40 protein-coding genes, 1 tRNA gene and 3 pseudogenes are annotated in these 47,512 nt (G+C 59.2%); 25 read left to right on the forward strand and 19 right to left on the reverse strand.

Going from position 1 to position 47,512, the window contains the following annotated elements; genetic code table 11:
- The first annotated feature begins 128 nt into the window (after window positions 1-128).
- From B5F94_RS10945 to B5F94_RS10960, 4 genes and pseudogenes are all read left to right on the forward strand, one after another.
- Window positions 129-596, forward strand: a complete 468-nt coding sequence (locus B5F94_RS10945; protein WP_087330124.1) for a phage holin family protein — start codon at window positions 129-131, stop codon at window positions 594-596.
- Window positions 597-655: 59 nt separating this feature from the next.
- A pseudogene (locus B5F94_RS10950) lies at window positions 656-1,510 on the forward strand (nucleoside recognition domain-containing protein); the annotation flags it as partial.
- 104 nt (window positions 1,511-1,614) lie between these two features.
- Window positions 1,615-1,691 (forward strand) — tRNA-Arg (locus tag B5F94_RS10955).
- Between the two features lie 252 nt (window positions 1,692-1,943).
- Window positions 1,944-2,243 (forward strand): annotated as a pseudogene (locus B5F94_RS10960) (glycosyltransferase); the annotation flags it as partial.
- A gap of 272 nt (window positions 2,244-2,515) precedes the next feature.
- Here the strand turns inward: B5F94_RS10960 and B5F94_RS10965 are convergent.
- Window positions 2,516-3,028 (reverse strand): annotated as a pseudogene (locus tag B5F94_RS10965) (pyridoxal-phosphate dependent enzyme); the annotation flags it as partial.
- Window positions 3,029-3,186: 158 nt separating this feature from the next.
- On the opposite strand from B5F94_RS10965, the gene B5F94_RS10970 reads away from it, so the two are divergent.
- The gene (locus B5F94_RS10970; protein ID WP_158100282.1) at window positions 3,187-3,786 is read left to right on the forward strand and encodes a TetR/AcrR family transcriptional regulator; all 600 of its coding nucleotides are present in this window, start codon (window positions 3,187-3,189) and stop codon (window positions 3,784-3,786) included.
- 56 nt (window positions 3,787-3,842) lie between these two features.
- Here B5F94_RS10970 and B5F94_RS10975 read toward each other — a convergent pair whose 3' ends face one another.
- The 6 genes from B5F94_RS10975 to B5F94_RS11000 form a co-directional block, all read right to left on the reverse strand.
- Complete coding sequence (locus tag B5F94_RS10975; protein WP_087330129.1) at window positions 3,843-4,433, reverse strand: TetR/AcrR family transcriptional regulator; 591 nt, start codon at window positions 4,431-4,433, stop codon at window positions 3,843-3,845.
- Window positions 4,434-4,556: 123 nt separating this feature from the next.
- The gene (locus B5F94_RS10980) at window positions 4,557-5,903 is read right to left on the reverse strand and encodes a transglutaminase-like domain-containing protein (protein WP_204247488.1); all 1,347 of its coding nucleotides are present in this window, start codon (window positions 5,901-5,903) and stop codon (window positions 4,557-4,559) included.
- A gap of 15 nt (window positions 5,904-5,918) precedes the next feature.
- The gene (locus tag B5F94_RS10985; RefSeq protein WP_087330131.1) at window positions 5,919-6,410 is read right to left on the reverse strand and encodes a hypothetical protein; all 492 of its coding nucleotides are present in this window, start codon (window positions 6,408-6,410) and stop codon (window positions 5,919-5,921) included.
- A 148-nt stretch (window positions 6,411-6,558) separates the two neighbouring features.
- Complete coding sequence (locus B5F94_RS10990) at window positions 6,559-10,584, reverse strand: hypothetical protein (protein ID WP_087330133.1); 4,026 nt, start codon at window positions 10,582-10,584, stop codon at window positions 6,559-6,561.
- The gene (locus tag B5F94_RS10995; protein ID WP_087330135.1) at window positions 10,517-12,397 is read right to left on the reverse strand and encodes a tubulin-like doman-containing protein; all 1,881 of its coding nucleotides are present in this window, start codon (window positions 12,395-12,397) and stop codon (window positions 10,517-10,519) included. The genes B5F94_RS10990 and B5F94_RS10995 overlap by 68 nt, the downstream gene beginning before the upstream one ends.
- An 85-nt stretch (window positions 12,398-12,482) precedes the next feature.
- Window positions 12,483-15,071, reverse strand: a complete 2,589-nt coding sequence (locus B5F94_RS11000) for a hypothetical protein (protein WP_087330138.1) — start codon at window positions 15,069-15,071, stop codon at window positions 12,483-12,485.
- Between the two features lie 341 nt (window positions 15,072-15,412).
- Here B5F94_RS11000 and B5F94_RS11005 point away from each other — a divergent pair, with 341 nt between their 5' ends.
- The 4 genes from B5F94_RS11005 (at window position 15,413) to B5F94_RS11020 (ending at window position 18,322) form a co-directional block, all read left to right on the forward strand.
- The gene (locus tag B5F94_RS11005; protein ID WP_087330140.1) at window positions 15,413-16,771 is read left to right on the forward strand and encodes an NCS2 family permease; all 1,359 of its coding nucleotides are present in this window, start codon (window positions 15,413-15,415) and stop codon (window positions 16,769-16,771) included.
- A 96-nt stretch (window positions 16,772-16,867) separates the two neighbouring features.
- On the forward strand, window positions 16,868-17,497 hold the full coding sequence (locus tag B5F94_RS11010; protein WP_087330142.1) for a TetR/AcrR family transcriptional regulator: 630 nt from the start codon (window positions 16,868-16,870) through the stop codon (window positions 17,495-17,497).
- Window positions 17,498-17,645: 148 nt separating this feature from the next.
- Window positions 17,646-18,131 (forward strand): hypothetical protein, encoded by a 486-nt coding sequence (locus tag B5F94_RS11015; protein WP_087188727.1) that lies wholly within the window; start codon window positions 17,646-17,648, stop codon window positions 18,129-18,131.
- Between the two features lie 8 nt (window positions 18,132-18,139).
- On the forward strand, window positions 18,140-18,322 hold the full coding sequence (locus B5F94_RS11020; RefSeq protein WP_087330144.1) for a hypothetical protein: 183 nt from the start codon (window positions 18,140-18,142) through the stop codon (window positions 18,320-18,322).
- Window positions 18,323-18,539: 217 nt separating this feature from the next.
- On the opposite strand, the gene B5F94_RS11025 is transcribed toward B5F94_RS11020, so the two are convergent.
- From B5F94_RS11025 to B5F94_RS11055, 7 genes are all read right to left on the reverse strand, one after another.
- Window positions 18,540-19,373: a hypothetical protein gene (locus B5F94_RS11025; RefSeq protein WP_087330146.1), complete on the reverse strand. Its 834-nt coding sequence runs from the start codon at window positions 19,371-19,373 to the stop codon at window positions 18,540-18,542.
- A 116-nt stretch (window positions 19,374-19,489) separates the two neighbouring features.
- On the reverse strand, window positions 19,490-20,140 hold the full coding sequence (locus B5F94_RS11030; protein WP_087188724.1) for a TIGR01906 family membrane protein: 651 nt from the start codon (window positions 20,138-20,140) through the stop codon (window positions 19,490-19,492).
- A 4-nt stretch (window positions 20,141-20,144) separates the two neighbouring features.
- On the reverse strand, window positions 20,145-20,795 hold the full coding sequence (locus tag B5F94_RS11035) for a lysoplasmalogenase family protein (RefSeq protein WP_087330148.1): 651 nt from the start codon (window positions 20,793-20,795) through the stop codon (window positions 20,145-20,147).
- Window positions 20,792-21,472, reverse strand: coding sequence for a TVP38/TMEM64 family protein (locus B5F94_RS11040; RefSeq protein WP_242965661.1), 681 nt, complete (start codon window positions 21,470-21,472; stop codon window positions 20,792-20,794). The genes B5F94_RS11035 and B5F94_RS11040 overlap by 4 nt, the downstream gene beginning before the upstream one ends.
- A gap of 366 nt (window positions 21,473-21,838) precedes the next feature.
- Complete coding sequence (locus B5F94_RS11045; RefSeq protein WP_087188721.1) at window positions 21,839-22,687, reverse strand: metal ABC transporter permease; 849 nt, start codon at window positions 22,685-22,687, stop codon at window positions 21,839-21,841.
- Window positions 22,687-23,457: a metal ABC transporter ATP-binding protein gene (locus B5F94_RS11050; protein WP_087330152.1), complete on the reverse strand. Its 771-nt coding sequence runs from the start codon at window positions 23,455-23,457 to the stop codon at window positions 22,687-22,689. Before B5F94_RS11050 ends, B5F94_RS11045 begins: the two co-directional genes overlap by 1 nt.
- Window positions 23,454-24,374, reverse strand: coding sequence for a metal ABC transporter substrate-binding protein (locus tag B5F94_RS11055; RefSeq protein WP_087330154.1), 921 nt, complete (start codon window positions 24,372-24,374; stop codon window positions 23,454-23,456). Before B5F94_RS11055 ends, B5F94_RS11050 begins: the two co-directional genes overlap by 4 nt.
- Window positions 24,375-24,598: 224 nt before the next feature.
- On the opposite strand from B5F94_RS11055, the gene glgB reads away from it, so the two are divergent.
- The 12 genes from glgB (at window position 24,599) to B5F94_RS11115 (ending at window position 38,805) form a co-directional block, all read left to right on the forward strand.
- On the forward strand, window positions 24,599-26,374 hold the full coding sequence (gene glgB, locus B5F94_RS11060; RefSeq protein ID WP_087330156.1) for a 1,4-alpha-glucan branching protein GlgB: 1,776 nt from the start codon (window positions 24,599-24,601) through the stop codon (window positions 26,372-26,374).
- A gap of 141 nt (window positions 26,375-26,515) precedes the next feature.
- Window positions 26,516-27,736: an argininosuccinate synthase gene (locus B5F94_RS11065; protein WP_087188717.1), complete on the forward strand. Its 1,221-nt coding sequence runs from the start codon at window positions 26,516-26,518 to the stop codon at window positions 27,734-27,736.
- 328 nt (window positions 27,737-28,064) lie between these two features.
- Window positions 28,065-29,450, forward strand: coding sequence for an argininosuccinate lyase (argH, locus tag B5F94_RS11070; protein ID WP_087330158.1), 1,386 nt, complete (start codon window positions 28,065-28,067; stop codon window positions 29,448-29,450).
- 212 nt (window positions 29,451-29,662) lie between these two features.
- On the forward strand, window positions 29,663-30,604 hold the full coding sequence (argC, locus tag B5F94_RS11075; RefSeq protein ID WP_087330160.1) for an N-acetyl-gamma-glutamyl-phosphate reductase: 942 nt from the start codon (window positions 29,663-29,665) through the stop codon (window positions 30,602-30,604).
- An 88-nt stretch (window positions 30,605-30,692) separates the two neighbouring features.
- On the forward strand, window positions 30,693-31,955 hold the full coding sequence (gene argJ / locus B5F94_RS11080) for a bifunctional glutamate N-acetyltransferase/amino-acid acetyltransferase ArgJ (RefSeq protein ID WP_087271105.1): 1,263 nt from the start codon (window positions 30,693-30,695) through the stop codon (window positions 31,953-31,955).
- A gap of 26 nt (window positions 31,956-31,981) precedes the next feature.
- Window positions 31,982-32,836, forward strand: a complete 855-nt coding sequence (gene argB, locus B5F94_RS11085) for an acetylglutamate kinase (protein WP_164496949.1) — start codon at window positions 31,982-31,984, stop codon at window positions 32,834-32,836.
- A 9-nt stretch (window positions 32,837-32,845) separates the two neighbouring features.
- On the forward strand, window positions 32,846-34,024 hold the full coding sequence (locus B5F94_RS11090) for an aspartate aminotransferase family protein (RefSeq protein WP_087271111.1): 1,179 nt from the start codon (window positions 32,846-32,848) through the stop codon (window positions 34,022-34,024).
- Between the two features lie 27 nt (window positions 34,025-34,051).
- On the forward strand, window positions 34,052-34,972 hold the full coding sequence (gene argF, locus B5F94_RS11095) for an ornithine carbamoyltransferase (protein ID WP_087330164.1): 921 nt from the start codon (window positions 34,052-34,054) through the stop codon (window positions 34,970-34,972).
- Window positions 34,973-35,200: 228 nt separating this feature from the next.
- The gene (locus B5F94_RS11100) at window positions 35,201-35,413 is read left to right on the forward strand and encodes a cold-shock protein (protein ID WP_009259878.1); all 213 of its coding nucleotides are present in this window, start codon (window positions 35,201-35,203) and stop codon (window positions 35,411-35,413) included.
- A gap of 200 nt (window positions 35,414-35,613) precedes the next feature.
- On the forward strand, window positions 35,614-37,284 hold the full coding sequence (locus tag B5F94_RS11105; RefSeq protein WP_087330166.1) for a formate--tetrahydrofolate ligase: 1,671 nt from the start codon (window positions 35,614-35,616) through the stop codon (window positions 37,282-37,284).
- Window positions 37,285-37,339: 55 nt separating this feature from the next.
- Window positions 37,340-37,957 carry a cyclodeaminase/cyclohydrolase family protein gene (locus B5F94_RS11110; protein ID WP_087330168.1) on the forward strand — a complete coding sequence of 206 codons (618 nt, stop codon included), beginning with the start codon at window positions 37,340-37,342 and terminating at the stop codon, window positions 37,955-37,957.
- Window positions 37,957-38,805 (forward strand): bifunctional 5,10-methylenetetrahydrofolate dehydrogenase/5,10-methenyltetrahydrofolate cyclohydrolase, encoded by an 849-nt coding sequence (locus tag B5F94_RS11115; protein WP_087330170.1) that lies wholly within the window; start codon window positions 37,957-37,959, stop codon window positions 38,803-38,805. Before B5F94_RS11110 ends, B5F94_RS11115 begins: the two co-directional genes overlap by 1 nt.
- A 38-nt stretch (window positions 38,806-38,843) precedes the next feature.
- On the opposite strand, the gene B5F94_RS11120 is transcribed toward B5F94_RS11115, so the two are convergent.
- Window positions 38,844-39,788 (reverse strand): alpha/beta hydrolase, encoded by a 945-nt coding sequence (locus B5F94_RS11120; RefSeq protein ID WP_087330172.1) that lies wholly within the window; start codon window positions 39,786-39,788, stop codon window positions 38,844-38,846.
- 166 nt (window positions 39,789-39,954) lie between these two features.
- Between B5F94_RS11120 and B5F94_RS11125 the strand changes: the two genes are divergently transcribed.
- Window positions 39,955-41,259 carry a hypothetical protein gene (locus B5F94_RS11125; RefSeq protein ID WP_087330174.1) on the forward strand — a complete coding sequence of 435 codons (1,305 nt, stop codon included), beginning with the start codon at window positions 39,955-39,957 and terminating at the stop codon, window positions 41,257-41,259.
- 12 nt (window positions 41,260-41,271) lie between these two features.
- Window positions 41,272-41,976: a DUF6320 domain-containing protein gene (locus B5F94_RS11130; RefSeq protein WP_087271130.1), complete on the forward strand. Its 705-nt coding sequence runs from the start codon at window positions 41,272-41,274 to the stop codon at window positions 41,974-41,976.
- Window positions 41,977-42,037: 61 nt separating this feature from the next.
- On the opposite strand, the gene ppk1 is transcribed toward B5F94_RS11130, so the two are convergent.
- Genes ppk1 through B5F94_RS11145 form a run of 3 tightly spaced genes read right to left on the reverse strand, consistent with a single transcriptional unit; the run spans window position 42,038 to window position 45,333 of the window.
- The gene (gene ppk1, locus B5F94_RS11135) at window positions 42,038-44,182 is read right to left on the reverse strand and encodes a polyphosphate kinase 1 (RefSeq protein WP_242965662.1); all 2,145 of its coding nucleotides are present in this window, start codon (window positions 44,180-44,182) and stop codon (window positions 42,038-42,040) included.
- Complete coding sequence (locus tag B5F94_RS11140) at window positions 44,172-45,086, reverse strand: hypothetical protein (RefSeq protein WP_087330176.1); 915 nt, start codon at window positions 45,084-45,086, stop codon at window positions 44,172-44,174. The genes ppk1 and B5F94_RS11140 overlap by 11 nt, the downstream gene beginning before the upstream one ends.
- A gap of 31 nt (window positions 45,087-45,117) precedes the next feature.
- Window positions 45,118-45,333: a hypothetical protein gene (locus tag B5F94_RS11145; protein WP_087330178.1), complete on the reverse strand. Its 216-nt coding sequence runs from the start codon at window positions 45,331-45,333 to the stop codon at window positions 45,118-45,120.
- 102 nt (window positions 45,334-45,435) lie between these two features.
- Between B5F94_RS11145 and B5F94_RS11150 the strand changes: the two genes are divergently transcribed.
- Both B5F94_RS11150 and B5F94_RS11155 read left to right on the forward strand, forming a co-directional pair.
- A complete protein-coding gene (locus B5F94_RS11150) occupies window positions 45,436-45,846 on the forward strand; it encodes a DUF3783 domain-containing protein (protein ID WP_087330180.1) in 411 nt (136 codons plus the stop codon).
- 1 nt (window position 45,847) lies between these two features.
- Window positions 45,848-46,351, forward strand: a complete 504-nt coding sequence (locus tag B5F94_RS11155; protein WP_087330182.1) for a GreA/GreB family elongation factor — start codon at window positions 45,848-45,850, stop codon at window positions 46,349-46,351.
- A gap of 42 nt (window positions 46,352-46,393) precedes the next feature.
- Here the strand turns inward: B5F94_RS11155 and B5F94_RS11160 are convergent.
- The coding region (locus B5F94_RS11160) for a PLP-dependent aminotransferase family protein (RefSeq protein ID WP_087330184.1) at window positions 46,394-47,512 on the reverse strand (1,119 nt) is incomplete at its 5' end.

Genomic DNA, 47,512 nt, shown 5'->3' on the forward strand with positions numbered 1-47,512 from the left:
GGAGGCGTGGAGCAAGGCCGTGGCCGCCGGGATCTTCGACGGCACCCGGCCCCGGGACGGGCTGACCCGTCAGGAGGCTGCCGTGGTGCTGGACCGGCTTGGACTGCTGCCGGAGAAAGGAGCCTGACATGGAGCACATCAATTCCTTCAAGGCGGCGGTGGCCGCTGTGTGTGCCGCCCTTACCGCCCTGTGGGGGTGGTTCGGCTGGCTGGTGGTGGCCTGGATCGTGTGCATGATCATCGACTACGCCACCGGCTCCGCTGCCGCTCTGCGGGCGGGGGAGTGGTCCAGCAAGTCGGCTAGGGACGGCATCTGGCACAAGCTGGGCAGCGTGGTGGCCGTCATTGTGGCGGCCGTTTTGGACATGGTCATTGGCCGCCTGCTGGCCCATGTGCCGGGGGTGGAGCTGCCCTTCACCTACACGGTGCTGCTCTGCCCCCTGGTGGTGATCTGGTACATCCTCACCGAGGCGGGTTCCATCATCGAGAACGCCGGGGCTCTGGGGGCCCCCATTCCCGCCTGGCTCACCAAGATGATCGCAGCATTGGAGTCCAAAGTAGATCAGGCGGGGGACAATATGTCATCTAAAGAATGATAAACTCAAACAGCCCTTCGGACTTCCAGAGGGCTGTTTTTATTTGCATTATTATATATACTATGTGTATGGGATTCGGATGTAATGCCGCCGGTGTAGTGGGATGCCGCATCATCGATTCTCCCCGGGAACGGCTGATTGCCATTCTTACCAACAGTTTTGTTCCTTGCAATGGGCGATTCCCAACCCTGATTGCTCTGATCACCATGTTTTTTGTGGGTACGGCAGGAGGGTTGTGGCAGGGAATGGTATCCTCACTGCTGCTCACCGGGGCCATTCTGCTGGGCGTGGTTATGACCTTCGGCATATCTCGTCTCTTATCCAATACGTTGCTGAAGGGGATTCCGTCGGCCTACGCCCTGGAGCTGCCGCCCTACCGCCGCCCCAGAGTGGGGCAGATTCTGGTCCGTTCGGTGCTGGACCGTACGCTGTTCGTATTGGGGCGGGCGGTCGCCGTTGCCGCGCCCGCTGGTTTGGTGATCTGGCTATGTGCCAACATTACTGTAGGAGGAACCAGCATCTTGGGCTGGTGCACTGGTTTTCTGGACCCCTTCGGCCGGTTGTTGGGCATGGACGGCACTATTTTGATGGCCTTTATATTAGGCTTCCCTGCCAATGAGATTGTGATCCCCATCATTCTCATGTCCTATCTGTCCACTGGAACCTTACAAGATACGGGAAGCCTTGAGGCTCTTCGGGAACTGTTGGTGGTAAACGGCTGGACTTGGACCACAGCACTGTGTACCATGCTGTTTTCTCTGTTCCACTGGCCATGCTCCACCACCTGCCTAACCATCGCGCGGGAAACACGCAGTGTAAGATGGACGGTGCTGGCTGTGGTCATCCCAACAGCGCTGGGAATCTGCCTTTGTTTGCTGACAGCCACTGCCTCAAGGCTGCTGGGGGCAGTGTAAATAAGAGCTGACTGGAAGTTTTTTAGGAAAAATCAAAATTAACTCTTTACAAACAGGGGGATGATTGCTATAATAATCTGGCACGTTAAAAGAACGTGTCAGATGCGCCCGTAGCGCAATTGGATAGAGCGTCAGATTCCGGTTCTGAAGGCTGGGGGTTCGAGTCCCTTCGGGCGTACCACGAAGAAATCCTGTAACCACAAGGGTTACAGGATTTCTTTTTTTGATTTTTTGGAAAAAACGCTTGTTGCTTATCTGCTTTGGTTGATTAGATGATGCCGATCATTTCTTAGCCTTTGCAAAAAAGCGGTCTGGATTTCCTGTGTCCAGGCCGTTTTTTCTGTTCTCACCGACGATGCCGGTTGCACTTTGGACTGCATTTTGTCTTCTTTCATAAAGAACTATTTATGCTGGATAAGGAGACAATCTTAAAATGGCTGATATTCTCTATATTGTAGTGCCCTGCTACAACGAAGAGGCCGTGCTGCCTGAGACCGCCAGGCGACTAAGGGACAAACTGGAGGCTCTGATGGCGGCGGACAAGATCTCGGAGAAGAGCCGGGTACTCTTTGTCAACGATGGTTCCAGGGATAGTACCTGGCGCATCATCCAACAGCTCCACAGGGAGAATCCGCTGTTCAGCGGCGTGGACCTAAGCCGCAACCGGGGACATCAGAATGCCCTGCTGGCGGGACTGATGACAGCGGCTGACCGCTGCGATATGGCCATATCGGCCTTAACGTAAACAGGATTTCTCAGCAGTTGAGCGATAAATGCTCGTGTTAGTGCCTTGCCATAAACTTTAATATCATGGGCCACAAAATACCGTGTTATATCTCCATAAGAGGAACTCGGTTCCGCATACATTTGATATATTAGTTCGGCAAAATCCATTTCCGCATTTTCCACCAGCTTCTTTGTCTTGATCCCGTCCATGACGATGGGCTCAGTATCAAAACCGTATGGCGTCCGGCCCCGCATATAGTAGCCTTTGGTACACCGGGAATAGTTGACCTCCTCAATGGTCACCTTGGCACCTTCCCGGGCAATGTTGTCAAAGCGGGACTTGCTGCTGCCCTTGGGCATATGGACAACGGCTTTTTGCCCCAGGCGGTTGGCAGCCCACGCCACACCGCGGCCATGGTTGCCGTCTGTGGCGGTAAAGAAGGTGGCCTGTCCAAATTCTTGCTTGAGCTGGTTGCTGGTCAGGTAATCATAGCTCATCTCGTCTACAGATTTACCAAGCTCTTTGGCGATGTACCGGGCCATGGCAAAAGAACCGCCCAGGACTTTAAAGGCATTCAGACCAAACCGGTAGGACTCATCCTTGACAAACACATCCTTCAGCCCCAGCTGTCCGGCCATACGGGAAAGCCTGGCAAGAGGGGCAACAGCGTATTGGGGAAAACTCCGGTGAAATCTGCGGGCCCGCTGCACCTCATCCAGAGCCATGACGCTCAGCTGCTGGTCCCCGCTTTTGGGCATTTTGTTGGCGCTCCACTTGATGACTTCCATAATGATCCTCCATTTCTGACGGCTTTGTGCCGGTGTATGGCAAATATATCACATCCCAGAGAATAAATCGACTAGTCAGTCAGCTTAATGAATTTGATTTTTTACGACCGGTTTGATATACTGATGATACGAAATGGATGGCAGAAAAGAGGATGCCGATCATGGAATATAATCCTATGGAAGAAACGATCCTGACTGCGGCGTTTGAGGTGGTAGACAGGGAAACACTCAACGGGACCCGTATGCGTTTGATCGCAGAGGAGGCCGGAGTGGTGCAGTCCAATCTCCACTACTATTTCAAGACAAAACGGGACTTGCTGCTGGCCCTGCTGCGCTATATCCAGAAAAACTTTTCAGAAAAGCGAGAGGCGGTACTCAACCAACACTCCAATTCCCTGGCAGACAAGTTGGCTGGCTTCTTTGAGCAGAAAAAGCAGATTATTGAGGAAGAACCTCAATATGACAGAACCCAGTTTGACTATTGGTGCATGGGACGGGTGGATCCTGAGATCAACGAGGAGTTCTATCAGTCTTATGAGATCTGGAGAAAGCATATTGCAGAAACCATTCGTCTGTATGATCCTGCAGTAGAAGCAGAAACGGCCGCCCTTCTGGCTCATATCATGGTTTCCATGATGATGGGAGAGTCCCTTCAGGTGCTGAATTCCAAGCTGACAGTAGATTTGGACCTGTATGCGTCCCTCTGCTGCGATATGCTCATGGAATACCTTCACACCGCTCCATCAACTGTACAGGCATGATAAAAGCGCCCCCGGAAAGAATCTCTTTCCGGGGGCGCTCTCTGTATAGGAACCAATCAACCTGCTTGATGCAGCTTGTTTAGCTCCAGAAGGATCAAATTTGTGCATACCTCAAAATAGCGATCCAAATCAAAGTCGGCACGATTCATAATCAGCATGACGGCGCCTACGAACATGGATACCATAATATAGCCCAGTGCGCGCTGGGTTTCGGCGGGAATTTCGGGATAAGCCTGCGCGATCAGGCGGATGGCCTGTTCCCGCCAGCCCTCATAACTCTCGTCAAACAACTCCTGCATCTCCGGCTCTGTATGAGCATACAGCCAGAAATCGATCTGTACCGTTTCATAGCGCCAGTCTTCGTCCAACAGGCGTCTGGGCTCCTGGAAGAAATGCGCGATCTGACTTTCAACGGGTGTGTCCGGATCCACAGCATCCTGCTTGCGACGCTCTGTAAACGTATCCTGAATCATGCAGAAGAGTGCCTTCATCAGTGCATCTTTTGTTTTAAAGTGATAGTGCAGATTGGACTGGGACATCCTAGCTTCTTCAGCGATCAGGTGCATCCTGGTTCGGCTGATGGTTTCCCTTGCTACGACCTCCAGGGCCGCGTCCAATATGGTTTTTTCCTGTGGTGTAACCTTCATCTTTCCCACGCCTTAGTTCCTTTTTTTATCATTTTATCGTTTTAGGTGAAGCCTGTCAAGGAGCGGGGTCCTGGTTACAATGGCCCGGAAGGTCGGATGAGTCCTCCGACAGTAGGATGCCTATCAGGTTTCTCCGGGCAGCAGCTCAAACTCCAGAAGCTCCTGGCTGGTCTCCCGCTCCGAGGCATCCAGTCCCCGGCCGCCCACCATCACTTCGCCTACCTGATTGTCATAGGGGTCCTGCCGCCAATCCTGCATGGGCGGTGTCAGAGGCGCCTGGAAGGCGCTGTTTGCCACCATACGCCAGGGGTCCAGGCTGCCGAAGTAGTGCCGGCGGCGCTCGGTCTCTCCATTGCGCCGGGCCGAGGAGCCAAAGGAGCAGTCTGCCCACAGCCAGCCATGGGGCGCCAGATAGAACATGGCCCAGTCGTGGGGGCCAACACTGTCGGGCCGGACGGCCAGGCCGCTCTGCCAACGAGCGGGGATGCCGGAGATGCGGCACAGGGTGATAAAGAGCAGGGCAAATACGCCGCAGTCTCCCCGCAGGGTCTTGGCGCACTGGTCGGCGATACAGTCTAGTTGGAGGTAGGCGGGTTGGTAGCGGTAGTCCACTTGGCCGGTCACATAGTCATAGATAGCCCGGGCTTTTTCTGCCGGTGTGGAGCACCCCCGGCAGATGTCTTTTGCAAGTGCCCGCAGGTAGGGAGTAAAGACGATGTGGGGAGCTTGCTCCTCCAGATCGAAGGTGGGCTGAACAGGGTCCAGCGGCAGTGTCATGGGGTCGGTATACTGGGCCCGAATGAGATAGCGGTAAGTTACGGAGAATGTATCCACCCCCTGTGTCCGCCACCACATGGTGCGCTGAGGGGCACATTCCGGAGCGGCTATGCCGCCGGGGGTGTGGTCCAGAATCTGAATCCGGCTCTGCTGGGGACAGGCGGCGGGGATGGGCAGCCAGGCCTGAACTTCTTGCCTGGTCACCGGCACCAGGGAGCGGATGGTGGCCCGCAGCGTGATGCGGGCGGTGAGGGCACCCTCAGCCTCCATCCTGGCCAAAACGGCGTCCCGGGCGGAGTGATCCTGGGGCTCCTGTATGAGACCGGGGGCTTCTCTGGGGTAAATACGCAAAGATTCCAGGAATCGCTCCTGACACCGCAGTTCCCCGTCAACCATGCGCCAGTCGATGCGCCCGTGGTCCACCAGAGTGTCAAACTGTTCCTCCGTGCACTGGGGCCACTCTGCGCGGATCATAGCCAGGGCCTCGGCACGGGAGTAGGGGTAGTCGTGAGGCAGACGGGTCAGCCGCAGCCGCTCCGCCTCCAGGCGGAGAGCCAGCAGAGGCTGGGTGCGGCTGGCCAAACGCTGGTCGATGAGCCGGATGGCGCCTGCCAGGTCGCCCATCTCCTTCCGGCGGGCAATGTCTGCGGGCAGCGGATCGTTCAGGTGCAGAAAAGCGTCGTTTTTGGTCATATGGCAGGCCTCCATTTATGAATCTTTGGTGATATCCAGTCCCTGTGTTCCAATGTCTACAGAGCCGTCCTTCAGAGAGATGAAGGGGGAAAACTCTGCCGTCTCGTCCTTGTAGGTCAGACGGATGGTAGCGTCGGCGAAGATATCGCTGGCGTTGCACTGGAGGATAAAGGGCTGGCAATCCGGGTCCTGGTAGATCAGAATGGGTTGGGAGGTCTCCAGATCGTTGCGGTACAGGGACAGCTCCATACCCGTATATCTGGGGATCACCAGATAGTAGTCTCCGGCGGAGAGATAGTGAATGGGCAGACTGTCATGATCCAGATAATGCTCCACATAGTAGTCCAGATCATCGATTTGCTGATATCCCAGATAGGCCACAGCATAGTACTGGCCGTCCTCAAAGGGAATGGCATCCTGTTTGGAAGCCTCAGGCTGAGAAGTACAGCCGGAGAGAAGGCCCAGACAAAGGAGAAGAGCGGAGAGGCCGCGAGTCAATTTTTTCATAGCGCATCCTCCAAATCTGCCGGCTGGCGGCATCATTCTGATTGATGTGGGCAAAGACATTATAGCAGGAAAGACAACGCTTTACAACGATAAAGAAACACGCCCCCTGTACAGCGAATTGCCGTACAGGGGGCGTGTTTTCACTACCTTAAAGGGGTTTTTGCTTGTCGGTGAAAGGGGTTTGACCGGGCAGCTGCACGTCGGTGGAGAGCGGATATCGGGCCAGATATTTGTTGAAGCCGCGGCCATACTCGTCGTCCCGCATACGGGTGAGCAGCTCCTCACGCTTGCCCAGAGCCCGTTCGCCGATGAGGTAGGCATATTGGATCTCGCCCCATTTTGCCATGCCCTCATAGATCTCGATTTCCTGGGCTTTGCCGTACAGTTTCAGGATGGCTTTGCTGTCCCAGTTGAGGTATTGCCAAATGTGGATCAGCTCATGGGCGATGGTCATGGTGGACTGCATCCGGGGCGCGCCGTTTTCCACCAGTATGGTATAGCCCTTTTTGTCCCGGATGGCTACGCCCAGCACTCTGCCGTCGCTCTTTCCGGTGGGAACAAAGCGCTTGCCCAGCCGCCGATGGAGCTTTTGCGCGTTGACCATCTCCACCCGGACCGACGCCGAGATCTTAGCGCCGTAGAAGATCTCCAGGTTTTGCACCACGGTTTGGTAGATGGCCCGGAATTCTTCCTCGGTTTTGACTGCCGTTCGGCTACAGGTAATACAGCGGTCCCGGCCGTCCGAGAGGATCTCATACTCGGTTCCGGTCAGCTCTACGCCGCAGAAGTCGCAGCAACGGCTGCCGTCCCGCAGGATATCCTGGCCGATCCGTTCGGCGGTGTCCCGGCCCGCCCGGGCCTGCTTGAGCTCGCTGTTGCCGAAGCCCAGGGCCTCCAGATAATCCCTGGTACCCTGTACGTCGATCTGCTCCGGCACCTGGGTACCGCCGTAGAGCAGATAGCAGCGCAGGTGGTAGGGCTTGCGGGAAATGGGGCTTCCGCCGCCGGCCTGTACCTGTTCCGGCTCAAAGTGAAGGGAGTTCTGCTCAACCGGAGCCGGATTCTCTTGGATGGGAGCCGGGGGATTGGTGTCAGCATCTTCGGCAATTTCCTCGGCAGGAACATCCTGGTCGGAAACCACTTCGTTGGAGCTCTCCTCGATGGTAGCATCAGGAACAGCGGCTTCCGCCTCGACAGGTTGGTCAGCAAACGGCTCCTCCGGAAGGGGAGAGGTGGGTTCTGGCTGTTTTGTCACGGAGGTATCGTCGGAAGGTGGGGCTTCGGTACCCAAGCCTCCCGGAGCGGTGCTCATGAGAGGCGGCATGGTGTTTTCCTTGGGCTTGCGGCGGAACAGCTTCCGGAAGAAGTTGCCGATCTTCTGGAACAGCCGTCTGAAGAAGCCCTTTTTCGGCTGCGGCTCTTCCTCGGCGGGAGGCGCAGTAAAGTCGGGGGGCTCCTGAGCGGGAGGGGGATTCATGCTTAGATCCATTGCCTCCATGTGCCAGTCCAGATAATCGCAGAGTATGGAGAAGATACGGTTGAGGCTGCGCTGTACCGTGACCAGAAGGCCCAGGTCCAGCTGACTGTCCTCAATGATGTAGATGCACCCGTCCTCCAGCTCCGTCCCGTTTTCACCCTGAAGGCTGTAGGTGGTGGGAGCAGCAGCTTCACCGGGCATGACTGCAGCGATGTAGGGCTGATTTTCCGCGAAGAGGGTGCGGAAGATCTCGTTGAAGAGGAGCGCCACCGTGCCGCAGATCTCCTTGGTCAGCATACCATCCCGGTCCGGCAGGGTAATCCGCAGCAGCTGCTTGGCCTGATAAACCCGGTTGGGCACGCCGTTGATAGAGACCACGCTTCCCCCGGCGAAGTTGTTGTATTGATCCAGCTTCCAGTAGGCCGGGGTTTCCACCCGAATGTCAGCGTACTGCCGGACGATGTGCATCCCGGCAATGTCCATCTGGTCGCCCATGGCCTCGGAATCCACCACGTTGGAGAGGTAGTAATTCCGGATCTGGCGGTAAGCGGGACGGCCGGTGATGTGGTCGGCGGCGCGGCGTACCAGCACCTGACCGGCGCTGGTGACCCGGAGCATTTCATAATACTTACCGCCGAAGGTGAAGAACTGGCCGGGCAGGTACTTTTGGAACACATGGCCCCGCAGCTCCGCGCCCAGGTAGTGCTTCTCGCCCTTTTCGTCCTCGGCGATGTAGCCGGCGTTGCGGAGATCGCCCAGCACGATGGAGATAAACTTGGGATCTGTGATGGAGTACAGCAATTCCATCCGGCCCTGCTCCAGGGAGTATTTCTTTTTGACCTGCAGGGTATCGATCCCAAAGACGGTTTCAGCCTCTCCGTGGGAGAAGACCAGACATTCGTTGCCAGCTTTGTCAGTGCGGCTGATACCGCGGCTGCCGCAGTACAGGCAGATGTTATGCCACAGGCTGCCGGGCAGTTCTCCCTGGTCCATGTCTCCCAGCATCAGCTCCTGCTGGATGTCCGCCTCTTTAACCGGCCCGGTGCTCATCCTCAGGCAGAGCCGCAGGATGATATTGCGCTGGGTGGAGGCATAGTCGGCCACTATATAGGGGATGGCCTTGGGGTCAGCGTTGAAAATGCCGTCATTCTCCAGCATATAGTCCTTGAGCAAATACTCCGGCGAGATGATGTTGACAAAGCCCTGGTTGCGGGCCCGGGTGGAGAAGAGCCGCTTCATCTCGAACATATTATTCCCCTCATCCTCTACGGTGAGGAAGTGGTTCTCCCGGATCCGGGCATTCCACAGGTTGGGGGTGGTCTGGAAGTATTCGTCCATGGCCTCCTGGGAGGTGGGCAGCTCCGCATAGTGCAGCAGATCATAGTAGTACTGCTTGGCGATCCAGTGGATATCCACCACCGGGAAGCTGTCGCCGCCATACCACTCGGTTACAGGCACCTGGTTTTTCAGCGCGGCGAAGGACAGCTCGGTGCCTACGCCCAGATAGCGGGAGAGGTTGGGCAGCAGGCGGTGCTGCAAGTGGTCGCCGTCTCCGTCCCAGCACATATAGGAGGAGACCCCCTTGTGGTGCTCTGTGGCGGACACCTCGGTGAAGCTGGACAGCAGGATATGGGACAGGGCGTCTACCAGGCCGTCGCAGTTTTTATCGGTGGAGCAGAAGGTGATCTGCTTTCCGTCCTGGCGGCAGCGGCGCATGATGGAGTTCAGACCGATCTGGGCAGTGGTCACCAGCTTGGAGGGTTCCACCACCACCACGAACTCCACGTCCTGGAAGAAGGCGTCGTTGGCCTCATGGAGGGCCAGGTCGTGGACGCTGGAGCGGCTGATGATGCCCACATCCAGCGCCTGGGGGGCGTCGGAGAGCACGCCGATGTTCCACATACCCGGAATGTTGGAGATGGAGGCCAAACCTTCCTGGCACCAGGCAATGATGTCGTCCTCCACAGAGTGGCGGCCCAAAATAATGAGTACCTTCTTGCGGCGGAGCATGACCCGGTTCATGGGGTAGAACACATAGGGGATAAGATCGTAGTAGAAGGGATTGTTGAACAGAATACTGTGCTCCTGCAGAAGCTCCAGACCGGAGGCCAGGTAGTTGTGGTCCAGCTGAAGGCCGCTCTGGACTTTCTTCCGCATAAAGCGGCCGTAGGCCTCCACCTTGGGATCATCGCTCTGCTCCAGCTGCTGGAGCAGGGCGTCGTTGGTCCGGGCTGCCAGCAGACCGGAGTCCACCGTGGTATTTTCCGCCCCCAGCTTGTCTCCAAACAGCTTGGAGAGCACCTTCCGGAGCAGGACATAGTTGGTGACGCTGTTGGCGTGGTCCGCCTCGCCGGTAAGGTAGCTGGTCAGCTCCTGGCGGTCCAGTCCATCCGCGAAGAAGTAGATCTCGCCCACAATCAGCAGGCCGAATACGGGATAGAAGGGGACAGAGAGCAGGTCGTTGCGATAGAGCTCGCAGGAGAAGAGCACCAGTGCGGCGGACAGGGCCATGGCGGCATAGTACATGGTTTTCAGATAGGTGCGGGCCTGGCCGAAGTGGCTGCGGACATACCAGAAGGAACTCTCCTCGTCTTGCTCGTAGAAGAGCTCCGCGCACAGGTCGTGGAGACTACCGCCGGATTTGAAGACCACTTGGAAGATGGAGATCAGGATCCGTTTCAGCAGGATGTGGACCAACAGGATTAGCCTTGCGCTTGTCGGGGTCCTGCTCCGCCGAGCACAGATCGTCCAGGTTGGCCTCCACCCGCTTGGTCTTTTCGTGATCGAACATACCGGTGTCGTAAGCGTCGGGGGCGTACAGCTCCAGCCGGGGCAGAATCACATTGTGCAGGGTGGAGGTGGTGGTGCGCACCCGCTTGTCCATCTCGATCTTGGCCTGGTAGAGCATATAGCGGGCGGCGTTGGGGTGACACACTTCGCCGAAGGCGTTCTTCAGCAGGAACTCCAGAGTGCAGGGGCGCTTTTCGTTGATGGTCTTGTTCTCGTTCATGAACAGGGCCTCGGCGGCGTTGGCGGCCACCTTCTTGGCCCGGGAGCGCAGCATGGCCTCATAGTTGCGCAGCTTGTCCTTGTTCTCCACCGCGTGGCCCCGGTTGTTTTCGTCCTCATAGTCGATCTCGGTGGCCAGGGCATTGGCGGCGTCCCGGGTGGCCCGGATGGCGGAGTCGGTGGACAGGGAGGCGATCATCTCCTCATCCACGGCCTTAAAGAAGTTTTTGATCCGCTTGTCAGCGTCGTTGAGGAAACGGGCGTTCAGATCCTTGGAGAAGTTATCGGTGGCGGTACGCAGCTTGCCGGTATATACCTCGCCGCGGGTGGGAATCTCGCTCTGGGACAGGCCCTTCTTGATGGCGTCCTGCTTGGCCACATCATAGGCGTGGTCATACTTGGACCACTTGGCCACGTCGCCTTCGCCGCCGATGCTGTCCATGGCCCAGCCGTAGGCAATGTAGTCGGCAATATCCTCATAGGGGTAACGGATCACGCCGGCGCCGATGCCGCCGAAGCGGTTGCGGCCCAGGTTGCCGGGGTTGGACATCTCCTTGATGATATTGTCCTCCACGGAAAAGGCGTTGGCCTGCATGGGGCCGATGTTCTGCTCGTACAGGGCCTGGGCGGCCTGGGCCTTATACTGCTCCAGGTTTGCCATGGTGGTATCCTCGGCGTTCTGGCCGTCCATCAGGAAGCAGAAGTCGAAGGGCAGCAGGGACAGGCGCTTGAGCTCATTGGTGCCGGGATTGGCAAAATCAATGTGCAGATCCTTATAGCGGCTGAGATCGCTGTCGCCCACGTCCATAAAGCCGGAGCCCTTCATCATGAAGGCGTTGATCTCCTTGATGGTGGCGTAGGCGTTGCGGCGCTGGCTCTCCCGCTCGGCGGTGGAGTCGATGACGCTGTCCAGAGTCTCGGGCAGCAGGATCACCGAGCGCACGATCAGCGAGGTGTTGGGATATTTGGTGTTGACATAATCCCGGACGATCATAGACAGCGGCAGGATGATGCCCGAGCCGGTGCCGCCGGAGGCGGTGGAGGCAATGACAATACGCATGGCCTGCTTGAGGGCCTTGCCGTCCTTGCGGAACAGGTCGTCAATGGCGTCATACAGCGGTTTCAGCTTGCCGGTCTTGATGGTGGCGTTGAGGGCCAGACGGGAGATAGCACGCACCTGACCGGCGCCCTCGGAAACCGTCTTGTCGTACATGACGGCGTTTTTGGGAAACCAGTTTTTTAGAGCGTCCTGATCGTAGTCCAGGTAGTCACCCACGGTCTGGGTGTTGGAGGTCTGGACATAGTAGATATGGGCGCTGCTTTTGGCAATGTCGGACAGGTCGTTGACGTTGGTGTCCAGACAGACAAAATTGATGTTTTCCTTCTCGCCGGGGCGGCACTTCTCGGCCACCCGTTTGACGATGTTGCAGCCGGTACCGCCAACACCGATAAACAAGGTGGGCGCAGCTACGACGTTTTCCTTGATGATCTCTTTGCTCATGTCATTCCCTCCTGATGATCTGGTATCATACTCCTCGCTGTTGGGATGGTTGTTTTATTGCGGCTTCATAAAACGGGACCGGTGCTCATTTGAACTGGAGCTGGACCGACAGGGTAAAGGATTCGCCGGTGATGGTCTCACCGATGAAGGTGCAGGTGGGTTTGCCGCCGATCTCGAAGTTTGTGGCAGCCGACGGGCTGGGGATCTGCTTGCCGTCCAGCACCCAGATGATCTCGTTGCCCTCCTCGGATTTGACCAGGGTATGAGTACCGATGGAAAGGGAGGTAAGGGCGGCGGTATTGGAAGGGGAGATGGTCGTGACCAGGGCCCGGCGGCGATTGGATTTGACCCGCCGGGGGGTGACGGCCTGCAGCTGAAGGGCAAAGCCGCCCTTTACCAGCGGTGAGCCGGAGTAGGCGGGGGTGGATACCTGAATGGAGCCCCGCTTTTTTCCGCCGCCGGAGTAGTTGCATTTGGCTGCGCCCTGGACCATCTCGCCGTCTACGGTGAATACGGTTTGGGCACTGTTGACGGTGATTTTCTTGGGCAGGATCTTGCGGCTGAGGTAGAAGAGGATCAGGGCGATGATCAGCAGAATGATCAGGGCGATGATCAGGTAGCGCAGCCACAGGGGATACGTGCTCAGCTCCACCTGCTTGGTGCCCTCTGCCGAGATCTCCCTGCCGATCTGGTCGTTGGTAACGGCGCGGACCCGGAGACCGTACTTGCCGGAGACGGCGTGTTCATCTCCTGCAATATGCAGGGCATAGGCCGACTCTCCCGGCAGGGGTTCCTGGGTTACGGTCAGCCCGTCTGCCTCCACGATGAGGGTGGTGGCAGCCAGCTGCTCGTCTGTCATGGGCTGCCCGCTGAGGGACAGTTTCACCAGAATGGGGGCGCTGTTCTCCAGGTCGGCGATGACAAAATAGCCGGGGCCCTCAAATTCCATGGCCAGCTGATAGCTGTCATCTTCCACGGCAAAGTCCCAGGCGGCTTCATTGCTCTGGGCTGTGACACCAAATTCATCGGTATAGCTGGCGGACAATATCATGTGATAGTCGCCGCAGTCAGTAGCCTCCGCCGAACCGGCATAGCGCAGATAGAGAGCGCAGTTGTCGCCCTCCCGAATCAGCTCATAGCCGGCGTTGCCGCCATCCAGCGCGGCGTTGAATTTCACCTGCTCCAGAGCCTCGCCGGTGAGCTGGGAGCCCTCATAGTAGACCTGCACCTGGCAGGGAGAATCCTCCAGAGTGGAGAGCGCGTAGCTGTCCTGTCTGCCGGACACCTTGAGTTCCAGAGAACCGGCGGGGCGGGGCGTGACCTGGAAACCGCCGGAGGGCCAACCCAATTGGCTGCTGTCTTTGGTAATGGAGTAGCCGCTGAGGTACGAGACGTGGATCTTTCCGTCCAGTACATCCCCCTCTTTCAGCTCCAGAGCCACCTGGCCGCTCTTGTCACTGGTAACGGTCTGCTCCTTGCCGTTGATGGTGTAGGTTACCTCGTAGTTGGTAGTACCCAGCAGGGTGGAGGTGGTCATGTTGCCGGTCTTGTCCACCAGACCGTAGTTGATGTAATAAGTGCCGGGGTAGAGCTCGGAGGAAGAGGTGATGACTGCGCCGCTCTCATCGGTGAGCTGGGCCACCAGATCCACATCGGGCTCGTAGTATACGCTGACGTTGCTTACGTCGCCGGAGTAACTCAAAGAATAGGTTCCGGCCTCCAGAGGCGTGTCATAGATGGCGATATAACCGCTCAGGCTTTTGTCGATGCCGAAGGAGCCGGAGCCGATACCGCTGCCGGCGCCCTTCTCGCTGTAGCGGGGGCTGTATTCCAGGCTGGGGCTGCCTACCGATGCCCCGGAGGCATCCTTTAAAGTCACGCCGCTGATGTTGCTCCCCTGAACGAACAGAATGAGCTTGTTCATGGATACATCAAAGCTGATCTGATTGCCGGAGGCGGTCAGCTTGTCCCGGCCAAAGATCATGTTGCACATATTGGTCAGTTTGCTCAGTACGTCGGCGCTGTTGGCCGCCTTGTCCGCGTAATACTGATACTGACCGTTGCTGGTCACTGTGGGCATGACTGCGACGGAGTCAATTCCCAAATAGAGCACATTGGCCGATTTATTGTACTCGGTGAGCACTTCGGACAGTCGGGCGGAGGTGGCAGACCCCAGACCGGCGCCATTTTCATAGAACTCCGCGCCGTCGGTGAGCACAATGAGCCACTTTTCATCGGCGGTGCTGCGCTGTAGTGCCTGATGGGCATCTCCGATGGTCTCGATAGGGGTATCTCCCGCGTGGGGGGTGTACATATCCCGGATGGCGGAGATATCGCTGCCGCCGGATACCGTCACCGGGGACTGGCTGGTGTAGCTCTTCCCGTTGGCGGTGACCTCATACATGGGGAACACCTGGAGCGTATCCCCCTGATTCATCATGGAGGCAAAGACTTCGATGGCGTAGGTGGCCCGGCACCAGGCCTTGTTTCCGCTCATGTACATGGAGCCGGAGTTGTCAAATACAATGGCGATGGCGCGGGAGACGGAGTTTTTGGCCGAGCCGGACGCTCCTGCCGTTCCTACTGCGGCAGAAAGCAGCAGAATCATTGCCAGCAGCCCGGATAAGATTCGTTGGACCCAGGCTTTGGGATAAAAGCGCGCAGTTTTCCCCATGGACGTGTCCTCCTCTTATGTTCAGCCCTATATCACACACATAGCAAAGTGTTTTGCATTTCTCTCCAAAATTCCGCATGAAAACCCAAAATTCGACAATAATTATATCTCTTGGAATCATGATGTGTCAAGGAACTAGGTAAATCGCGCATACAAAATTTAAGCAAAATGGCGGGCAGCATCGGCGACAGTGGTTGGCTAGCTTCTGGTCGGAGTATGGGCGGAGCATTCAGGGTTGTAGCAGAGGAATGGCTGGTGTATGATAAGAAGGTGTGTGGAAAAGGCAGGCGGAGAGGGCCTGCCTTTCCTGCGGAGTATTGTGTGATGAAGGGGAGGAACGAATGGACAGAAGGTTTCAGATCACGGCCCGGGGCAGTACGGTGCGGCGCGAGATCGTCGGAGGTATTACCACCTTTTTTGCCATGGCCTACATCATTTTTGTTAATCCCAATACGCTGTGTGCCAACGTGGGCACTCAGGCCCAGCCCTTTTTCCCGGCTATGCCGGAGTCCCTCTGGGGACCGGTGCTGGTGGCCACCTGTGTATCGGCGGCCATCGGCTGCTTTCTGACCGGACTGCTGGCCAATCTGCCCTTTGCGCAGGCGCCGGGGATGGGCCTGAACGCCTTTTTTACCTATACGGTATGTCTGGGAATGGGCTATACCTGGCAGGAGGGACTGGCCATTGTACTGCTCAGCGGCTTGCTCTTTCTGGCCTTTACCCTTTCGCCGCTGCGGGGAAAGCTGATTCGTGCCATCCCTGACTTTATGAAGCACGCCATTTCGGCTGGAATCGGATTGTTTATCGCGCTGATCGGACTGCTCAATGTAAAGGTGATCACCCTCAGTGGCACGGTGCCCGCACTGCAGCTGTCCACCCTGGTAGACGGACAGCGGGTGTGGAATGTACAGGGGCTGCTGGCGCTGGCAGGGCTGCTGCTTACCGCTGTGCTGATGGCCTTCCGGGTCAAGGGCGCGGTGGTGCTGGGGATTGTAATCACCACTCTGGTCGGCCTGCCGTTGGGCGTGACCCAGATTCCCGAGACAGTGACCATGGAACACATTACTTTGGCGCCGGTCCTGTTCCAGATGGATCTGGGGGGTGTGCTGGAGAAAGGGCTGCTGCCGCTGCTGACGGCGGTCATCAGCTTCGCGATTGTGGACTGCTTTGATACCCTGGGGGCGCTGGTGGGCCTGTCTGCCAATGTAGGGCTGAAGGAAGGGACGGAAAAGCGGAGCGAGCGGGCTCTGGTTGCCGACGCTCTGGCTACCTGCTGCGGGGCCTGTGTGGGTACCTCCACAGTCACCACCTTTGCCGAGTCGGCGGCAGGCATTGCGGAAGGCGCGCGCACCGGTCTGAGCTCCATGGTGGTAGGAGTCCTGTTCATGTGCTCGGTGTTTCTGGCGCCGGTGGCTGGGATCATCCCTGCGGCAGCCACGGCCCCTGCCCTGATCATCGTAGGCGTGCTTACCATGCGCAGCGCTGCATCTATTCCATGGGACGATCTGGAATGCGCTGTTCCGGCCTTTCTCACCATTGCGGTCATGCCCTTTGCCTATTCCATTTCTGACGGGATTGCCTTTGGCCTGATCAGCTATTGCCTCATCAAGCTGCTGCGTGGAAAGGGAAGAGAGGTTTCCGCCTTTACCTACGGTATCGCAGTGATCTTTGCGCTGAAATATGTGCTGGCAAATTTGTAAGCCGGGGCGGTGGATTCGTTTTTTCTTGTACATCCAGTTGGGATATGATAAAATAAAGATAAAGATAAAAAGTTGTTTTTATCTGGGAGGTGCGGAATGCCGAAAGTCGCCTACTCTGAGGAGGAACGAAAGCAGATTCGTCAGGCACTGGTCACCACGGGGCTGGAGCTGATGACGAGGCAGGGAATCCAGCACACCACAGTGGAGCAGATCTATACGGCGGTGGGGATCTCCAGGACCTTTTTCTATTCCTTTTTCCCCACCAAGGAGGATCTGATTGTGGAGATGCTCTATCTCCAGCAGCCAAAGCTCATTGCCTATGCCCAAAGTCTGATGGACGATCCTGGGCTGAGCTGGCGGGAGGGTGTCCGGCAGTTCTTATACACCTGCTGCTATGGTGAAAAAAACGGCATCGCGGTGTTGTCTGTGGAGGAGCAGCGGCTGATTTTCCGGAGACTGTCGGAAGAAAGCTATCGGACCTTTCGGGACAAGCAGAGGGCGCTGTTCGGCAGCCTGTTGGAGTGTTTCGGGGTCAAAGCAGACCCGGCCAGAATAGGGCTTTTTACCAACCTAAGCCTGTCTGCCATGATCATTTGCCGGGCCATACCGGAAACGCTGCCCCTCTTTGCCCCGGAAGCGGCCCAGCAGACCATTGCGTTTCAGATCAATGCCATTGTGGACTGCCTGGAGCAATTCAAACACAAAGCGCCGGCAGACGGTGTGTAACACCTGTCCGTCTGAGCGGAACCATTTGGCCCTCTGTTCAGGCGGACTGTTTTATAAACTCAATAAATACAAAAATATAAAAATATCTTTATTTTGTCAGGCTGACGGCGGAGCCGTCTCAAAATAAAATGTGCAGGAGGAAACAGCTATGGGATTGTTCAGCAAATTGTTCAAGGGACCTGAGGTAGATATGGAGAAGAGCAACGCCAACGCAAAAAAGATGCGGGTGTTGTTTAATCAGGTGGTGGAAAACGGAGATGAATACAAATTGATTTTCGGCTATACCGAGGATGTGAGCCGGTTCAATTATGGCTTTGTCCACGGCAGCAAGACCAAAATCGGAAATCTGATCGTGGGCTGGAACGAGGCTAGTCAGACCATCGTAGTGGTGCCTACCGTACCTGATCTGTCCGGCTGCGGGGACCCCACCTATTACCGCCGCGCTGAGATCCTGAAGGCCTACCGGAACAAGTATCCCACCGACGCCTTTATCATCTATCCGGACAAGAGAAGCTACATCGGGATCAACGCCTACGACTGGCTGGAGGATGAAAGCCTGTACGTCTATGTGTCCCAGGAGGAGGAACTGAAGGCCTTTACCGACTTCTTCCTTAACCGCTTTGCCACCAAGTGAGGCGTCCCATGCCCCTGATGGAGATTGGCACCATTGTATTGGTGCTTTTGGTTATCGTTATTTTGGGAAATCTGTGGTTTCACTTTGTGGAAGCCATTCTGGAGCGGATCAGGCGGCTGTTTCACCGGAAAGAGGAGCCGCCGGCGTGGCATCCCCTTCCACCAGAGCAGGATAACCGGGAGGACAGCTGATATCCACAAAAGCCCAATCAATAAAACACCCCCTGACCTGCCCCAGTTCAACGGGCAGGTCAGGGGGTGTTTGTGCAGCGTCAGAATACCGGAATATGAGCCTCCATCATGATGGCTCTCCTCCCTCCAGTTCATCCAGACAATGGAGGAAAAACCATCCCGGACCCGGCTTGCTGGCCGGGTCCGGGATAGCTGGTACGGAGGGGTGGGGCAAAGGTCAGGAGCAGCAGCCCTTCAGCTGAGGATGGCAGTCGCCGCCGGGGGTGGGGCTGCTGGGGGGGAAGAACTCGTTGACGGGGAACTTCACATGGCGGAAGATCTCGCAGGGGTCCTCCTCGCCGCCGCCGCAGGCGCACTCCTTCTCGGGCATACAGTAGTCGTACACCGGCATAAGCAGCTGGGAATCCCGCTCCAGCCGGATGATGGAGAACTGGCCCAGGGTGACATAGATCCGCTTGCCCTGGCTGCCGCAGCACAGCTCGCTGTTGAAGCAGCCGCAGATGCAGGGGGGCACGTCGGACAGCTCGCAGTCGCAGGGATGGCACTCGCATACATCCACCAGCTTCATGTTGAGGACGATGGGGTCCACCACCTCCACCACGGCGGTGGGCAGGTTGCTCTGGCGGAGCATCTGCTCATCCAGACCTTCCAGCGAGGTCTGAGAGGAGAAGATCTTGGCGGTGCCTTCGCTGCCGAACAGGATCACCCGCTTGTCAAAGACGCACAGGCCGCTGACCTCCACAGGCCGGGCAGCGCCCACAAAGGCGTCGGCGGTGACCCGGTAGAAGTAGCGCACGTCAACGGTGTAGAAACCGCGGTTGAAGCCGACCGGCTCCACATCGATGTACACATAGAGCAGCTCGGCCTTGCCGGCCTTGATGCTGACGGCGCGCTCAATGGCCGCCTGGGAACTCTGGGTGGGATAGAAACGCAGATCTTCGATACAATCCTTATCCTTGCAGGAATCGTAGATCTTTTTCGTGTGTATGCATACGGCCTCCCGGATGCAGGCCGCATCCTGGACCGGACCGGGCATCATCTTGTCGGGCATTGCAATACCTCCTAGCAGATATTGGAGGGATAGTTCCCTTCCGCTCCATTCTATGTGTGTCCGGCCGGTTGGTGCGGAGCAAAAGGCCCGCCGTTTACACGCGGCGGGCCTGTACCTTATTTCTTTCTGCGCAGAAGGTCGGTGAGGATCAGGACGGTACAGCAGGTCAGGAGTACCACCCCAATAAGGATGGCGCAGTTGCAGAAAAACTCCTCCGGCATAACCAGGATGATCTGGTCGGTGGCGGAATCGAAGATCCAGTTGTCCTTGCCGGGGAAGAAAATGGCGTGGAAGATCACAAAGGCCCGGTTAAAATCCAGAGCGGCCAGTCCGGCCAGTATCAGCACAAGCCCACCGGCGGTTACGCCGGCCCAAAAGCCGGGGCCGTGCCCCAGCAGCGGTTTGTAGACCCATTGTTTTCCAAGCCGGAGAATCAAAAGGAGCAGGCAGGCGGCGGCGCTGATGCCCAGTACCCAGAAGTCCAGCAGGAACAGCTCCCGTACATCGGCAAAATGACTGTAGCCGGATTGGGACCAGGCCAGCTGACCGGTGCCGAAGGGCTTGCCAAAGACGCAGAAATCCAGTACCTCATCATAGGCCTCACGGATGGTTTCCTCCGACCAGCCGGTACGTTCAGGCAGATCCAGCATATCGATCTGGATGTAGTAGAACGGACGGAACAGAATGGGGACCGCGATGGAAAAACTGAGAATCAGCAGGGCCAGCAGCAGAGCGGCCAGAGCGGTAACTGCTTTGGGCAGCCGCATGGGATCACTTCCTTTTGACAGACAGAGAGATCAAAACCTGGGAGGGCAGATAGAACAGCCACATCCCCACCCGGGCCAATTCCACCAGAGGACCGCCTGCCGCCGGGAACCAGGCGGACAGGTTTTGCAGCCCCACGCAGAGATCGCAGCCCACAAAGAGAAACAGCCCCAGGGAAAAGCCCCGGAAGGGGATACCCAGACTGAGACTTTCCAGGGCATTGCAAACAAGCTGAGAGAAATAGAAGAGGGAGAGAGCAGTCAGACCGTCCAGTGCCCCCAGCCGCCAGGCTGTTATCAGGGCGGCAACAGCCAACAATCCCCGCAGGGTCAGCCGCAGAGGCAGCTTTTCCGGCCGCAGCTTGGCGATGCGGGTCAGATAGAGCAGCTGCACGACGCAGAAGCAGGCTACCCCTATCAGATACCAATGGTCCAGTACCAGCAGGAACAGGTCGGCCAGCAGGGTAAAGCCCAGGGCAATTTTCATCAGCAAACCGTCCCGTCCCTGTCCGGCCCAAAGGACAAAACAGAAACATAGCAGGATGGAGAGATATTTGATTGGAATATCCCATCCGCTGTCCGGCCGAAACAGGTCCAGCCAGAGAAAGATCAGGTAGAGACAGCCCTCCAACAGTGGAAACCATAAGATACGCTTCATTTCTTAAAGCGCTCCAGCAGCTTCTGCTCCCAGCGGTCGCCGTATTTCATACAGACCAGGAAAACGGCCAGCCCCGCCGCCCCCAGCAGGGCCATGGCCCAATAGGGGATGGCCAGCACTGAGCCGCCCACCAGACAGGACACTAGCAGGCCCCAGGGCCGGGCCACCAGTACCAGAACGCAGAAACGTTTCAGGGGGATATCGGTGAGACCGGCCAGGATGCACAGCAGATCGTCGGGGAAGAAGGGGAAGAGGAAGGCAAGAAAAAGAAACACATCCCGCTTGCGGCGGATGATGTCCAGATATTTTTCCGATACCTTCTGGCTGACCAAGCGGTCCACAAACCGCTGCCCCAGCACCCGAGCTAACCAGAATACCAAAGTAGAGCCTACAACAACAGCGGCCCAAGTGAGCAGGAAAGCGGGCCAGGGGCCAAAGAGCAGGGCGCCGGCCAGAGCGGTAATGTTGCTGGGAATGGGAGCCACCACCACGCCAAGCAGCTGGATCACAAAATAGAACAGATGAGAAAAGGGTGCAAAACGGGCGATATAGGCCCGCATGGCGTCCAGCGAGCCCAGCGAGGAGAAAAAACCGGTTTTCCAGAGTAGCAGTCCGCTGCCGCCCAGCAGGAGGATGGCCAGCAGCAGGGCCGGAAGCCATTTTCGGGAATTCTTCAAAGCGCGTCGCCTCGTCTTTCTGTGTTCTGTTCTATAGGCTACCATATGTTACGGCAGACTGTCATTAAAATTTCTTAAATTTTCCCGCAAAACGCAAAAATCCACACCCGAAGGTGTGGTTCTTGTCCGTTGGTGGAAAGGACTTATCGCTCGCTGGAGACAACTTGCTCATTGCTGCCAAAAATCAGCTCATCCACATCATTGTACATAATATTGCTTCACCTCCCTGTCTGTTGTTTGATCTGTGCTTAGTATACGCGCAAGTCTGGTAAAGAACAAGAGGAGGGAGGTAAAGCTTTAATCAAGTTTGGGGCTGGATTTGGTCAAAAGCTCCGGAGAGGGGGATCTCTCCGGAGCCGAAAACGGTTACATCCGCTTTTTCCGCAGCAGGAAGGTGATGGCAAACCACAGGGCCAGGTACAGGGTGATGGAGGCGCCGGCGGAGGAGCTGAGCTCATAGGAGGTCATGAGTCCAGCGATCCCGGCCACCACCGCGGCCAGAATGGAGATCAGATGGAACTGGCGCATATTGCGGGCCAGATTGCGGGCGGCGGCGGCAGGCAGGACCAGCAGAGAGTTGATGACCAGCAGGCCCACCCAGGTCATGGACACGGTGACCACCACGGCAATGGCCATGGAGAAGATGGCCTCCTGCCAGAACACCTTGACGCCCCGGCTGTCAGCCAGGGTGGGGTGGATGGAGGAGAGCATCAGTCCGTTGAAGGAGCACAGCCACAGCACTACCACGACCAGAAGGATGACCGCCAGCAGGGCAATCTTTCCCGGTTCCACACTGAGGATATCACCAATGAGCAGACTGTTGAACTTAGTAAAGCTACCGCTGTCAAAGGTGGCTATAAAGATGCCGAGAGCCACGGCGGTGGAGGAGAACACACCAATCACCGTATCGCTGGCCATGTTGGACTTACGCTGGACGTAGGTAAAGAGCAGGGCAAAGGCGGCGGCCAGCAGAATGGCGGCCCACATGGGGTCGGCCATACCGCACAGAGTGCCGATGGCGATGCCGGTAAAGGCGGAGTGGCCCAGAGCGTCGGAGAAGAAGCTCATTCGGTTGGTGACCACCATGGTGGACAGCAGGCCGAACAGGGGAGAGATCACCAGCACCGCCAGCAGGGCATTTTTCATGAAGTACATGGTGCCGGGGGCTGCCCACTCGAAGGGGAGCAGCTCCACCAGGGAATACCACAGTTCCATCAGGTGCGCCCCCCTTTCCCCAGTGCCAGATGAAAGACCTCCTGAAATTCGGGAGAAGAGAGAACCTCGTCGGGCGGCCCCACTTTGAGCACCTGGCTTTTCAGCAGAATCACCTTGTCGGCGTACTGGTCCAGGGTGGCAAAGTCGTGGGTGGACAGCAGAATGGACAGGTCAAACCGGGTGCGGATTTCGTCCAGCATATCCAGCAGCTGCTTCTCGCCGTCCACGTCCACGCCGGAGAGAGGCTCGTCCAGGATCAGGATATGGGGCAGGGGCTCCAGCGCCAGAGCCAGCAGCACCCGCTGAAGCTCGCCGCCGGACAGGGCTCCCATCCGCCGGTCCAGCAACCCTTCGCCGTGGACCCGTGCCAGACACTGGGATACCCGCTCCCGCAGCTTTTTGGGGGAGGGCAGGAACACCGGCCACTTGGAGATGGCGGCGGAGAAGAAATCAAATACGCTTACCGGGTCCCCACGGTCGAAGCTGGGGGACTGGGGCACATAGCCGATAAGGGGCCGGGTCTTATCGCCGCCGGCTCGCTGAAACTCAATGACGCCGGAGTGAGGGATCTGCCCCAGAATGGTGCGGAACAGGGAACTCTTACCCGCTCCGTTAGGGCCGATGAGGGCCACGATCTCCCCGCAGTGGAGGTGGAAAGATACGTCGTGGAGGACCTCTTCATTGCCAAAGTTGACCCCCAGGTCGGCCACCTTCAGGCAGCAGGAACCGGCGCAGCCGGGGCCGGAAGTTCCGTGTTTGTGTACGCTCATCCAAACGCCTCCACAATGGTATCAATGTTCTTCTGCATGGCATCCAAATAGGGCTGGATACCCGTGCCTTTGCCGCTCATGATCATATCCAGCTGATAGACCTGGCAGCCCACCTCCCGGGCGATGGTGTCAGCGGAGGCAGTAGAACCATTGACCTCGGTAAAGATGGGCATGGTCCCCAGGTCGTATTTCTGGGCAAGCTTGATGGCGTCCACGATCTCAGCCAGCTCCTGGGCGGAGGCGGTAGAACCTTCTTCTTCTTCAATGGCCTTAAAGATGGTCAGGCCCATGGCGTTGGCAAAGTATTGGAAGCCGTCGTGGAAGGTGACAATGGAGCGGCCCTTGTAGGGCGCCAGCGCCTCCCGCCAGCTGAGGTCCGCCTCCGTCAGCGCGGTCTGTGCGGCGCTTTCATTCTGGGCGTAAAGGTCCCCGTTGGCGCTGTCCAATTCGGTCAGAGACTGGGAGATCTGACTCAACATGAGACTGGCATAGGTGGCGTCCATCCAGATATGGGGATCATATTCGGCGTCGTGGTCATGGCCCTCATGGCCTTGGGCAGGCAGCAGATCCATCCCCTCTGAGCAGTCGATGACCTGAGCGGAGGAGGTGGACAGGGCGTCGTCCATAAAATCTTCCAGTCCGGCGCCGTTCATGACGATGACGTCGGCCCCCTCAATGGCCTTCATGTCGGCCACGGTGAGGGTGTAGTCGTGGAGGCAGGAGGTCTGCTGGTTCACCAGCAGGCTCACCTCTACACCCTCCGCACCCTCCGTCACTGCGGTAGTGAAGAGGTAGACCGGGTAGGTGGTGGCCACGATATGGAGGATGTTTTCATCCTGGGGCTGGGAGGCGGCGGGCTGTCCGCAGGCGGAGAGCAGCAGGCCAAAAGCGCACAGGGGCGCAAGCAGTTTTTTCATGTGGTTCCCCTTACAGTTGAGTAGTTTTATCATAACATCTTATTATATCGCTTTTTTCTGCCGGTGTAAAATAAAATCTTTATGGACGATTTCAAAAAAGAAACATAACAGCGTTAAAATTACTCTGTTAAGTTAATGCCGGGTGTGATATGATGGAAGTAACAGGCACCGGCGGTTTTTGAGGAACTTGTCGGAGTACATCCAAAGGAAAAGGAGTCCACAGGATGGATTATTACGCGTTTTATACCGGACAGTGCTTTGACGCATACCGCTATCTGGGGGCCCATCGGTCGGGAGAGGAGTGGGTGTTCCGCACCTTTGCACCCTCCGCTGCGGGGGTGGTGCTCCTTCATGGAGGCCGGGAGCTGCCCATGGAGCGAATCCACGACGGCAATTTTTATGAGGTGCGGGCTGACGGCGTAAAGCCGGGGGACTGCTATCAGTACCGCATCTACCGCCGGGATGGGGGCTATACCGACCACTGCGACCCCTACGGTTACGGCATGGAGCTGCGGCCGGACCATTGCTCGGTGGTGCGGGATCTGGGGACGTATACCTTCCAGGATGAGAAGTGGATGGCGGGACGGACCGACCGTCGGGAGGACCCGCTGAATATCTACGAGCTTCACCTGGGCTCCTGGCGGCGGAAACCGGACGGGAGCTGGTACCGCTATGACGAATTAGCCCAGCCTCTCATCGACTATGTGAGGGAGTGCGGCTATAACTATGTGGAGTTCCTTCCTATCAGCGAGCATCCCTGCGATGAGAGCTGGGGCTACCAGATCACCGGCTTTTACGCTCCCACCAGCCGGTACGGCACCGCAAGGGAGCTGATGATGCTCATTGACCGGCTCCACCAGGCGGGGATCGGGGTCATTTTGGACTTTGTACCCGCCCATTTCGCGGTGGACGACTACGGCCTGGCCAAGTACGATGGTACCGCCCTCTATGAGTACCCCCACCGGGATGTGGAGGTCAGCGAGTGGGGGAGCCACAATTTCATGCACTCCCGGGGGGAGGTGCGCTCCTTCCTCCAGTCCTGCGCCCGGTACTGGCTGGAGGAGTTCCACTTTGACGGCCTGCGGATGGACGCCATCAGCCGGATTCTATACTGGCAGGGGGATGAGGCCCGTGGAGTAAACGGGGACGGCGTAGCCTTCCTGCGTACCATGAACCAGGGGCTGAAGCGCCTGTGTCCCGGCTGCATTCTGGCGGCGGAGGACTCCACCAACTTCCCCAAGGTCACCGCTCCGGCGGAGCAGGGGGGACTGGGCTTCGACTACAAGTGGGACATGGGGTGGATGCATGACACCTTGTCCTATTTCCAGACGCCGCCCGATCAACGGCCTGCCCGGTGCCACCAGCTTACTTTCTCCATGCACTATTTTTCACAGGAGCGCTACCTGCTCCCCCTGTCCCACGACGAGGTGGTCCACGGCAAGGCCACCATTTTGCAGAAGATGTATGGTGATTATGACGGCAAGTTCCCCCAGGCCAGGGCGCTATACCTTTATATGATGGTCCATCCGGGAAAGAAGCTTAACTTCATGGGCAACGAGATCGGCCATTTCCGGGAGTGGGACGAAAAGCGGGAGCAGGACTGGCTGCTGCGGAACTTTCCCATTCACGACGCCTTCTACCACTACATGGCCGAACTAAACCACATCTATCTGGACTACCCCGCCTTGTCCCGGTGGGACTATCGGCCTGAGGGTTTTGCCTGGCTGGACTGCGGCCGGGAGGACCCCTGTGTTTTTGCCATCCAGCGTCAGGGAGACGGGGAGCGGCTGGTTGCCCTCTTTAACTTGAGTGACCAGGCCCGGCAGTACCAACTGCCCGCTACGGCAGGAGTAAAGCTGCTTTTCCATACCGATTGGCAGCGCTTCGGCGGTTCTACGCCGGAGGAAGAACAGCATAAACCCACCGGCGGTGTGCTGACGGTATGCCTGCCGTCCTATTCCGGGCAGCTATATTGCATGGAATCATACAAATATTCATAAATAAATGAATATTATGCACAATACCCAAAATAATACCCAAGGAGCAAGGGAAAAATACGCATATTTATGCGATATAACACTTGCAATTTTATTTAGGCTGTGGTACACTGTGTCCAACAAAAACAAACGGAGGTTTTTACCATGGCTGACATTAAAAAAGTGGTACTCGCCTATTCCGGCGGTCTGGATACATCCATCATCATCCCCTGGCTGAAGGAGAACTACGGTAATCCCGAGATCATCGCCGTGGCCGGCGACGTGGGCCAGAACGACGAGCTGGAGGGCCTGGAGGAGAAGGCCATCAAGACCGGCGCTTCCAAGCTGTACGTGATGGACCTGGTGGACGAGATGGTGGACGACGTCATCATCCCCTCCATGCAGATGGGCGCCAAGTACGAGGACTATCTGCTGGGCACCGCCTTTGCCCGGCCCGTCATCGCCAAGGGCCTGGTGGACATTGCCAAGAAGGAAGGGGCCGACGCCATCGCCCACGGCTGCACCGGCAAGGGTAACGACCAGATCCGCTTCGAGCTGGCCATCAAGCGTTTCGCTCCTGAGATGAAGATCATCGCCCCCTGGCGTGAGTGGGACATCAAGAGCCGGAACGAGGAGATCGACTACGCCGAGGCCCACAACGTGCCTCTGAAGATCAGCCGGGAGACCAGCTACTCCAAGGATAAGAACCTGTGGCACCTGTCCCACGAGGGCCTGGATCTGGAGGACCCCGCCAGCGAGCCTCAGTACGACAAGCCCGGCTTCCTGGAGATGGGCGTGTCCCCCGTGAAGGCCCCCGACGCCCCCACCTATGTGACCATCGACTTTGAGAAGGGCTGGCCTGTGGCCGTGGACGGCGAGAAGATGAAGGCCTCCGACATCATCCGCAAGCTGAACAAGCTGGGCGGCGAGAACGGCATCGGCCTGCTGGACATCGTGGAGAACCGGATGACCGGCATGAAGGACCGCGGCGTGTACGAAACCCCCGGCGGCGCCATCCTGTACCGGGCCCACGAGGTGCTGGAGATGATCACCATCGACAAGGACACCGCCCACATGAAGAGCAAGCTGGCAGTGGACTTTGCCGACCTGGTATACAACGGCAAGTGGTTCACCCCCCTGCGGGAGGCCCTGTCCGCCTTCGCTACCGAGACCCAGAAGCACGTTACCGGCCAGGTGAAGCTGAAGCTGTACAAGGGCAACATCATCACCTCCGGCGTTACCTCTCCCGAGACCCTCTACTCTGAGGACATCGTTACCTTCCAGGAGAGCGACTACAACCAGAACGACGCCACCGGCTTCATCAACCTGTGGGGCCTGCCTGATACCGTCCTCGCCCTCCGCGACCAGGGCAAGCTGAACAAATAAGAGGCGTCGTTCTGGTCCCCGGCGAAGCCGGGGCGGCGCGGGTGCGCCGCACAAGCGTTTTCGCCCCGCGAAAACCTTGGCGCAAGGGCGAATTCAGTTCGCCCGCGCAAGTGAGATCAAAGGGGTCCCCGGCGGCCCTGCCGCTGGGGAGACGACGCCACCGGCTTCATCAACCTGTGGGGCCTGCCGGATACCGTGCTGGCTCTCCGGGACCAGGGCAAGCTGAATAAGTAATTTGACATTTTCTGCGGGCGGCCGCAGGCCGTTCCTACCATTACCGTAGGGGCGGCCTGTGGTCGCCCGCAATCCAGATAGGGAGCGATCAATTATGAAATTATGGGCCGGACGGTTCCAGAAAGAGACCGATACACTGGTCAACGACTTTAACTCTTCCATCACCTTTGACGCCCGGATGTACAAAGAGGATATCGCCGGCTCCATTGCCCATGCCACCATGCTGGGCAAGCAGGGCATCATTGAGGAGCATGAGGCGGAAAAGATCATCGAGGGTCTGAAGGTCATCCTGGCGGATATCGATGCCGGGCAGGTGGAGTTCTCTCTGGAGAACGAGGACATCCACATGAACATTGAGACCATGCTCACCCAGCGCATCGGGGATACCGGTAAGCGGCTGCACACCGGCCGGTCCCGTAACGACCAGGTGGCGGTGGATTTCCGGCTGTATGTCAAGCAGGAGATCCCCAAGATCATCGACATGGTGCTGGATCTGGAGAAGGTGCTCATCAAGAAGGCGGAGGCAAACCTGGAGACCGTCATGCCGGGCTACACCCATATGCAGCGGGCTCAACCCACCACCTTCGCCCACTACATGATGGCCTACGCCAATATGCTCCGCCGGGACGTAACCCGGTTGGAGGATTGCCTGGAGCGGATGGACGAGTGCCCCCTGGGTGCCGGCGCCCTGGCCACCTCCACCTATCCGGTGGACCGGTTCCAGACTGCCGCCGCCCTGGGCTTCCAGAAGCCCACCGACAACTCCATGGACTCGGTGTCCGACCGTGACTTTGCCATTGAGTTCCTGTCCGCCTGCTCCATTATGATGATGCACCTGTCCCGGTTCTCCGAGGAGATCATCCTGTGGTGTTCCTGGGAGTTCAAGTATGTGGAGCTGGACGACGCCTATTCCACCGGCTCCTCCATCATGCCCCAGAAGAAAAACCCCGACGTGGCCGAGCTGGTCCGGGGCAAGACCGGCCGAGTTTATGGCTCCCTCATCACCCTGCTCACTGTTATGAAGGGCCTGCCCCTGGCCTACAACAAGGATATGCAGGAGGATAAGGAGCCGGTGTTCGACGCCATCGACACCGTGGAGATGTGCCTGCCTGTCTTTACCGCCATGCTGGACACCCTCACCGTCCTGCCCAAGAATATGAGAAACGCGGCCTCCGGCGGCTTCATCAACGCCACCGACTGCGCCGACTACCTGACCAAGAAGGGGATGCCCTTCCGGGAGGCCTACATGATCGTGGGCCGGCTGGTCAACCTGTGCATCAAGGCAGGCGAGACTTTGGATACCCTGCCTTTGAAGGACTTCCGTTCCATCTCCAACCTGTTTGACGCCGATGTGTACCAGGCCCTGGAGCTCAAGACCTGCGTCAACGGACGTAAGGTCTACGGCGGCCCCGCCAAGGAGGCTGTGGAGCAGCAGATTGCCAACATCAAGGACTTTGTGAAGGAGCGAACCCATGGTTAATTGTGCCGCCGCAGACCGCCGCGCCAAGTGGCGCGTACAAGCGTTTTGCCAAGGGCAAAACCTTGGCGCAGGCGGAATTCACTTCCGCCGAGCATGGAACGAAAATAGGGGCCCCCACGGGGCCAGCCCCGTGGGGAACTACGGCGGCCCCGCCAAGGAGGCTGTGGAGCAGCAGATCGCCAACATCAAGGCCTTTATGGAGGAGAGAACCCATGAGTAAGCCCAAGGTATTTATCGACGGCCAGGAGGGTACCACCGGTCTCCAGATCCATCAGCGGCTGGCAGACCGGGATGACATCGAACTGCTGGTGATCGACAGTGACAAGCGAAAAGACTTGACAGAAAGAAAGCGCCTGATCAATGAGGCAGACCTGGTTTTCCTCTGCCTGCCTGACGCTGCGGCGGTGGAGTCGGTGGGTCTCATTGAGAACTCCCGCACCCGGGTTATCGATGCATCCACCGCTCACCGCACAGCTCCCGGCTGGGTATATGGTTTCCCGGAATTGTACAAAAATCCGAAGGAAATCATCGGAAATGCCCGATTCGTGGCCAATCCGGGTTGCCATGCCACCGGCTTCCTGGCTTCGGCAGCTCCACTGGTCTCCATGCGTATCCTGCCCAAGGACTACCCTATGACCTGCTTTTCCCTCACTGGATACTCCGGCGGCGGCAAGAAGATGATCGCCCAGTATGAGGAGGGGGAGAAAGGGGAAGAACTTTACAGTCCGAGGGTGTATGGAACCACCCTTCGGCACAAGCATCTGCCCGAAATGCAGAAGATTTCCGGCCTGGATACCCCGCCGGTGTTTACCCCTGTGGTAGACGATTACTACAAGGGCATGGCCACTACCATCTTCCTCCACAACCGCTACCTGGTGGGCCAGCCCACCGCAAAGGAACTGAGCCTGATTCTGATGGCCTACTATGCCGGCCAGCCCCTGGTGACGGTGGCCCCCTATTCTGAGGAGCCGGCCTATCTGGCGGCCAATACCCTGGCGGGCACCGACAAGCTGGAGCTCACCGTCAGCGGCCACGAGGGACAGTCCATCGTCACCGCCCGGTTCGACAACCTGGGCAAGGGCGCTTCGGGAGCGGCGGTGCAGAACATGAATCTGATGCTGGGCTTCGATATGACAGCCGGTCTGGCGCTGTGAGAAACGCAACGGCGGGGGCAAGCCCTCGCCCTCCTGTAGGGGCCGATGCCCACATCGGCCCGCGATTCCAATTTGAGGAGTGAACGATATGAAACAGATCCCCGGCGGCGTGACCGCCCCTAAGGGCTTTACCGCATCCGGCGTCCACTGCGGCGTGAAGAAGGGCAAGGGGGACGGCAATCAGCCCCCCATGAGCAAGATGCCCGAGGTGCTGGAGGGCAAGAAGGACCTGGCCCTCATCGTGTCTGAGCAGCCCTGTGTGGCGGCTGCCGTGTACACCATGAACCGGGTGAAGGCCGCTCCCCTCTATGTCACCATGGACCACCTGGAGAACGGCGAGGCCCAGGCTATCGTGGCTAACTCCGGCAACGCCAACGCCTGCGCCCCCAACAGCCACGAGCACGCCGAGACCATGTGCCAGCTGGCCGCCCAGGCCACCGGCCTGAAGGCCTCCGACTTTGTGGTGGCTTCCACCGGCGTCATCGGTCAGGAGCTGAACATCGATGCCATTGCCAAGGGAATGCCCGCTGCCGCCGCTGCCCTGTCCAAGGACGGCTCCGACGCCGCGGCCAACGCCATTATGACCACCGACACCGTGAAGAAGGAACTGTCTGTTACCTGCTCCGTGGGCGGAAAGACCGTGACCATCGGTGCCATTGCCAAGGGCTCCGGCATGATCCACCCCAACATGGGCACCATGCTGTGCTTTGTTACCACCGACTGCGCCATTACCCACGAGATGCTCACCGATGCTATCCATGAGATCGTTCCCCGCACCTTCAACCGGGTGACGGTGGATGGGGACACCTCCACCAACGATATGTGCGTGGTGCTGGCCAACGGCATGGCGGGCAACGAGCTGGTGGAGTGGAAGGACGACAACTATACCGTCTTCTACAAGACCCTCTACTATGTATTTGAACAGCTGGCCCGCAACATCGCCGCCGACGGCGAGGGCGCCAGCAAGCTGATTACCTGCACCGTGGCCAATGCCCGCAGCGAGGAGAGCGCCGAGCGTCTGGCCAAGGCCGTGGTGGGTTCCTCTCTGGTGAAGGCCGCCATGTTTGGCTCCGACGCCAACTGGGGCCGTGTGTTGTGCGCCATGGGCTACTCCAAGGCCCCCTTCCGCCCCGAGTTTGTAGATGTGAAGTTCTCCTCTGCCGTGGGGGAGATCCTGGTGTGTGAGAAGGGCGCCGGGGTGGACTTCGACGAGGAGAACGCCAAGAGCATCCTGTCCCAGGACGAGGTGGTCATCCATGTGGACCTCCACGAAGGCGAGCATGAGGCCACCTGCTGGGGCTGTGATCTGACCTACGACTACGTCAAGATCAACGGCGACTATCGCACCTGACCAAAGGCAATATGGAGGCGATTCCCATGTCATTCAGCGAGGTGGACCGGGCCAAGGTACTGGCCGAGGCCCTGCCCTACATTCAAAAATACTACGGCAAAACCGTAGTGGTGAAATACGGCGGCAACGCCATGATCTCCGACGAGCTGCGCCAGGCCGTCATCTCCGACATCATCTTGCTCCACCTGGTGGGCATTCGGGTGGTGGTGGTCCACGGCGGCGGTCCGGAGATCACCGAGATGCTGAACAAGATCGGCAAAGAGTCTAAGTTTGTGGACGGACTGCGCTACACTGATGAGGAGACCATGGAAGTGGTCCAGCAGGTGCTGTGCGGCAAGGTGAACAAGAACCTGGTGGCCACCCTGAACCGGATGGGCGGCAAGGCTGTGGGCCTGTGCGGCATGGACGCCGGGATGTTCCAGGCCAAAAAGCTGGACGAGAAATACGGCCTAGTGGGTGAGATTACTGCCGTGGAGCCCCAGATGGTGGAGGACGCCCTGAAGGACGGCTATATCCCGGTGGTGTCCACCGTGGCTCAGGGCATTGACGGCGAGAACTCCTATAACATCAACGCCGACACCGCCGCCGCTAAGCTGGCCACCGCCCTGAAGGCGGAGAAGCTGATCCTGCTCACCGATGTGCGGGGCCTGATGATGGACCCGAAGAACGACAATACACTGCTGCCGGTGGTGCGGCTGTCCCAGGTGCCGGGCCTGGTGCAGGACGGCGTCATCAAAGGCGGCATGATCCCCAAGGTGGAGTGCTGCGTGGAGGCGGTGCGCTCCGGCGTGGAGAACGCCATCATTCTGGATGGCCGCATCCCCCACTCCATCCTCATTGAGCTGCTGTCCGATGAGGGCATCGGCACCATGCTGATGTGAGGTGATAGTATGGACCATAAAGAATTGGTGGAACTGGACCACCAGTATATGATGCAGACCTACGGCCGGTTCGATGTAGACATCGACCACGGCCAGGGGGCTACACTGTACGACCTGGCGGGGAAGGAGTACATCGACTTCTCCTCCGGTATCGGCGTCAACTCCATTGGTTACGCCAATCCCAAGTGGGTGGAGGCCATCACCAACCAGGCCATGAAGCTGGGTCATATCTCCAATCTGTTTTACTCCCAGCCCTACGCCAAGCTGGCCCAGCAGCTGTGTGAGCGCTCCGGCATGGCGGCCGCCTTCTTCGGCAACTCGGGCGCCGAGGCCAACGAGGGCATGATCAAGCTGGCCCGGAAATATTCTTTTGACAAGTACGGCAAGGGACGGGGCACCATCATCACCCTGAAGAACTCCTTCCACGGCCGTACCATTACCACCCTGACCGCCACCGGCCAGGATGTATTCCACCAGTATTTCTTCCCCTTCAACGACGGCTTCCGGTATGCCCTGGCGGGTGATATGGATTCCCTCCAGGAGGTGGCAGGCCACGACGTGTGCGCCGTTATGCTGGAACTGGTGCAGGGCGAAGGCGGCGTGCTTCCCATGGACCCGGAGTATGTTCACGACCTGGCGGTGCTGTGTGCCGAGCGGGACTGGCTGCTGCTGGTGGATGAGGTGCAGACCGGCGTGGGCCGCACCGGCACCCTGTTTGCCTTCCAGCAGTACGGCATCATCCCTGATGCGGTGTCCTTCGCAAAGGGCATCGCCGGCGGCCTGCCCATGGGCGGTTTCCTGGCCAACGAGCGCTGCCGGGATGTGCTGGGCCCCGGTACCCACGCCTCCACCTTCGGCGGCAACCCCATCTGCGCCGCCGCAGCTCAGGTGGTGCTGGACACCCTGGACGAGGACGCTCTGGCCCAGGTGAAGGAGAAGGGCCACTACATCCGCACCCGTATCGAGCATATGGGCCTGTCCAGCCTGGGAGAGACCCGTGGCCTGGGCATGATGATTGGCGTGGAGGTGAAGGGGGAGGAGAACAACAAGGTGCTGGCCGCCCGGCTGATCCGCAACGGCCTGCTGGTGCTTACCGCCGGCTCCGCCCTGCGGCTGCTGCCCCCGCTGACCATCTCCATGGCGGAGATCGACAAGGGCCTTGCCATTATGAAGGAGACCCTGCTGTAAGCAAACCGAAACAATGAGGTGAATACGATGAAAAAAGACCTGCTCAAGCTGCTGGACCTGACCAAGGCCGATATCGTGAAGATTCTGGATACTGCCGACCAGATGAAATACAACCAGAAGCATGGCCTGACCCACCACTATCTGGAGGGCAAGACCCTGGCCATGATCTTTGAGAAGAACTCCACCCGTACCCGTGTGTCCTTTGAGACCGGTATGTTCCAGCTGGGCGGCCACGCCCTCTTCCTCTCCGGCAAGGAGAGCCAGATTGGCCGGGGCGAGCCCATCGAGGACACCGCCCGGGTGCTCAGCCGCTACTGCGACGGCATCATGATCCGCACCTTCGGCCAGGCCGAGGTGGAGACTCTGGCCAAGTATTCCTCTATCCCCGTGATCAACGGCCTCACCGACTTCGCCCACCCCTGTCAGGTACTGGCCGACCTGATGACCATCCGTGAGCACAAGTCCCGGCTGGAAGGCCTGAAGCTGTGCTACATCGGCGACGGCAACAACATGGCAAACTCCCTCATTGTGGGCGGCCTGAAGGTGGGCATGGAGGTGTCCGTGGCCTGCCCCGAGGGCTATGATCCCGATCCCCAGGTGCTGGAATTTGCCCAGAACTGCGGCGGCAAGTTCACCCTGTGCCGGAACCCCAAGGAGGCGGCTGCCGGAGCCGACGCCCTGTTCACCGACGTGTGGGCCTCCATGGGCCAGGAGGGCGAGGCCCAGAAGCGCCGGGCTGTCTTTGAGGGCATCTACCAGATCAATGACGAGCTGATGGCAGTGACCAACCCCGGCTGCATGGTGCAGCACTGCCTGCCTGCCCACCGGGGCGAGGAGATCACCGCTGAGGTCTTTGAGGCCCACGCCGGTGAGATTTTTGACGAGGCGGAGAACCGTCTCCATGCCCAGAAGGCGGTCATGTACCTGCTGATGAAGGGCGACAACTGAAGTGTCTGAACAGACCGGCCCCGATGGTACGGGACCGGTCTGCCTTTTCTTACGCACCAGTATGTTTTCCTTGACGGAGGAACGGTTCGGTGTTATAGTATTCTGGTAGTCTAAATGTACGGCCTGAACTCACATTTTTGTAGTCATCGTCGCTTCTTCAGACGATGTCCGAAAATGTGAGTTTTCTTGTCATTTAGCGCGAAATTTTTTGCAGGAGGTACCATTATTATGTATCACGGTACTGTCAAGTGGTTCAACGAGACCAAGGGCTTCGGCTTCATCTCCAATGACGAGGGCGGCGACGACGTGTTCGTGCACTTCTCCGCCATCGTGTGCGACGGCTTCAAGACCCTTCAGGAGGGTCAGAAGGTGACCTACGACGTGGAGCCCGATCCCAAGAACGCTGACAAGCTGCGCGCTGTCAACGTGGTGGCCGCTTGATCGTAAGGATATAAAGCCACACAAAGCAGACCGACAAAACCTGTCGGTCTGCTTTTTTTCATTTCCGTTGACAAGCCGGGGAAAGAATGGTACATTTTATAAGATGAAACAGCGGAAATGAACTGAAACGCCGGTTTGCCAAGGATGGCTGAGCCGGCGCGTTTTCGTTGCTAAGCGGAAGGATGAAGGAGTGAAGGTCCATGAAAACGGATATCGAGATCGCTCAGGCCTGTGAAATGAAGCACATCCGGGACGTCGCCGCCCTGGCCGGGGTGGACGAGGAGTACCTGGAGTACTACGGCAAGTACAAGGCCAAGATCGACCTGAAGCTGCTGGCGGATCGGGAAGGCAGGCCCGATGGCAAGCTGGTGCTGGTCACCGCTATCAACCCCACCCCCGCGGGCGAGGGCAAAACCACCACCACCGTGGGTCTGGCCGACGGTATGCGGCGGCTGGGCAAGAACACCGTAGTGGCCCTGCGGGAGCCCTCCCTGGGCCCCGTGTTCGGCGTCAAGGGCGGCGCTGCCGGCGGCGGCTACGCCCAGGTGGTGCCCATGGAGGATATCAACCTCCACTTTACCGGCGATTTCCACGCCATCGGCGCGGCCAACAACCTGATGGCCGCTATGCTGGACAACCACATCCAGCAGGGCAATGAGCTGGACATCGACGTCAAGCGCATTACCTGGAAGCGGTGCGTGGATATGAACGACCGCCAGCTGCGCAACATCGTGTGCGGTCTGGGTGGCCGGATGCAGGGTGTGCCCCGTGAGGACGGCTTCGATATCACCGTGGCCTCCGAGATCATGGCAGTGCTCTGTCTGGCCACCGGGCTGGGCGACCTGAAGGCCCGGCTGGGCCGCATGGTGGTGGGCTATTCCCGTTCCGGCGCTCCCATCACCGCCCACGACCTGAAGGCCGAGGGCGCTATGGCCGCCCTGCTGAAGGACGCCATCAAGCCCAACCTGGTCCAGACTCTGGAGGGGACTCCCGCCTTCATCCACGGCGGTCCCTTCGCCAACATCGCCCACGGCTGCAACTCTGTCATGGCCACCCGGGTGGCCCTCAAGATGGGAGACTACGCCATCACCGAGGCTGGCTTCGGCGCTGACCTGGGTGCGGAGAAGTTCCTGGACATCAAGTGCCGTCTGGCCGGACTGAAGCCCTCCGCTGTGGTGGTGGTGGCCACTATCCGTGCCCTGAAGCATCACGGCGGCGTGGCCAAGGCCGATCTGAACAACGAAAACCTGGAGGCGCTGGAGAAGGGCCTACCCAACCTGCTGCGCCATGTGGAGAACATTACCACCGTGTACGGTCTGCCCTGCGTGGTGGCCATCAACCGGTTCCCCACCGACACCGAGGCTGAGCTGAAGCTGGTGGAGGACAAGTGCAAGGCCCTGGGCGTCAACGTGGCCCTCAGCGAGGTGTGGGCCAAGGGCGGCGAGGGCGGCATCGCTCTGGCTCAGGAGGTCATCCGCCTGTGCGAGGAGCCCAACCACTTTGCCTTCGCCTATGAGCTGGATCAGCCCATCGAGGCCAAGCTGGCCGACATCGTGAAGAAGGTGTACCACGGCGACGGTGTGGTGCTCACCCCCGCCGCCAAGAAGCAGGCGGCAGAGCTCACCGCCCTGGGTTTCGGCGGCCTGCCCATCTGCATGGCCAAGACCCAGTATTCCTTCTCTGACGACCAGAATCTGCTGGGTGCTCCCGAAGGCTTTACCGTCACGGTGCGCAACATCAAGGTGTCTGCCGGCGCCGGCTTCCTTGTGGCTCTTACCGGTGACATCATGACCATGCCCGGACTGCCAAAAGTGCCTGCCGCCGAGAAGGTGGACGTGGACGAGAACGGCAAGATCTCCGGCCTGTTCTAAAAGAAAACGCGGGCGGGTGGTAACACCCGCCCGCTGTAATGAGGAGTTGATTGCGATGAATACCGCCAACCAGACCTGCGGCGATTTTCTGGACGCCCTTGCCTCCAAAGCGCCTGTTCCTGGCGGCGGCGGCGCCTCCGCCCTGGTAGGCGCTCTGGGAGCGGCCCTGTGTACCATGGTGGGCAACTACACCGTAGGCAAGAAGAAGTATGCCGAGGTGGAGGAGGACGTGAAGGCCCTGATGGCCAAAGCAGAGGACCTGCGGGCTCGCCTGCTGGCTCTGGTGAACGCTGACGCTGCGGCCTTCGAGCCCCTGTCCAAGGCCTACGCCATTCCCGAGGATGCCCCCGACCGGGAGCAGGTGATGGAAGAATGCCTCCGGAATGCCGCTGCCACACCCATGGAGATCCTGCGCCTGAGCTGTGAGGCCATTGACCTTCACAGTGAGATGCTGGAGAAGGGGAGCGTGATGATGCTCTCCGATGTAGGCACCGGGGTGGTTTTCTGCTGGAGTGCCCTGTACGGCGCTGCCCTCAACGTGAAGGTCAACACAAAGAGCATGGCCGACCGGGCCTACGCTCAGGCCATGAATGAGGAAGTGGACAGCCTGGTGGAGCGGTATTGGAAGATCGCAGAGCGCGTTTATGAAGCAGTTCTGGGGAGGTTTGCCTGATGGCGGAACATTGGAAGGGGGCCCCTGTGGCCCAGGCTCTGACAGAGCGGCTGATCGTCAAGGCCAACCAGCTGAAGGTCCAGGGCATCGTTCCCACCCTGGCCATCGTGCGGGTAGGGGAGCGCCCTGAGGACCTGTCCTACGAGCGAGGAGCCCTGAAGCGGTGCGAAAAAGTGGGCATCCGTGTCAGGCAGTTTACCTTGCCAGAGGAATCCAGCCACGGGGACCTGCTGGCGGTCATTGAGCAGATCAACGCGGACCGGGAGATCCACGGCTGCCTGCTGTTCCGGCCCTTGCCGCCGCAGATCGATGAGGCGGCCATCTGTGCTGCCCTGGACCCGGCCAAGGACGTGGACGGTATTACCGCCGGCTCTCTTGCGGCGGTGTTCACCGGCAGCGGTGCAGGCTATCCGCCCTGTACCGCCCAGGCCTGCATGGAGATTTTGGAGCACTACGGCTGCGATCTCACCGGCAAGCGGGCGGTGGTGGTGGGCCGAAGTCTGGTGGTGGGCAAGCCTCTGTCTATGCTGCTGCTGGGGAAAAACGCCACCGTCACCCTCTGCCACACCCGTACCGCCGACCTGGCCGCCGAGTGCCGTCGGGCGGAGGTGCTCATCGCCGCCGCCGGACGGGCCAATATGATAGGCCGGGACCACCTGGCCCCCGGACAGCTGGTGCTGGACGTGGGCATCAATGTGGATGAGAATGGCAATTTGGTGGGCGACGTGGATTTTGCTGCTGCCGACGAGATCGTAGGCGCAGTGACGCCGGTGCCCGGCGGCGTGGGGGCCGTGACCACCTCGGTGCTGGCGGCCCATGTGCTCCAGGCTGCGGAACAAGCAAGATAATAAAAACAGGCGCTGCCGGTGGCAGCGCCTGTTTTTCATTATAGTCCGCCCATTAAGAAACTGGCGGCGTGTTCCATGGCCTCGTTGGCCTTCTTCATAGGGAAGGTCTGAAAGACGTGCCACATCTTGTCCCACACTTCCAGCTTGCAGGGCACGGAGGCCTTGAGCATCCGGTTGCGCAGGCGCACCGAGTCGGAGAGCAGCAGCTCGTTGGTGCCAGCCTGGATCAGGGTGGGGGGGAATCCGGTGAGATCGGCAAACAGAGGGGACAGACAGGGGGCGGTCAGGTCCTCTCCCCGGGCATAGGCGTCCCGGGTGGCGTAGATATAGTTGAGGGTGAGTACGGGGTCGATGTCGGCCCGCTCCTGATAGGACTTGCCGCTGGCCGTCATGTCGGTCCAGGGAGAGAAGAGAAGCAGTGCCCGGGGGAGCAAACGGCTCGCTTCTTTCAGCTTGTGGGTAAGCACCAGTGCCAGGTTGCCCCCTGCGGAATCGCCTGCCACAATGATGTCCCGGGCGCCGTAGCCCAGATACATCAGGTGGTCCCAGGCCTGGAGTGCGTCCTCCACAGCAGCAGGATAGGGGTGTTCAGGGGCCAGGCGGTACTCAAAGCTCATCACTTGCAATCCTGTGACTAGGGACAGCTTGGACCCCAGAATACGGGAGTAGCCCAGGGTGCCGCTGGTATAGCCGCCGCCGTGGCAATAGAGAATGGCCTTCCTGCGGTCATAGCTCCGGTGAGGCCTGATCCAGGCACAGTTCATCTCGCCCAGGGAAAAGGGTTCCCAGCTCATACCGCCCATAGGAGCCACCAGCCGGCCCAGCAGCTCCTGGCTTTTCCGCTGGCGGGCCAGATCTTCCACGTTCATGACCTCGGGGGTGGCGGCGCTGTGGATCGCCTTCAGTGCGCGCATGAAAGGGGCCAGACGCTGCTTTTCCGCCCGCTGTCCGGCCAGCTCCTGACGCTTGCTGTGGTGGCTCATAATGCCGTCTCTCCTTATTTCATGGTAATTCGGTAAGCCGCATTATACCACAGGGGAGAATGAAAGAAAAGAGGCGGGCGGGGCCTCTTTTTTGTGGAGAGATTCACTTTCCCTTGTGAGCGACAGAGGAATGTGGTATCCTTTTTTCAGGAAAGGGGGGTGAGCCATGGCGGCAGCTCAGTCTGAACGCGAAGAAAAGAAGCACAAAGAGTGGTACCGGCTGGACAATGCGGCGGTGGTCTACTCCGCCATCCAAAAGGAACGGTATTCCGCTGTTTATCGCTTTTCTGCCGTGATGGACCAGCCAGTGGACCCGGAGGCCCTTCAGCGGGCGGTGGACAAGACCATGCCCCGCTTCCCTGGCTTCCGGGTGCGGATCAAGCCGGGGATCTTCTGGTACTACTCGGAATTCAACGACGCTCCCGGCCCCTTTGTACAGAAGGATATCTCCAATCCGTGCCAACCCATACGTTTTGATCAGGGGGACGGATGGCTGGTGCGTTTTTTCTACTATGAGCGGCGTATTTCCCTGGAAGTATTCCACGCCATCAGCGACGGCGGAGGCGCTATGACTCTGCTGAGGACCTTGCTGGCAGTTTATCTGCGGGAGCTGGGCTACCAGATTCCCAATACCTGCGGGGTGCTGGATGTGGATCAGCCCCCCAGGCCGGAGGAGCTGGAGGACGCCTACGCCCGGTACGCTACCGTAAAGGCCAGAAGCTTTACCACGCTGAAAAAGGCCTATGCCAACGCCGGTACGCCGGAGCCCTTCTATACCCTCAACGTGACCATGGGCTTCTGCTCGGTGCGGCAGCTGAAGGAGAAGGCCAAGGAGCACGGGGCCTCTATCACGGAATACCTGACGGCAGTGCTGCTGAAGGTTCTGGTGGACAAGCAGCACCGGGAGGGGTCCAAAAAGGAATTGCCGGTGGCCCTGGCCATCCCCATCAACCTGCGGCCCTGGTTTCCCACCGAGAGCCTGCGAAACTTTATTCTGACCGTCCGGCCCTGCATCGATCCCAGCCTGGGGGAGTATACCTTTGAGGAGATTGTCAGCCAGGTCCATCACTATCTGCGGCTGAACATCAACCGGCAGCAGATGCAGGCAGAGCTGGCGGGCAATGTGAAGTTTGCCAGGAACAAATTCATTCAGATCATACCCATTGCACTGAAGAAGCCGGGTATCGCTTTCGGGTACTGGATGGCAGGAGTGCGGCCCTATTCCGGTACCTATACCAACCCCGGGCCCTTCCAGGTGCCGGAGGAGATGAAGTCCCATATCCGTCGGATGGAGGTGATCCTGGGGCAGGCTACCATGCCCCGGGTCCACTGTGCCTCCATCAGTTACGGGGACGAGATGGAAATTACCTTTGCCGGGACCCAGAGGGAGACGGATACGGAGCGGGAATTTTTCCGCTTTTTGGTGCGGGACGGCGTCCATGTCAAAGTGGAGAGCAACCGTACCCAATAAGGAGGAAGCACCATGTCCTATTGTGTTCATTGTGGAGTGGAACTGGACGCCACCGCCACGTTCTGCCCGCTGTGCCAGACAAAGGTGATAGACCCGGGCCGTCCGCCCGACACCACCTCTCCCAAGCCCTTTCCCACTGAGCGGGGAGAGGTGCCGCCCATCCCTAAGGGGGCGGTGGCGGCGGCCATTACCGCTATGCTGGCCTGTGTGGCGGTGGGATGCGGTCTGCTCAACCTGTTTCTGAAACCGGGGCGGGCCTGGTCTCTCTATGTGATTGGGGCCACCATCATGCTGTGGCTGTGGATTGTGCTGCCCCTCCTCTTCAGACGATTGCCTCTGCTGGTCCGCAGCGTCATCAATGTGGCGGCGGTGGCCCTGTATGTCTACCTGATGTCGGTGGACCTGAATGGCCGGGACTGGTATCTGGGGCTGGCGGTGCCCATTATCCTGTGGGGAGGCGCGGTATGGCTGCTGCTCTCCCTGATGCTGCGGGTGTACCACCGCTCGGTCATCAGTACTGTCGCCATTCTCATTGGCAGCCTGGGGGTATTTCTCCTGGGTGTGGAATTTTTCATCGACCGCTGGCTTACTGGCCGGTGGGACCCCTCCTGGTCGTTGGTAGTACTTACTATCTGCGTGTGCACCGTGATCCCCCTGGTGATTATCCGGCGTATTCCCGCTGTCCGGGAAGAGGTACGACGCCGGTTCCATACCTGAATTCAAATAGCAAGAAAAGCCGCCCGACAGGGCGGCCTTTCTTGCGTAAAAATCAAGCTATTCAGCGGGACTCCCGGTGGAAGAGACGGTGGAAAAATCCCCCTCGCTTCTCCTGGGGAGCCGGGGCATTGGCAACGGCCCGGGCCTCCCGCACAGCTTGCTCCATCAGCGCCGCCTGGGCGTTGACAGCGGGGGCGCCCTCCTGGCGGGGCACCGGCGTGTAGCTGCCGTCGGGACCCATGTTGCGGGCCTTCACGTTGTCGGAGCAGAACAGCTCCACATACTGCCGGATCTGACGGCGTACATCCGGGTCCACCACCGGGCAGGCGATCTCCACCCGGCGCTCGGTGTTGCGGGTCATCAGGTCGGCGGAGCCGATGTAGAGGCGGGTACCCTCTCCTACGCCGAAGGCGTAGATCCGGGGGTGTTCCAGATAGCGGCCCACAATGGAAAAGACCCGGATACGGTCGGTGAGGCCGGGTACGCCGGGCCGCAGGCAGCAGATGCCCCGCACGTTGAGGGTCACGGGTACGCCGGCCTGGCTGGCCTCGGCCAGTTTGTCGATGAGCTCCCGGTCGGTGACCGAGTTGACCTTGAAGAAAATACGGGCGGGCTGGCCCTGGCGAGCCTTTTCGATTTCCCGGTCCATCAGGGCCAGAATGCGGTTTTTCAAACTGTGGGGGGCCACCAGCAGCTGGTGATACTCACCGTGGAGGTTGGAGGTGGCCATATTCTGAAAGAACGCCGCGCCGTCACCGCCGATGGCGGGGCTGGCGGTCATAAGGCAGAAGTCGGTATAAAGCTTGGCCGTCTTTTCGTTGTAGTTGCCGGTGCCGATCTGGGTAATGTACTGGATGCGGCCCTTGTCCCGGCGGGTGATGAGGCAGATCTTGGAGTGGACCTTGTAGTGCTCAAAGCCGTAGAGGATGGTACAGCCCGCCTCCTCCAGCCGCTGGGCCCAGGCAATGTTGTTCTGCTCGTCGAACCGGGCCCGCAGCTCCATGAGCACGGTCACGTCCTTGCCGTTTTCCGCCGCCGCCGCCAGATATTCCACCAGCTTGGCGGTGGAGGCCAGCCGATAGATGGTGATCTTGATGGACAGCACAGACGGATCGTTGGCAGCCTCCCGCACCAGCTGGAGGAAGGGCTCCATGGAGTAGAAGGGATAGAAGAGCAGCATATCCCGCCGTAAGATCTGGGGGATCAGCTTCTCGCCCTTGACCAGACCGGCGGGCCACTGGGGGGTATAGGGAGGATAACACAGGGCGGCGGCGCTCTCCTCGGGCAGCTTGCCTTCCAGGGAGTAGACATAGCCCATAATGAGGGGGCTTTTGGACCGGAACACCTGCTCGGCGGTCAGATTGAGCCGCTGGCAGAGAAACTGCTGCAGTTCGGCGGAGGCCTCCCCCTGGATCTCCAGCCGTACGGGAGCCAGCCGGGCGCGTTTCTTCAGGACCTTCTGCATATGGGCGCGGAAATCCTCGCCTACGTCATAGTCCTCATCCTCGGGGCTGATGTCGGCGTTGCGGGTGACCGAGATGACGCACTTCTCCTCCACCTGATAGGTTTCAAAGAGCTGGTCGGCAAAGTGGAGGACTACCTGCTCGGTGAGCAGGTAGCGTAAGCCCTGTTCCTCCAGCTGGAAGTAGGGAGGAAGGGCCTTGGGAATGGGCACCAGACCGAAGCAGCGGGTGTTGCCCAGCCGCAGGGTGAGGGCGATGGTCAGACTGTTGGAGGGCAGGTGAGGGAAGGGGTGGTGGCTGTCTACCACCATGGGGGACAGGATGGGCTGCACATAGTCCCGGAACCACCGCTCCACCTGCTTGCGCTCCTTGCCATCCAGCTCCCCGGGGGTCAGGTTGCAGATGTTGCAGGTCCGTAGCCGCTTCTCCAGCTGGGAGACGATCTTGTCCTTCTGCTTGTACAGGCCGGGTACCGCCTTGAAGATAGCCTGAAGCTGCTCGGTGGGGGTGAGGCCGCTCTTGCTGTCCACATGGGTCTGCTTGGACAGGGTCATGTCGTAGATGGACCCAACCCGGATCATGAAGAACTCGTCCAGGTTGCTGGTGAAAATAGCGGCAAATTTCAGCCGTTCGAAGAGAGGGACGCTCTCGTCCTTGGCTTCCTCCAGCACCCGCTCGTTGAAACGCAGCCAGGACAGTTCCCGCTCCTGGGTATAGCGTGTGTCGATCTCTTTATGCATCATGGCTTGTTCCCTCCATCACGCGGCGGAGCAGATAGCCCTCCCGGACGCCGCAGGCGCTGACCGATACGGTGGATACCTCATAGGCGTCCAGAATGGCGGTGAGGATGGCCAAACCGGGCAGAATGGTGTGGACCCGGTCGGGTACTGAGCGCAGGATCTGCCGCAGGGTATCCTGATCGCCCTTTTTCAGCCCCTTGTACAGGGCATGGATCTCCCCGGCGGGGATGATCCGGTTGTCCGGATCGGCGCCGGACAGGTCGTTGCACAGCTTGGCGGCGGCCCGGAAGGTGCCGCCCACGCCGGTCAGGTGACTGCACCGCAGACCGGCGGTTTTGGCCTTTTCCAGCTCCTCCCTCACGTCGGAGCGGATGGCCTTCCGCTCCTCCTTGGTGGGGAAAAGGCCGGAGACGTGTTTGGTGAAGAGGGACAGGGAGCCCATGGGCAGGGAGCAGCCTGAGGTGATGGCCCCGTCCTGGTAGGCCACCAGCTCGGTGGAGCCGCCGCCCACGTCGGCCAGCATCCCGGAGCCCGGCGCCCCGCCGCCCACGGTGGCCCCCAGGAAGGAGAAGGCGGCCTCATCGGCCCCTGACAGCACCTCAACCTTGATCCCGGTCACCGCCTCAATGGTCTCCAGGGCCTCCTCGGTATTGACGATGTTGCGCAGGGAGGCAGTGCCGAATACATAGAGGTTGGCAATGTCAAAATTGCGTAGCAGGGCCTTGAAGCCTGCCAGCACCCGACAGGCCACCAGAATGCCGCTGTCGGAGAGCAGGCCGTTTTTGATGTAGCCGGCCAGGCCGGCCATCTCCTTTTTATTCATGAGGAGCTTGAACTTCTGCCTCTCCCAATGATAGATGGACAGGCGGATGGTGTTGGAACCCACATCCACGATCCCGCATTTCATGTGATGATACACCTCTCTTTAGAAGTCTAGTTTACGCGATTTCCGTAGCATTATCAATGGGATTTACAGAAGATTTACAAGCCTCATCCATGGTCCGGCGGGCGGCCACCAGAGCCAGGCCATCCCCCAGGGTACAGAAAAAGGCGGACAGAACAGCAAGCTCCTCGGCGGAGCGATTGTGAGCCAGCCGGGCGGCGGCCAGCGCGGCGGCAGCAAGCAGGGTTTCTCCGGAAGGCGGTGTGTACACGGGCCTCATCTCCCTTCTTTCCAATGTATGGCGGCGGGAGATGCGGGTTGACGGCGGAGGCGGATGTGGATACAATGAAAGGAACGAAAGGGGAAGAACCGTATGAATATGCCTCTCATTCTGCTTTATAATCTGGACACCCCCAAGGGGGCCAAGATCCGGCGGATGTGCCTGCCTCTGGGTCTGCGGACCCGGCTTGTGACGCCGGAGGAGTATGGTCTGCCTCTGGGCGATCTGGTGGACGGCGCCGCGCCGGAGACGCCCTGGACCGGAGAGACCTTTGGGGACGAGATGCTGGTGCTGGTCAACTGCACTGGCCTCCTGCTGGACCGGTTCCTCCAGGGCTTCCGGCGGAACAAGATCCCGGCGGTCTATCTCAAGGCAGTGCTGACCCCCACCAACCGGACCTGGAACTCGGTGGCCCTCCACGGTGAGCTGGTCAAGGAACGGCAGGCCATTGCCCAGGGCCAGGGAGCTCACGCCGGGCAGACATCTGGGGAAGAAGGGAACTGACGTGCACAACGAACTGACCAAAAAGGACATTCAGATGATGCGGGAGGAGCTGGATTACCGCCGTATCCAGCTGCGCCCCCAGCTGCTGGAGGCGGTGAAGGAGGCCCGGGCCTTCGGTGACCTCAGCGAGAACTTTGAGTACAAGGCCGCCAAGCAGGAGAAAAACCGGAACGAGGGCCGCATCCGCTACCTGGAGAATATGATCCGCACCGCCAAGGTGCTGCCGGACGAGCCGGTGACCGATGGGGTAGGACTCTATGATAAGGTGACCGTGTTTCTGGAGGATGAGGGGGACACCGAGACCTACCAGATCGTCACCACCATGCGGCAGGACGCCCTCCACGGGCTCATCAGCAAGGAGTCGCCCATGGGCAAGGCCCTGCTGGGCCGCAAAGTGGGAGAGACCTTCCGCATCCAGGTCAACGACAACTACGGCTATGACGCCAAGGTGCTGGCCATTGAAAAGGGGGAGGACGACGGCTCCGCCCCCCTCACCGGATTTTAACGGGAAAAGGACGCATTGCACAGGCAATGCGTCCTTTTTTGTTTAAAAGCCCCAGGCGGATTTCAGCAGGGACAGGGCGGGGGCCATGTCCTCGGCAGCCACCCGGGTATAGCCCATGATGAGGGCTGGCGGCCGGTATATGGGGGGCGGAGTCAGGTCGCAGATGGACAGGGGAGACACTCCAACACCCACCTCCGCCGCCCGGGCGGCCAGCTCCTGTTCATTCCACCGCCGGTCCATCCACAGCAGCAGGTGGAGGCCGGCGTCGCCTCCGTCAAAGGAACCCACCTGGGTCAGACCGGTGTCCCGGGCGGCGGCCAGCAGGGCCTCCCGCCGGGCTTTGTACCGGGTGCGGGTGCGGTTCAGGTGACGCTCAAAGTGGCCCCGGTCCATGAACCGGGCCAGGGCGTACTGCTCAAAGGAGGGGACGGTGGAGGAGTAGAACCAGAACTCCCGCCGCCACCGCTCCAGCAAGTGGGGGGGCAGCACCATATAACTGATGCGCAGGGAGGGGGCCAGACTCTTGGCAAAGGTATTGAGGTAGATGACCCGCTCCCCGTTGTCCAGACTTTGCAGGGCCGGAATGGGCCGGCCGGAGAAACGGAACTCGCTGTCGTAGTCGTCCTCCAGAATATAGCGCCCCGGCTGCTGGGCGGCCCAGCGCAGCAGGGCCTGCCGCCGGGTTACCGGCATGATGATGCCCAGAGGAAAATGGTGGGAGGGGGTGACGTGGACTACCTGTACCTTGTGCCGGTCCAGCTCCTCCACCATCAGGCCCTGGTCGTCCAGGGGGATGGGTTCCACCTGGGCCCCGCAGCTGCCCAGAATGCGGTGGGTCTTGGTGTAGCCGGGGTTTTCTACCCCGTAGCGTCCCTCCCGGCCCAGCAACTGGACCAGCAAGCTGGTGAGTACCTCCGACCCGGCGCCCACCACGATCTGGGCAGGGTCCGCCCGGATGCCCCGGAAGCGGTAGAGGTGGGCGGCAATGGCCTCCCGTAGTTCGGGCACCCCCTGGGGATGGGGAGTGTTGAGCAGGGTGTCCTCCTGCTGAGACAGCACCTCCCGCATCAGCTTGGCCCAGGTGGCAAAGGGAAACAGGGCGGTGTCCACGGCGCTGGTGGAGAAGTTATAGCGGAAGGTGGGCCGGGCGGGCTCCTCGGT

The sequence above is a fragment of the Flavonifractor sp. An4 genome (genome assembly GCF_002161755.1).
GTDB classification, from domain to species: domain Bacteria; phylum Bacillota; class Clostridia; order Oscillospirales; family Oscillospiraceae; genus Flavonifractor; species Flavonifractor avicola.

Bases quoted from the DNA above. Each gene is read 5' to 3' on its own strand.
- argB (WP_164496949.1), top strand. From the start codon at position 31,982: ATGTCATTCAGCGAGGTGGACCGGGCCAAGGTACTGGCCGAGGCCCTG.
- B5F94_RS11110 (WP_087330168.1), top strand. From the start codon at position 37,340: ATGAATACCGCCAACCAGACCTGCGGCGATTTTCTGGACGCCCTTGCC.
- B5F94_RS11045 (WP_087188721.1), bottom strand. From the start codon at position 22,687: ATGGAACTGTGGTATTCCCTGGTGGAGCTGCTCCCCTTCGAGTGGGCA.
- B5F94_RS11105 (WP_087330166.1), top strand. From the start codon at position 35,614: ATGAAAACGGATATCGAGATCGCTCAGGCCTGTGAAATGAAGCACATC.
- B5F94_RS11140 (WP_087330176.1), bottom strand. From the start codon at position 45,086: ATGAAATGCGGGATCGTGGATGTGGGTTCCAACACCATCCGCCTGTCC.
- B5F94_RS11005 (WP_087330140.1), top strand. From the start codon at position 15,413: ATGGACAGAAGGTTTCAGATCACGGCCCGGGGCAGTACGGTGCGGCGC.
- glgB (WP_087330156.1), top strand. From the start codon at position 24,599: ATGGATTATTACGCGTTTTATACCGGACAGTGCTTTGACGCATACCGC.
- B5F94_RS11125 (WP_087330174.1), top strand. From the start codon at position 39,955: ATGGCGGCAGCTCAGTCTGAACGCGAAGAAAAGAAGCACAAAGAGTGG.
- B5F94_RS11010 (WP_087330142.1), top strand. From the start codon at position 16,868: ATGCCGAAAGTCGCCTACTCTGAGGAGGAACGAAAGCAGATTCGTCAG.
- argF (WP_087330164.1), top strand. From the start codon at position 34,052: ATGAAAAAAGACCTGCTCAAGCTGCTGGACCTGACCAAGGCCGATATC.
- B5F94_RS11115 (WP_087330170.1), top strand. From the start codon at position 37,957: ATGGCGGAACATTGGAAGGGGGCCCCTGTGGCCCAGGCTCTGACAGAG.
- B5F94_RS10980 (WP_204247488.1), bottom strand. From the start codon at position 5,903: ATGACCAAAAACGACGCTTTTCTGCACCTGAACGATCCGCTGCCCGCA.
- B5F94_RS11025 (WP_087330146.1), bottom strand. From the start codon at position 19,373: ATGCCCGACAAGATGATGCCCGGTCCGGTCCAGGATGCGGCCTGCATC.
- B5F94_RS11030 (WP_087188724.1), bottom strand. From the start codon at position 20,140: ATGCGGCTGCCCAAAGCAGTTACCGCTCTGGCCGCTCTGCTGCTGGCC.
- B5F94_RS10985 (WP_087330131.1), bottom strand. From the start codon at position 6,410: ATGAAAAAATTGACTCGCGGCCTCTCCGCTCTTCTCCTTTGTCTGGGC.
- B5F94_RS11055 (WP_087330154.1), bottom strand. From the start codon at position 24,374: ATGAAAAAACTGCTTGCGCCCCTGTGCGCTTTTGGCCTGCTGCTCTCC.
- B5F94_RS11020 (WP_087330144.1), top strand. From the start codon at position 18,140: ATGCCCCTGATGGAGATTGGCACCATTGTATTGGTGCTTTTGGTTATC.
- ppk1 (WP_242965662.1), bottom strand. From the start codon at position 44,182: ATGATGCATAAAGAGATCGACACACGCTATACCCAGGAGCGGGAACTG.
- B5F94_RS11015 (WP_087188727.1), top strand. From the start codon at position 17,646: ATGGGATTGTTCAGCAAATTGTTCAAGGGACCTGAGGTAGATATGGAG.
- B5F94_RS11130 (WP_087271130.1), top strand. From the start codon at position 41,272: ATGTCCTATTGTGTTCATTGTGGAGTGGAACTGGACGCCACCGCCACG.
- argJ (WP_087271105.1), top strand. From the start codon at position 30,693: ATGAAACAGATCCCCGGCGGCGTGACCGCCCCTAAGGGCTTTACCGCA.
- B5F94_RS10975 (WP_087330129.1), bottom strand. From the start codon at position 4,433: ATGAAGGTTACACCACAGGAAAAAACCATATTGGACGCGGCCCTGGAG.
- B5F94_RS11035 (WP_087330148.1), bottom strand. From the start codon at position 20,795: ATGAAGCGTATCTTATGGTTTCCACTGTTGGAGGGCTGTCTCTACCTG.
- B5F94_RS11090 (WP_087271111.1), top strand. From the start codon at position 32,846: ATGGACCATAAAGAATTGGTGGAACTGGACCACCAGTATATGATGCAG.
- B5F94_RS11120 (WP_087330172.1), bottom strand. From the start codon at position 39,788: ATGAGCCACCACAGCAAGCGTCAGGAGCTGGCCGGACAGCGGGCGGAA.
- B5F94_RS11065 (WP_087188717.1), top strand. From the start codon at position 26,516: ATGGCTGACATTAAAAAAGTGGTACTCGCCTATTCCGGCGGTCTGGAT.
- argC (WP_087330160.1), top strand. From the start codon at position 29,663: ATGAGTAAGCCCAAGGTATTTATCGACGGCCAGGAGGGTACCACCGGT.
- B5F94_RS10970 (WP_158100282.1), top strand. From the start codon at position 3,187: ATGGAATATAATCCTATGGAAGAAACGATCCTGACTGCGGCGTTTGAG.
- B5F94_RS10995 (WP_087330135.1), bottom strand. From the start codon at position 12,397: ATGAGCAAAGAGATCATCAAGGAAAACGTCGTAGCTGCGCCCACCTTG.
- argH (WP_087330158.1), top strand. From the start codon at position 28,065: ATGAAATTATGGGCCGGACGGTTCCAGAAAGAGACCGATACACTGGTC.
- B5F94_RS10945 (WP_087330124.1), top strand. From the start codon at position 129: ATGGAGCACATCAATTCCTTCAAGGCGGCGGTGGCCGCTGTGTGTGCC.
- B5F94_RS11100 (WP_009259878.1), top strand. From the start codon at position 35,201: ATGTATCACGGTACTGTCAAGTGGTTCAACGAGACCAAGGGCTTCGGC.
- B5F94_RS11150 (WP_087330180.1), top strand. From the start codon at position 45,436: ATGAATATGCCTCTCATTCTGCTTTATAATCTGGACACCCCCAAGGGG.
- B5F94_RS11050 (WP_087330152.1), bottom strand. From the start codon at position 23,457: ATGAGCGTACACAAACACGGAACTTCCGGCCCCGGCTGCGCCGGTTCC.
- B5F94_RS11000 (WP_087330138.1), bottom strand. From the start codon at position 15,071: ATGGGGAAAACTGCGCGCTTTTATCCCAAAGCCTGGGTCCAACGAATC.